Annotated in this window: 55 protein-coding genes (2 of these 55 cut by a window edge); 24 read left to right on the top strand and 31 right to left on the bottom strand. The window is 36.4% G+C overall.

Features of this window, described 5'->3' with window-relative positions:
• Positions 1 to 2,780: the 3' portion of a reprolysin-like metallopeptidase gene (locus M2372_RS14925; protein WP_123321034.1), read on the top strand. The gene continues 280 nt to the left of window position 1, outside the view; 2,780 of the gene's 3,060 nt are visible here — the last part of the coding sequence; its start codon lies beyond the left edge, outside the window; its stop codon occupies positions 2,778 to 2,780.
• Between the two features lie 75 nt (positions 2,781 to 2,855).
• On the opposite strand, the gene M2372_RS14930 is transcribed toward M2372_RS14925, so the two are convergent.
• Positions 2,856 to 3,632, bottom strand: coding sequence for a T9SS type A sorting domain-containing protein (locus M2372_RS14930; protein ID WP_123321035.1), 777 nt, complete (start codon positions 3,630 to 3,632; stop codon positions 2,856 to 2,858).
• Positions 3,633 to 3,841: 209 nt separating this feature from the next.
• On the opposite strand from M2372_RS14930, the gene scpA reads away from it, so the two are divergent.
• Positions 3,842 to 5,962, top strand: a complete 2,121-nt coding sequence (scpA, locus tag M2372_RS14935; RefSeq protein WP_115969743.1) for a methylmalonyl-CoA mutase — start codon at positions 3,842 to 3,844, stop codon at positions 5,960 to 5,962.
• A 44-nt stretch (positions 5,963 to 6,006) separates the two neighbouring features.
• Positions 6,007 to 6,993, top strand: a complete 987-nt coding sequence (locus M2372_RS14940; protein ID WP_123321036.1) for a M28 family peptidase — start codon at positions 6,007 to 6,009, stop codon at positions 6,991 to 6,993.
• A 40-nt stretch (positions 6,994 to 7,033) separates the two neighbouring features.
• Here M2372_RS14940 and M2372_RS14945 read toward each other — a convergent pair whose 3' ends face one another.
• On the bottom strand, positions 7,034 to 7,876 hold the full coding sequence (locus tag M2372_RS14945; RefSeq protein WP_123321037.1) for a hypothetical protein: 843 nt from the start codon (positions 7,874 to 7,876) through the stop codon (positions 7,034 to 7,036).
• A 146-nt stretch (positions 7,877 to 8,022) separates the two neighbouring features.
• Positions 8,023 to 8,238, bottom strand: a complete 216-nt coding sequence (locus M2372_RS14950) for a hypothetical protein (RefSeq protein ID WP_123947288.1) — start codon at positions 8,236 to 8,238, stop codon at positions 8,023 to 8,025.
• Positions 8,239 to 8,319: 81 nt separating this feature from the next.
• Between M2372_RS14950 and M2372_RS14955 the strand changes: the two genes are divergently transcribed.
• The 6 genes from M2372_RS14955 (at position 8,320) to M2372_RS14980 (ending at position 15,131) form a co-directional block, all read left to right on the top strand.
• Complete coding sequence (locus M2372_RS14955; protein ID WP_123321038.1) at positions 8,320 to 9,072, top strand: hypothetical protein; 753 nt, start codon at positions 8,320 to 8,322, stop codon at positions 9,070 to 9,072.
• A 10-nt stretch (positions 9,073 to 9,082) separates the two neighbouring features.
• Complete coding sequence (locus M2372_RS14960) at positions 9,083 to 10,474, top strand: RtcB family protein (RefSeq protein WP_123321161.1); 1,392 nt, start codon at positions 9,083 to 9,085, stop codon at positions 10,472 to 10,474.
• A 223-nt stretch (positions 10,475 to 10,697) separates the two neighbouring features.
• Positions 10,698 to 11,243 (top strand): nucleotidyltransferase domain-containing protein, encoded by a 546-nt coding sequence (locus tag M2372_RS14965; RefSeq protein WP_123321039.1) that lies wholly within the window; start codon positions 10,698 to 10,700, stop codon positions 11,241 to 11,243.
• 2 nt (positions 11,244 to 11,245) lie between these two features.
• Positions 11,246 to 11,944, top strand: coding sequence for a peptide chain release factor H (prfH, locus tag M2372_RS14970; RefSeq protein WP_123321040.1), 699 nt, complete (start codon positions 11,246 to 11,248; stop codon positions 11,942 to 11,944).
• Entirely contained in the window at positions 11,931 to 12,437 is a 507-nt protein-coding gene (locus M2372_RS14975) for a tetratricopeptide repeat protein (RefSeq protein WP_123321041.1), read from the top strand. The genes prfH and M2372_RS14975 overlap by 14 nt, the downstream gene beginning before the upstream one ends.
• Before the next feature lie 138 nt (positions 12,438 to 12,575).
• Entirely contained in the window at positions 12,576 to 15,131 is a 2,556-nt protein-coding gene (locus tag M2372_RS14980; RefSeq protein ID WP_185018917.1) for a T9SS-dependent M36 family metallopeptidase, read from the top strand.
• A 45-nt stretch (positions 15,132 to 15,176) separates the two neighbouring features.
• On the opposite strand, the gene M2372_RS14985 is transcribed toward M2372_RS14980, so the two are convergent.
• Positions 15,177 to 15,464, bottom strand: a complete 288-nt coding sequence (locus M2372_RS14985) for a c-type cytochrome (RefSeq protein WP_115969759.1) — start codon at positions 15,462 to 15,464, stop codon at positions 15,177 to 15,179.
• Positions 15,465 to 15,487: 23 nt separating this feature from the next.
• Positions 15,488 to 15,781, bottom strand: coding sequence for a cytochrome C (locus M2372_RS14990; RefSeq protein WP_123321043.1), 294 nt, complete (start codon positions 15,779 to 15,781; stop codon positions 15,488 to 15,490).
• A 195-nt stretch (positions 15,782 to 15,976) separates the two neighbouring features.
• Between M2372_RS14990 and meaB the strand changes: the two genes are divergently transcribed.
• Entirely contained in the window at positions 15,977 to 16,969 is a 993-nt protein-coding gene (meaB, locus tag M2372_RS14995; RefSeq protein WP_123321044.1) for a methylmalonyl Co-A mutase-associated GTPase MeaB, read from the top strand.
• Here meaB and M2372_RS15000 read toward each other — a convergent pair.
• The gene (locus M2372_RS15000) at positions 16,966 to 17,514 is read right to left on the bottom strand and encodes a DUF4251 domain-containing protein (protein ID WP_123321045.1); all 549 of its coding nucleotides are present in this window, start codon (positions 17,512 to 17,514) and stop codon (positions 16,966 to 16,968) included. The genes meaB and M2372_RS15000 overlap by 4 nt on opposite strands.
• A gap of 106 nt (positions 17,515 to 17,620) precedes the next feature.
• Here M2372_RS15000 and M2372_RS15005 point away from each other — a divergent pair, with 106 nt between their 5' ends.
• Both M2372_RS15005 and M2372_RS15010 read left to right on the top strand, forming a co-directional pair.
• Entirely contained in the window at positions 17,621 to 18,427 is an 807-nt protein-coding gene (locus tag M2372_RS15005) for a M48 family metallopeptidase (RefSeq protein WP_115969767.1), read from the top strand.
• Between the two features lie 211 nt (positions 18,428 to 18,638).
• On the top strand, positions 18,639 to 18,950 hold the full coding sequence (locus M2372_RS15010) for a hypothetical protein (RefSeq protein WP_115969769.1): 312 nt from the start codon (positions 18,639 to 18,641) through the stop codon (positions 18,948 to 18,950).
• Positions 18,951 to 18,988: 38 nt separating this feature from the next.
• Here the strand turns inward: M2372_RS15010 and M2372_RS15015 are convergent, their stop codons facing one another.
• From M2372_RS15015 to M2372_RS15070, 12 genes are all read right to left on the bottom strand, one after another.
• The gene (locus M2372_RS15015) at positions 18,989 to 19,600 is read right to left on the bottom strand and encodes an outer membrane beta-barrel protein (protein ID WP_115969771.1); all 612 of its coding nucleotides are present in this window, start codon (positions 19,598 to 19,600) and stop codon (positions 18,989 to 18,991) included.
• The gene (locus M2372_RS15020; RefSeq protein WP_123321046.1) at positions 19,584 to 20,393 is read right to left on the bottom strand and encodes an ABC transporter ATP-binding protein; all 810 of its coding nucleotides are present in this window, start codon (positions 20,391 to 20,393) and stop codon (positions 19,584 to 19,586) included. The genes M2372_RS15015 and M2372_RS15020 overlap by 17 nt, the downstream gene beginning before the upstream one ends.
• Positions 20,393 to 21,145 carry an ABC transporter permease gene (locus M2372_RS15025; RefSeq protein WP_115969775.1) on the bottom strand — a complete coding sequence of 251 codons (753 nt, stop codon included), beginning with the start codon at positions 21,143 to 21,145 and terminating at the stop codon, positions 20,393 to 20,395. Before M2372_RS15025 ends, M2372_RS15020 begins: the two co-directional genes overlap by 1 nt.
• 95 nt (positions 21,146 to 21,240) lie before the next feature.
• Entirely contained in the window at positions 21,241 to 22,611 is a 1,371-nt protein-coding gene (locus M2372_RS15030; RefSeq protein ID WP_123321047.1) for an exopolysaccharide biosynthesis polyprenyl glycosylphosphotransferase, read from the bottom strand.
• 44 nt (positions 22,612 to 22,655) lie between these two features.
• Positions 22,656 to 23,285: a 7-carboxy-7-deazaguanine synthase QueE gene (locus M2372_RS15035; protein WP_115969778.1), complete on the bottom strand. Its 630-nt coding sequence runs from the start codon at positions 23,283 to 23,285 to the stop codon at positions 22,656 to 22,658.
• Between the two features lie 7 nt (positions 23,286 to 23,292).
• The gene (locus M2372_RS15040) at positions 23,293 to 24,177 is read right to left on the bottom strand and encodes a bifunctional 5,10-methylenetetrahydrofolate dehydrogenase/5,10-methenyltetrahydrofolate cyclohydrolase (protein WP_115969780.1); all 885 of its coding nucleotides are present in this window, start codon (positions 24,175 to 24,177) and stop codon (positions 23,293 to 23,295) included.
• 26 nt (positions 24,178 to 24,203) lie between these two features.
• On the bottom strand, positions 24,204 to 25,028 hold the full coding sequence (locus M2372_RS15045) for a class I SAM-dependent methyltransferase (RefSeq protein ID WP_123321048.1): 825 nt from the start codon (positions 25,026 to 25,028) through the stop codon (positions 24,204 to 24,206).
• Positions 25,029 to 25,031: 3 nt separating this feature from the next.
• Positions 25,032 to 26,672 carry a glucose-6-phosphate isomerase gene (pgi, locus tag M2372_RS15050; protein ID WP_123321049.1) on the bottom strand — a complete coding sequence of 547 codons (1,641 nt, stop codon included), beginning with the start codon at positions 26,670 to 26,672 and terminating at the stop codon, positions 25,032 to 25,034.
• 207 nt (positions 26,673 to 26,879) lie between these two features.
• Positions 26,880 to 27,485 (bottom strand): hypothetical protein, encoded by a 606-nt coding sequence (locus M2372_RS15055; protein ID WP_123321050.1) that lies wholly within the window; start codon positions 27,483 to 27,485, stop codon positions 26,880 to 26,882.
• On the bottom strand, positions 27,475 to 27,984 hold the full coding sequence (locus tag M2372_RS15060) for an RNA polymerase sigma factor (protein ID WP_123321051.1): 510 nt from the start codon (positions 27,982 to 27,984) through the stop codon (positions 27,475 to 27,477). Before M2372_RS15060 ends, M2372_RS15055 begins: the two co-directional genes overlap by 11 nt.
• 24 nt (positions 27,985 to 28,008) lie before the next feature.
• Positions 28,009 to 28,884: a TraB/GumN family protein gene (locus tag M2372_RS15065; RefSeq protein WP_123321052.1), complete on the bottom strand. Its 876-nt coding sequence runs from the start codon at positions 28,882 to 28,884 to the stop codon at positions 28,009 to 28,011.
• Positions 28,885 to 29,035: 151 nt separating this feature from the next.
• Positions 29,036 to 29,950: a DUF4349 domain-containing protein gene (locus tag M2372_RS15070; RefSeq protein ID WP_123321053.1), complete on the bottom strand. Its 915-nt coding sequence runs from the start codon at positions 29,948 to 29,950 to the stop codon at positions 29,036 to 29,038.
• 210 nt (positions 29,951 to 30,160) lie between these two features.
• On the opposite strand from M2372_RS15070, the gene M2372_RS15075 reads away from it, so the two are divergent.
• Positions 30,161 to 31,519, top strand: coding sequence for an acyl-CoA dehydrogenase family protein (locus M2372_RS15075; protein WP_123321054.1), 1,359 nt, complete (start codon positions 30,161 to 30,163; stop codon positions 31,517 to 31,519).
• Between the two features lie 59 nt (positions 31,520 to 31,578).
• Here M2372_RS15075 and M2372_RS15080 read toward each other — a convergent pair whose 3' ends face one another.
• Entirely contained in the window at positions 31,579 to 31,956 is a 378-nt protein-coding gene (locus tag M2372_RS15080) for a MauE/DoxX family redox-associated membrane protein (protein WP_115969797.1), read from the bottom strand.
• Positions 31,957 to 32,110: 154 nt separating this feature from the next.
• Between M2372_RS15080 and M2372_RS15085 the strand changes: the two genes are divergently transcribed.
• On the top strand, positions 32,111 to 32,365 hold the full coding sequence (locus M2372_RS15085; protein ID WP_123321055.1) for a bacteriocin-like protein: 255 nt from the start codon (positions 32,111 to 32,113) through the stop codon (positions 32,363 to 32,365).
• 91 nt (positions 32,366 to 32,456) lie between these two features.
• Here M2372_RS15085 and M2372_RS15090 read toward each other — a convergent pair whose 3' ends face one another.
• Positions 32,457 to 33,569, bottom strand: a complete 1,113-nt coding sequence (locus M2372_RS15090; RefSeq protein ID WP_115969801.1) for an AI-2E family transporter — start codon at positions 33,567 to 33,569, stop codon at positions 32,457 to 32,459.
• Between the two features lie 193 nt (positions 33,570 to 33,762).
• Complete coding sequence (gene lon / locus M2372_RS15095; RefSeq protein ID WP_123321056.1) at positions 33,763 to 36,168, bottom strand: endopeptidase La; 2,406 nt, start codon at positions 36,166 to 36,168, stop codon at positions 33,763 to 33,765.
• 260 nt (positions 36,169 to 36,428) lie between these two features.
• Here lon and M2372_RS15100 point away from each other — a divergent pair, with 260 nt between their 5' ends.
• From M2372_RS15100 to M2372_RS15120, 5 genes are all read left to right on the top strand, one after another.
• The gene (locus M2372_RS15100) at positions 36,429 to 38,582 is read left to right on the top strand and encodes a peptidylprolyl isomerase (RefSeq protein WP_115969806.1); all 2,154 of its coding nucleotides are present in this window, start codon (positions 36,429 to 36,431) and stop codon (positions 38,580 to 38,582) included.
• A 127-nt stretch (positions 38,583 to 38,709) separates the two neighbouring features.
• Positions 38,710 to 39,660: an MlaD family protein gene (locus M2372_RS15105; RefSeq protein ID WP_115969808.1), complete on the top strand. Its 951-nt coding sequence runs from the start codon at positions 38,710 to 38,712 to the stop codon at positions 39,658 to 39,660.
• Positions 39,661 to 39,668: 8 nt separating this feature from the next.
• A complete protein-coding gene (locus M2372_RS15110) occupies positions 39,669 to 41,000 on the top strand; it encodes a (Fe-S)-binding protein (RefSeq protein ID WP_123321057.1) in 1,332 nt (443 codons plus the stop codon).
• Between the two features lie 86 nt (positions 41,001 to 41,086).
• Complete coding sequence (locus M2372_RS15115; protein WP_115970023.1) at positions 41,087 to 41,872, top strand: (Fe-S)-binding protein; 786 nt, start codon at positions 41,087 to 41,089, stop codon at positions 41,870 to 41,872.
• Between the two features lie 102 nt (positions 41,873 to 41,974).
• A complete protein-coding gene (locus M2372_RS15120; protein ID WP_115969812.1) occupies positions 41,975 to 42,466 on the top strand; it encodes a hypothetical protein in 492 nt (163 codons plus the stop codon).
• A gap of 80 nt (positions 42,467 to 42,546) precedes the next feature.
• Here the strand turns inward: M2372_RS15120 and M2372_RS15125 are convergent, their stop codons facing one another.
• Positions 42,547 to 43,356, bottom strand: coding sequence for a class I SAM-dependent methyltransferase (locus M2372_RS15125; protein WP_123321058.1), 810 nt, complete (start codon positions 43,354 to 43,356; stop codon positions 42,547 to 42,549).
• 60 nt (positions 43,357 to 43,416) lie between these two features.
• Between M2372_RS15125 and M2372_RS15130 the strand changes: the two genes are divergently transcribed.
• From M2372_RS15130 to M2372_RS15150, 5 genes are all read left to right on the top strand, one after another.
• The gene (locus tag M2372_RS15130) at positions 43,417 to 44,565 is read left to right on the top strand and encodes a glycosyltransferase (protein ID WP_123321059.1); all 1,149 of its coding nucleotides are present in this window, start codon (positions 43,417 to 43,419) and stop codon (positions 44,563 to 44,565) included.
• Positions 44,562 to 45,806 carry an oligosaccharide flippase family protein gene (locus tag M2372_RS15135; protein ID WP_185018919.1) on the top strand — a complete coding sequence of 415 codons (1,245 nt, stop codon included), beginning with the start codon at positions 44,562 to 44,564 and terminating at the stop codon, positions 45,804 to 45,806. The genes M2372_RS15130 and M2372_RS15135 overlap by 4 nt, the downstream gene beginning before the upstream one ends.
• 28 nt (positions 45,807 to 45,834) lie before the next feature.
• Positions 45,835 to 46,356 carry a hypothetical protein gene (locus M2372_RS15140; RefSeq protein ID WP_123321061.1) on the top strand — a complete coding sequence of 174 codons (522 nt, stop codon included), beginning with the start codon at positions 45,835 to 45,837 and terminating at the stop codon, positions 46,354 to 46,356.
• A 63-nt stretch (positions 46,357 to 46,419) separates the two neighbouring features.
• On the top strand, positions 46,420 to 47,688 hold the full coding sequence (gene serS, locus M2372_RS15145; protein ID WP_123321062.1) for a serine--tRNA ligase: 1,269 nt from the start codon (positions 46,420 to 46,422) through the stop codon (positions 47,686 to 47,688).
• A gap of 193 nt (positions 47,689 to 47,881) precedes the next feature.
• Complete coding sequence (locus M2372_RS15150) at positions 47,882 to 48,490, top strand: hypothetical protein (RefSeq protein WP_123321063.1); 609 nt, start codon at positions 47,882 to 47,884, stop codon at positions 48,488 to 48,490.
• Positions 48,491 to 48,589: 99 nt separating this feature from the next.
• Here the strand turns inward: M2372_RS15150 and M2372_RS15155 are convergent, their stop codons facing one another.
• The 9 genes from M2372_RS15155 to M2372_RS15195 form a co-directional block, all read right to left on the bottom strand.
• Entirely contained in the window at positions 48,590 to 49,333 is a 744-nt protein-coding gene (locus tag M2372_RS15155) for a hypothetical protein (RefSeq protein ID WP_123321064.1), read from the bottom strand.
• Between the two features lie 19 nt (positions 49,334 to 49,352).
• Positions 49,353 to 50,078 (bottom strand): sulfite exporter TauE/SafE family protein, encoded by a 726-nt coding sequence (locus M2372_RS15160; protein ID WP_123321065.1) that lies wholly within the window; start codon positions 50,076 to 50,078, stop codon positions 49,353 to 49,355.
• Positions 50,069 to 50,521 (bottom strand): FixH family protein, encoded by a 453-nt coding sequence (locus M2372_RS15165; protein ID WP_115969830.1) that lies wholly within the window; start codon positions 50,519 to 50,521, stop codon positions 50,069 to 50,071. The genes M2372_RS15160 and M2372_RS15165 overlap by 10 nt, the downstream gene beginning before the upstream one ends.
• Before the next feature lie 9 nt (positions 50,522 to 50,530).
• Positions 50,531 to 51,985, bottom strand: a complete 1,455-nt coding sequence (gene ccoG, locus M2372_RS15170; protein WP_115969832.1) for a cytochrome c oxidase accessory protein CcoG — start codon at positions 51,983 to 51,985, stop codon at positions 50,531 to 50,533.
• 95 nt (positions 51,986 to 52,080) lie between these two features.
• On the bottom strand, positions 52,081 to 52,962 hold the full coding sequence (locus M2372_RS15175; RefSeq protein WP_123321066.1) for a cbb3-type cytochrome c oxidase N-terminal domain-containing protein: 882 nt from the start codon (positions 52,960 to 52,962) through the stop codon (positions 52,081 to 52,083).
• Between the two features lie 10 nt (positions 52,963 to 52,972).
• Positions 52,973 to 53,173 (bottom strand): cbb3-type cytochrome c oxidase subunit 3, encoded by a 201-nt coding sequence (locus M2372_RS15180; protein ID WP_123321067.1) that lies wholly within the window; start codon positions 53,171 to 53,173, stop codon positions 52,973 to 52,975.
• Positions 53,174 to 53,191: 18 nt separating this feature from the next.
• Entirely contained in the window at positions 53,192 to 55,453 is a 2,262-nt protein-coding gene (gene ccoN / locus M2372_RS15185; protein ID WP_115969836.1) for a cytochrome-c oxidase, cbb3-type subunit I, read from the bottom strand.
• A gap of 21 nt (positions 55,454 to 55,474) precedes the next feature.
• Positions 55,475 to 55,684, bottom strand: coding sequence for a cbb3-type cytochrome oxidase assembly protein CcoS (ccoS, locus tag M2372_RS15190; RefSeq protein WP_123321068.1), 210 nt, complete (start codon positions 55,682 to 55,684; stop codon positions 55,475 to 55,477).
• 109 nt (positions 55,685 to 55,793) lie between these two features.
• A protein-coding gene (locus M2372_RS15195; protein WP_123321069.1) for a heavy metal translocating P-type ATPase metal-binding domain-containing protein crosses the window boundary here: on the bottom strand, positions 55,794 to 57,671 show its 3' portion. Its footprint extends 501 nt past the window's final position; only the last 1,878 of its 2,379 coding nucleotides appear in the window; the start codon falls outside the window, past its right edge; its stop codon occupies positions 55,794 to 55,796.

A 57,671-nucleotide genomic window follows, 5' to 3' on the forward strand; every position in this document is an offset into this window, starting at 1 on the left:
CAGACAGGTATCAGTTAGGTTCTTATGTAGGAACAGGGATTGATGATCCATCTAAATATTTAAGATTCAGTACCTCTCCAAATGACATGCAATCCATGATTATTAAAGATGGTGTATTTCAATTCATAGAGCCGATTAGTGCAGACAAGCAAACATATGGTGTTTTCTATAAGACAAAAAGAACAGAAGGAATACATGGTTTTGAGTGTGGGACGGATGGAAAGGAGTTTGATATCAAAACATTAGAAGAACACGGAAAAAAAACTCTTTCTAATATTAATGCCGGGATTACCAATAGACCAGCAATTACAAAATTCAGAACCTATAGGTTAGCATTGGCTGTTACGGGTGAATATACAAAAAAGTTTGACCCAAGTGGAGGGACGACAAATACTGTAGCACAAATGAATGCTACTATGAACCGTGTAAATGGTATTTTCCAGAAAGATTTTGGAATTAAACTGATTATCCAGGATCTTCCTAATATTATATATACAGACCCTAATACGGACTTCTATACTCCGCCTGCAGTTCAAGGTGATCCTTCATTAAATCTTCAGCTTCAACGAACGCTGACTCAGAACGTTGGAAATGAAAATTATGATATAGGACACGTATTCAATGCAGCAGGAGGTAATGGAAATGCAGGAGGAATAGGAATAATATGTCTTAACCCTGCAAATAATAACTCTTTAGCAAAAGGAGCTGCATTTACTCAAATGGCGATGCCAACGGGTGATGCTTTTGATATTGATTATGTAGCTCATGAAATGGGGCACCAACTGGGCGGAAATCATACATTCTCTCATGCTTCAGAAGGATCTGGAGTTAATATTGAGCCAGGTGGAGGTACTACAATAATGGCTTATGCAGGAATTACACAGGACAATGTACAGATGGTCTCTAATCCTTACTTCCATTATGCTTCTATTAATCAGATTTTAAATAATCTGGATAATAAACCAACATGTGGAACTGCAGAAACCATAAGTGATAATACTGCTCCTGTAATTTCACCTCTTACATCATATACGATTCCGAAAGGAACAGCCTATTATTTAGAGGCATCAGCAACGGATGCACAAGGTGATGCCATTAATTATACATGGGAGCAATATGATACAGCAAGTAGTAAGAGCTCTATTTCAGGAGACAGTGGTTGGGGCTTTATTACTGAAGGTTCTATAGCAAGATCCTTTACAGGAAGTGCGAATGGAAAAAGATATTTCCCTAGCTTACCACTTGTAATGGCTGGTAACCTTACTAACAAAGCAACATGGGAGACCGTTTCGTACGTTCCTAGAGTGCTTCATTATGCTGTAACAACAAGAGATGCAAATGTAATAAGACCAATGCTTTCGTCTTTAGAAACAACAGTAACTGTAGGTAATGAAGGACCATTTAAATTCAATGGTATTACAGGTTCTACATCTCTTTATAATAATGCTGCCAATACCATTTTATGGGATGTTGCTAACACTAATACAGCACCATATAACACAGCAAATGTTAAAATCGAATATACTACAGACCTTGTAAATGGGGCAACATGGACAGACTTGGTCGCTTCTACTCCCAATACAGGAAGTTATACAGGGCAGATGCCGGTAGGTTTAACAGGAAATGTTAAACTAAGAATATCTGCTATAGGAAATGTATTTTATGCCGTATCTCCTACAGTGAAAATAGAAGCTGCTCCAACTTCTTCTACTACAGCCCCTACAGGTATTTCTGCATTAGATACAGAAGTTTTTAAAACTACAGCTAGATTATCTTGGAATAACTTCCCTGGAGCTACATACTCCATAAACTATAGAAAGGTAGGAGAGACAAACTGGCAGAATACTACAAGTACTACAAGTTCAGTAACATTAGCAAATCTTGAAGATGAAACTAATTATGAAGCTCAAGTAGCAGCTGTTGTAAATAGCGTTCCAGGTGCATTTTCTTCTAACTATGCCTTCAAAACAAAAGGTTTAAGAACAGGTTATGATTACTGTTTGATGACTACAGGAGGAAATAACATGAATGGATACTACTATAGTGGAATAATTGGGTTTAAAGTAGCTAATTTAAATTTTTCACAAACGAGTATAGCAGCATTGTCAAAAACTTATTTAGATTTGAGTGAAGATGCAACTAAACTAGTTAATTTAACAAAAGGAACCCAATATACTGTTACATACAGGACTTTAGGTAATGCTGCCGGATACCCAGACTATCTTGAGGTATGGATTGATTATAATAGAAATGGTATTTTTGAAGCTTCAGAGAAAATCATTTCTGATGGTGCTGTTCCTGTTTATGACCCTAGCTCAGAGTTTGATTATCATGATGGAACTAAAACATTTACAATACCAGCTACTGCATATTCAGGAGATAAAACACTTAGAATGAGAGTGGCAAGTACATTCTTTAATCCTGCATCATCACCATGCGGATTCCCTTCTGTTGCTTCAGGTCCTAATAGCATTGTATCAGCTGGAGGGTTCAGAGATTTCTCTGTGAAAATATCAGAAACATTAGGAACAGACGAAGTAAGAGGAACAAAAGCTTCATCAGAAATTTCTATCTATCCTAATCCTGCAGATACTTTCGTAGAAGTGAAAAACCTTAAAGGTAAAGCAGATTACAAAATCTACTCTGCAGATGGAAGATTAGTTCAGGAAGGTCAGATTGACGGACAAAGAATTAATGTTGCATCATTAATCAAAGGAATGTATGTTGTTACAATCAAAAATGATCAAAACACTTACAATACTAAGCTTATTAAAAAATAGTAGTATATAAACAACTATAATGTAAAAACCCCGGATGAATTTCATCCGGGGTTTTATTTATAAGTACTGAATTGATTAATTCTTCATAAACTTAGAACTCAAATCTCCAATCTTATAAACATACATTCCTTTTGGAAGACTTTCTACGTCCACTGAAATCTTACCTTCTGAAGATGAAAAAGATTTGTTGATAACCAGTTTTCCAGTGAAATCAAAAACCTCAATTTTATTGGCTCCGCTTCCCGGATTCATAACATTCAGGATTTTGTTAGCAGGAACGGGGAATGCAGATAACTTACTTCCAGCCTGAATTTCTTTTGCTGCTAAAACCGAAGTTGGTAAGGCATAAACTTCAGTTAATGGAACACTGCTGGTATTAAAAGTTGTGCCACTATGGACAGTTAATTTATTGGTGTTTGTTGGAGCATCATGAAAAACGTGAAATTCTCCTCCGTAAAATGTATTGGGATTTGTATGGAAATCTTTGATCAATGTTCCGTCTTCATTAATTAATAATAGTTTATAATAAGTTTGTGTGTCATTAAAAACTCCTACCATAAATTCAAATTTACTATCTGTATTAAAGATATTTCTGGATATTGAAAATTCTTCGCCCAAAAAATCTAGTCTACTAAAATTTGCTGGCATTGGAACTGTTACTGTTTTATAAAGTACATAGTTCGAATTATAAATTTTCAGCTTATTATCAGTGGTCTTTGAAATATAAAATGTTTCTGTAGATGTGGAATAAACAAAAGTATCTTCATTTGTGAACGAATGTTCAAGAGTTAATTGCCCAAAAGCAACATTTGCAGCCATTAAAGCTATGGCAGAGAATAATAATTTTTTCATGATATTAATTTAAAATTTGAACCGCCGAAGTTACTGAATTTTATATTAAAAATATGATTTAGAGATTCATTACTCATCTTTTGATAAAGTTTTTAAACAGAAATTAATGTAGGAAGATTGTAATTTAAAACTCACGTAATCATAAGATTATCAATACTTATTTATTATTCTAAAAATGCTTAAATTTAGCATCTAATAAATCCGTAAGTATGAGAAGAGAAGTTCAAAATAAAACTCCTCAATTTAATATAACTGAAAAAATAACTGAAATCTATCCTTTTGAAAAAGATGGGTTACAGTTGAAATCTTCCTATACAAAAGAAGATATTAAAAATGAATCTTTAACGGAAACTTCTCCTGGAATTGCCCCTTATTTAAGAGGACCATACTCTACAATGTATGTTCAGAAACCTTGGACAATCCGTCAGTATGCAGGATTCTCCACAGCTGAAGAATCCAATGCTTTTTACAGAAGAAATCTTGCAGCAGGACAAAAAGGACTATCTGTAGCTTTTGACCTTGCTACACACAGAGGCTATGATTCAGATCATTCAAGAGTTGTCGGGGATGTTGGAAAAGCAGGAGTTGCGATTGACTCTGTGGAAGATATGAAGATCCTGTTTAATGAAATTCCGTTAGATGAAATCTCGGTTTCCATGACAATGAATGGGGCCGTACTTCCAATTCTGTCTTTCTATATTGTAGCAGCAGAAGAGCAGGGCGTTTCTCAGAATTTACTTTCAGGAACCATTCAGAATGATATTTTGAAAGAGTTCATGGTAAGAAATACTTACATTTATCCACCCGCTCCTTCAATGAAGATCATTGCAGATATTTTTGAATACACTTCTCAAAATATTCCGAAATTCAATTCAATTTCAATTTCCGGATATCATATGCAGGAAGCAGGAGCCACTCCGGTATTGGAAATGGCTTATACACTGGCAGACGGTCTGGAATATGTAAGGACAGGAATAAAAGCAGGAATGAAAGTAGATGATTTTGCCCCCCGTTTATCATTCTTCTGGGCAATCGGGATGAATCACTTCATGGAAATTGCTAAAATGCGTGCCGCAAGATATATCTGGGCTAATCTTTTACAACAGTTTAATCCTCAGAATCCAAAATCTTTAGCATTAAGAACCCATTCACAGACTTCAGGATGGTCATTAACAGAACAGGAACCTTTCAATAATATCACCAGAACCGCCATTGAAGCATTGTCTTCAGCATTAGGAGGAACCCAATCGCTGCATACCAATGCATTGGATGAAGCTATTGCCCTTCCTACCGACTATTCAGCTAAAATTGCAAGAAATACACAGATCATTCTTCAGCAGGAAAGCGGAATTTGTGATGTGGTAGATCCAATGGGAGGAAGTAATCTCGTAGAAAGCCTTACCCAGCAGATGATAGAAGAAGCGATGAGATATATTGATGAGGTAGAACAGGAAGGTGGAATGACCAAAGCCATTGAAGCAGGAATTCCAAAAATGAGAATTGAAGAAGCTGCCGCTAAAAAGCAGGCTAAGATTGACAGTGGTGAAGAATTTATTATTGGAGTTAACTCATTCAAATCATCATTAAAACAAGACGCAATAGAAATTCTTGATATTGATAATACTGAAGTTCGCAGAAAACAAATTGAACGATTAAACAGCATTAAAGCAGAAAGAAGTTCTGAAGCGGTTACAGAAATCCTGAATGAGATCCGTGAAAGTGCAAAAACCGGAAAAGGAAACCTTCTGGCACTTTGTATAGAAGCGGCAAGAAGAAGAGTAACGCTTGGTGAAATGAGCGATGCTATGGAAGAAACCTTTGGAAGATATAAAGCAAACATTAAAACAATCTCTGGAGTATACGCGATGAACGCCGGTAAAAACGAATACTTTGAAAAAGCCCTTAATCTGACTCAAAAGTTTGAAGAGGAAGAAGGACGTCGTCCAAGAATCATGGTGGCTAAAATGGGTCAGGATGGGCACGACAGAGGCGCAAAAGTAGTAGCAACAGCATTTGCTGATATGGGATTTGATGTCGATGTAGCCCCATTATTCCAAACACCGGAAGAAGTAGCCAAACAGGCAGTAGAAAACGATATTCACATTCTTGGAGTATCTTCATTAGCTGCAGGGCACAAAACATTAGTTCCTCAGGTAGTAGGAGAATTAAAAAAGCTGGGGGCAGATGATATTACCATCGTAGTAGGTGGAGTTATCCCACAACAGGATTATGAATTCCTTTATGCTAACGGAGCAGATTTCATTTTCGGCCCAGGAACTAATCTTCCAAAATGCGCTGTAGAAATTTTAGAGAGATTTTTAGAAAACTAATCCTAAAAAGCTTTAATTTTCATCAGGAAATTAAAAGCACATCTATGGGTTTTAAAAATATACTGAAGCCTACGAAGAAAAAACTGATTTTCTTTGTAGGCTTTCTCTTTATAGCTATTGTATTATTCGTTTTAGAAGAAAAAAAGGATCGAACTGTACAAACTTCTCCTGTTCCTGCAGATAGTACGCAGGTTAAGAAACATTTGGTGGCACTTACCCAGACTCCACAGTTCAGAAACTATAAAAATGTAGATCAGCTTAATACCATTGCAGACTATATTCAGCAAACATTCAAAACATACAGTGACAGCACAGGCTTTCAGGAATATAAAGTAGACGGACAGTCGTATAAAAATGTAATCGGTTCATTTGGGACTGAAAACAGTAAAAGAATTATTATAGGAGCCCATTATGATGTTTGCGGAGATCAGCAGGGAGCAGATGATAATGCCACAGGAGTGACTGCTCTCTTGGAATTGGCAAGAATGCTTAAAGGACAAAAGCTTAATTATCGGATAGATCTTGTTGCTTATACATTAGAAGAACCGCCTTATTTCAGAACAGAAAATATGGGCAGCTATATCCATGCAAAATATTTAAAAGACAACGATATTGATGTATATGGAATGGCCAGTGTAGAAATGATTGGCTACTTTAAAGATGAAAAAGGATCACAGAGTTTTCCTATAGGTGCTCTTTCCTGGATTTATGGTGATAAAGGAGATTTTATTACTCTGGTGAAAAAGTTCAGCGGAGCAGGCCCATTCGTTGGAAACTTTATAGATCAATTTAAAGACACCAATCAGATAAAAACAGAAACATTTCCAGCACCGGGATTTGTACACGGAGTCGACTTTTCAGATCATTTAAACTATTGGAAATTTGATTTTCCTGCCCTTATGATTACTGATACTTCCTTCTTTAGAAACAAAAATTATCACAAATCTACAGACACTTTGGAAACGTTGGATATCCAACGGATGACAAAAGTTATTGATGCTATTTTTCTAAGCATTATTCACCTCAAGTGAAAAAATAAAGGCTGTTTCAACTTCAGAAACAGCCTTTATTTTATTTTTTCTGAACGATTTTACCATCGTCCATAATCTGATAATGAGTTTTAGTTATCTTTTGACTATTTCCATCAATCTTATGATCTGTTGTCACAGTGATTTCTCCTGCTTTATTGATTTCATAGCTGCTGAATTCCTCCTTCTTATCATCCTTTCCGGGATCAAACCAAATCCCTTCCACATAGGCCTCACCAACGATGCTGTTATTCACCACAGTAAGAAGATAATATCGGTAATCAAAATCTCCGCAATCCATCGGAACAAGAATCAGTTCAACATCCTTGTATCGAGCTAAAGGAAAATATCGGAATGCTGGCTCTCCACAGCTGTACTTCTCTGAACCTTCCACTGCAAAATCTGTTTCGATAAACTTTACATCTACCTGAGGAAGACTTTCAATAGGTAAGCTATAAAGACCTTGCTTCAACAAAGATTCCATTGCGGCAGGCTCATTTTTGCTTTTTCTCCATTGCTCAATAGAAATATATTCTCCGGATACGGGTTCTAAAATAGTTAAAATGTTACATTGAGTACTTGAAGCCTGAAAAATATGATATGTTTCAAAGCGATCCGGTCCATTATACCCTGCAGAAATAGAATAATCCCAGCCATTATTTACTTTTGTACTGTCTACAAGAAAGCCGATATGACCTTTTCCTTTAGTCTCTGATTCTAGAAACTTCGCCTGATCTTTCATCTCTTCCAAATCCAGAATTTTTTCCATGAAATGAGGAGAAAAACAACCTTTCTCCACTACTTTTACTTCTTCTTTTTTTACAGGTTCTTCTTTCTTACATCCTATAAAAAGTAATGGAAGTAAGGCCAATAAAAATCTATGCATAAAACTCATTTTTCACAAAAATAAGATTTAAATAATTGATGATTAAAAAAATAATTCTATATTTGCATCTGAAAATCAAGTTTAACCAATTAAAAACAACGAAGCAATGTTCAGAACTAATCAGAATTCTACAGTTGGATTACCCCTTATGGTGGTAAGGCTTCGCGGTTTGGTACATTCTTAGAATAATAGTACAATACAATATCAAAACCCGAAGTCGTAGAGATTTCGGGTTTTTTATTGCGCAATATTTCAAAACTCACATTCAGTTTCCCCGAAATCTTTTTAAGTGTTATTAAGAACAGAATAGGATGAGGTTTTACCCTCAAATGATAGCTGTTCATCATTATTAATTCATTCAACTAGTGTTTTAGTTGATTAAGAAAATAGATTAAGAGCAGGTTCAATATTTTGGATTTTGTATCTGATATCTTGTGTCTTACATGGAAAATGATAACCTTCTGTCTTACCGGTTGAGAAGCCTGAGAAGCAGAAAAAGAACAATAAAAAAAGATGTAGAAAAGCAGATAAGAAGAAAGTATCAACGTCGTAATAAACTTTGTGATATCAAAAGAAATATCCCATGGATACCCTTAGAGGAACCTTATCAGAGAGGATTTGTAAGATTCTTTGCCGTTAGGGAAGATGTAATGAAATCCAAAGATGGGGATTTCTTTGAAGGAATTTTGAAGAAGATCAATACCTATATGTATTCCGAAAGCCGCCAGTTTCTGAAGAAAAAGAAAAAATCCGGACGGAGAATATATGTTGAAAGAGCACAGAAGCTCAAGAATATCTCTTCCTATTCATGGACTGATCCAAAGTTGGGGCTCACTTCAAGAGAAAGAGAGTATTTCCTGAAGCAGGAAGAATACTGTCCTTTCCGGAAGACTTATGTGCCTTACTACGAATTCAAGGAACCCTGGAGATTTACCTTACGTACAAGACCCAATATGATTACCCACTATAAGCCTGTAGACTTTCAACTGGAAAAGGAAATAGCAGAGCTGAAGTCTTATTTGGGACAGCATAAAATTACTGGAATTGTTAACAAAACAATTTATGGTAGGGTGTTCTCATGGGATACGAAAACAGAACATACTGATCTTATTAAAAACAGGAAATATATTACCTGTACAATGTCTGCAACAGAGATTGCAGAAAGCTTTCTGGACGATGTGTCCACAATTATTTAAAACAAAAACAATGGGAAATTTAAAACTAAAAGGAAAAGATATATTAAAACTGGGCTATCCAAACAATCAAAGCGTAAACGTAGCCTTGGAAGTCATGAAGAGAAATTTTGCCACTAAAAATATCCATTATGTAAAATCTCTTTTAAAGGAAATCCTGATCCATCCGGAGAATTTTGAAAAAGATTTAACCTTCGGACAGATTGCAGAAACCTTGCTTTCATCTAAAAAAACAGAAAAAAGGATGTTGAATTCACAGCGTGCAGCCTTTGAGATCTTCGGGAATAATATTTCAGAAGAAGCAAAAAATCAGTTGTACACCGCATTGAAGCTGCCGGTTTCTGTTCAGGGTGCACTAATGCCTGATGCTCATAGCGGTTATGGCCTTCCGATTGGTGGAGTTTTAGCCGTAGAAAATGCTGTAATTCCTTACGGAGTAGGAATGGACATCGGCTGCAGAATGAGCCTCAGTATTTTGGATACACCCGTTTCATATCTGAACGGAGCAAGGGATAAATATGAAAAAGCCCTTGCCGAACATACAAAATTCGGAATGTATGAGACTCATAAATCTCATACAGATCACGAAATCTTCGATAGAGATACATTTGATCTGATTCCTATTTTAAGAAGGTTAAAAGGAAAAGCCATCAAACAGATGGGCTCTTCAGGAGGTGGGAACCACTTTGTAGAATTCGGAGAAGTGGAAATCACTGAAGAAGATGAACAAATTGGGTTGCCAAAAGGAAAATACCTTGGAATCCTTTCGCACAGCGGCTCAAGAGGAATGGGGGCTGAAATTGCTCAATATTATTCAAGAGTAGCAGTAGAACAATGTCCGTTGCCTAAAGAAGCACAGCAATTTGCATGGCTAGATTTAAGCACACACCTTGGTCTGGAATACTGGACTGCAATGAATCTTGCAGGAGATTACGCTTCAGCCTGTCACGATGATATTCACAGAAGACTGGTAAAAGCGGTAGGCGGAAGAGTGAAAGCCCGAATCGAGAACCATCACAATTTTGCATGGAAAGAAATCCATAACGGAAAAGAAGTGATTGTTCACAGAAAAGGAGCTACTCCGGCCAATGAAAATGAATTGGGTATGATACCGGGATCCATGACTGCTAAAGGATTTATCGTCCGCGGAAAAGGAAATCCTGATTCATTGAATTCAGCTTCACATGGCGCAGGCAGAGCTCATTCAAGAGGAGAATGCAGAAGTCTTTTTACTCAGAATGATATCAAAAAAGAATTGAAACTTAAAGATGTTACGCTGATGGGCGGAAATACAGAAGAAGCACCCATGGCTTATAAAAACATTCATGAAGTAATGAATGCACAAAGTGAATTGGTAGACATTCTGGGAACATTCCAACCGAGAATTGTGAGAATGGATAGATAATCAGTTAAATATTCAGGAGCTTAATCCCGCTTTCCGCACTCGCTATTTTTCTTTTACAAAAGAAAAATGAGCTCATACAATTGCTGCAATCGGGGCTAGTAATAAAGTTCCGTCATTCTGATACAGACTGAGAACAGTTGATAAACGAAGTGAAGAATCTTACAGAATAACAGAGATTCTTCCTTCGTCAGAATGACAAAGAAAAACTACAAATAACAATACAATGGGAGCACCTCATAATATAAAAAGATATGGAGAAGTCTGGCCGGAATTCAGAATCCGCTTGGGCCTTGAAATATTGGAAAAACTAAAAAATAAAATCATCATATCCGGTGGATGGGCATGGCACTTTATGTCTGAAAATGGACATACAGAATATAAACATGCTCATGATCACAAAGATATTGATGTCTTTGTACAGAAAGAAAACGTTGCTGAAGTAGTGATGATTCTTCAGCAGGAAGGGTTTCAAAAAGTTTGGACCCGCTACGATCATCTTCCTAGTGAAGAAAACTTCAGACGATATGAAAAAACAGTAGAATTGGAAAATGAAAAGTATCACAGGATTACTATCGATTTTTTTGAAAGAAATGATCTTAAAACCGTTGAAGTCAATGGTTTTACAGTAGTGAAGCCAGATCTTTTGCTTTCATTCTACAGAAATATTCATTCCAGCGATAAATGCTGGGCAGTAATGGCTGCAAAAGATTTATTACAAAAGGGAATAGATCCTGTTGGACATCCCTTATTAAGCAAAATGCCAAAATAACAATGGAAAAATTAATACAGATCACTTCCGGAAGAGGTCCTTTAGAATGCCAATGGGTCGTATCTAAAGTATTAAAGACCTTCTTAGAAGAAGTAAAAGAAAATAATATAGACTACGAAATTATTCATCGCGAAAACGGAGATGTAAATATGACTGTAAAATCTGCAACTGTACTTTTAAAAGGAAAGAACATCAAAGAATTTTTGAAAACATGGCTTGGAAGCATATGTTGGGAAGGAAAAAGTACATTCAGAAAGCTGCATAAAAGGAGTAAATGGTTTATCGGGATCTTTGAAATAGAAAATCTGGAAACAGTTAATTTCAATGAAAAGGATATCAGATTTCAGACCACCAGAAGCCAGGGGAGCGGAGGACAGAATGTTAATAAGGTGAGTACAGCTGTCCGTGCCACCCACATTCCAACCAATGAATCCGTATTTGTACAAGATACACGGTCACAGTTGAATAATAAAAAGCTATCCATTATCAGATTAAAAGAAAAAGTAATGGAAAGTTATAAGGATCAATTGGAAAATAGAATGAAGGAAACCTGGAATCAGCATCTTCAGGTAGAACGCGGAAATCCGGTCCGTACATTTTCCGGAACAGATTTTAAGAGTAATTATCAGGATAAATCCTATAAAAAACAAAGGAATAGCCTTAAACACAAATTAAAAAACTACAGCAATGACCTTAACTAAAAATAAATACTATTTTGAAGCCCTGGACTACTTTCCATACAATATGGCCGAGTGTCTGGATGCCCTGAACTATGCCCTTTCTTATGAACCTGAAGATGCAGACAGTTTATGTCTGATGGGAAGAGTCTATTCAGAAGTTTTGAAAGACTATGAAACCGGTAAGAAATACTTTGAAGAAGCCATGCAGAGTAATATTGGGAATGTGAATACCCCTAAATATTATATTGAATGCCTTTTAAGTAACGAAGACTATGAGGAAGCAGAGAAGCTTATAGGATATGCCTTAAAAATGAAGGGAATCGATAAAGCGGAAATTTTGAATGGAAAATCTCTTTTGTTCGAAAGAAAAGGAGAATATAAAGAGGCGCTGGAAGAACTTAAACAGGCGAAAAGATTCAGCTTTTGCAGAAGTACTCTTGAAATTCTGGAAGACAGAGAAAAGCTGATTCAGAATAAAATACCTAAAACGAGAACCAGAAAAAAAACAGTTTAATATAATCCGTTTAAATTATTTTAATGAATAAAACAAAAGCAATCTCTCCTGTGAAAGCTTGTTTTTTGTTTAATAAATAACTTGAAATATTTTGATTGTTTCAAATAATTAATAGATTTGTTGTAAATGAACAATTTTATGAATAGAAAATTATTTTTACTTCCGGTTTCGGTAGCTGTTTTTTTTGCCTTTGGGAAAATGAATGCACAAAATTCTACGAAACTTGTACAGGATTACTATCAAAAAAGCGGAAAACTGGCTCAGAAGAATAACTCCACAGGTAAGGTCGGTGTGATTATTTTGAACGAAGATCCTTCAAAAAGTTTAGGAGCTAATATTATCAATGTACAACAAACCTATGATGGTCTCAGAGTGTACAATGCACTGGGAAAAGTGATTATTAAGGGAGATGAGATCATCTCTGAAAAGAATGATTTCAGCAGCAATGTTGTCGTTGCCAATCAGAAAAAAATACAGGAAAGATTTTCTGAGGATTTACTGAAACAACAGTTGGGCTTTAGTCAAATTTCTGAAATCAGTTATTTGCCGGATGTTTACTTTGAGAAAAATGGAGTGCATGTTCTTTCAAAAGAGTTATTTGTTACGGATAAAAACTCTTCAGAAGTATGGCATGTTATTGCAGATGCCGGCAATGGGGAAATTCTCAGCAAAGATAATACTACGTTAAGCTGTAATTTTGAAAATAACAGAGACTCACAGGCTACAGACGCTGAGCCGTCTGTGAATGAAAATACGCAATATCAGTTCGCGGATTTACTGTCTCCCACCAATGCCTCCTACAATATTTTTCCACTTCCGGTAGAAGCACCTACTTTTGGGGGACGTACCATTGTTAATAATCCATGGGACTTAACTGCATCTCCTGAAGGGTGGCATTCTGACGGTACTAATAGCTATACCATTACAAGAGGAAATAATGTACATGCCTATTCAGACCAGGATAATGCCAATGTTCCGGGATATTCTCCTGACGGCGGAAGTACATTGAACTTTAATTTTCCTTTTGCGGATGGAAGATATGATAATCCTTTTACCCATAGAGATGCTGCAGTTACCAACCTGTTTTATTTAAACAATAAAATGCATGATATATTCTATAAATTTGGATTTACAGAATCTGCAAGAAATTATCAGACCAACAACTTTGGCAACGGAGGTATGGGCGATGATGCTGTAAGAGCAGAGGCCTTTGATGGAAGTGGTTTGAATAACGCCAATTTCAGTTCTGGATATGAAACCGTTATTTCAGGGACAACTTATCTTGCTGCTCCAAGGATGCAGATGTATCTTTATGACAGAACACAGACCAGTGCGGACCCTATTGTACGGTATCAGTATAACTCTCCTGCTACATTGGTTAACAGAACTAAGGTCTTGACCGGAGGTGCTGCATTTGGACCTATTTTTGGACCGCCAGTAACAGGAGATCTTGCAGTTTCTGTACCTGCTGATGCATGTGTTGAGCCCGCAGCCGGAAGTCTTGCCAATAAAATAGCCATTATAACCAGTACCAGTTGTGAATATGGTCTTAAAGTTCTGAATGCTCAAAATGCAGGAGCTATAGGTGTTATTGTTTACAGACCATCTGTTGACACTCCTGTAAGTATGGGTGCAGGTGTTTCTGGTCCTCAGGTAACCATTCCTTCCATCAATATCGGAAAGACAGAAGGAGAATTTATGGTGGCTCAGGTTAATGGTGGGACTACAGTGAATGCAACGTTAAATTTTGATTTTAGCGGATTTAAGCATTCCAGTTTTGATAACGGAATTATTGCCCACGAATATGGACACGGAATTTCAAACCGACTGACAGGTCAGGGATACAGCTGTCTTTCTGTAGCGAATACTGCAGAACAAATGGGAGAAGGATGGTCCGATTATTTTGCATTGATGCTTACTACGAACCCAGGAGATACTTCTGCATTGGCAAGAGGAATGGGAACCTATACTAAAGGAGAGCCCATTACAGGATTAGGAATCAGGCCAGCTAAATATTCTCCTGACTTTGGAGTAAACAGTTATACTTATGGAAAAACAAATACTGTTAGTGGTTCTCACTCCATAGGTTTTATTTGGGCAACCATGTTATGGGATCTTACATGGAAGTATGTTGAGAAGTATGGATATAATAGCGATGTACTGGCTAGTACAGCTTCCGGAAATGCAAAAGCTCTGCAAATTGTAGTAGATGGATTAAAACTTCAGCCCTGCAGCCCTACATTTATAGACGGAAGAGATGCCATTCTTAAAGCTGATCTTTTAGGAAATGGAGGAGCGGACAAATGTATGATCTGGAAAACCTTTGCAAAAAGAGGATTGGGAGTGAACGCTTCAGCAGGAAATAAAACGGTGGCTAATGATCAGGTAGAAGATTTTACAGTACCAGAGGAATGCAAAGCTGTGTTAGCGACTCAGGATATAAAAGCTGAGGGTACTAAGTTTATTGTATTCCCTAATCCTACGTATGATGAGTTTTTTGTTGGGAATATAGATAAATCCTCAAAAGAGGTACGTATTAAAATGTTTGATATGTCCGGAAAACTGGTATTTTCGGATTCAAGAGAAGCCGTTTCCAGAAAAGCTGTTTCTACGAAAGGATTTACCAAAGGAGTTTATATGGTTCATATTCAACAGGGAGATAAATCACAGGTTGAAAAGCTAATTGTAAGATAATCTGCAATCCAAACCAAATAAAAAAATAAGCTTTCCTTGGAAAGCTTATTTTTTATTTACAGAGATCAGATAATCATAGACCATTTGATGTTGATCATCCGTCAGCTTTGCTTTCGGAGCCATTCTGCTTAAGGTGTTGATCCAGCCCTGGTTGTCATGCTTGGTAGGTTCCGGCAGTTTATGGCATTTTGCACAGGAATTTTCAAAAACTGTTTTTCCTTGTGCCAACTGTTCGGATGAGGTATACTTTGGTCCTGTTACAGCTGTACTTTTAGGTCCGCAGGATACCAGAAATGCTGATGCTGCGATGCCGCTTAAGATTAATTTTTTCATACCTATATTATTTTGTTGGTGAATTACTTTTTCACAGAAACAATATAATCGTAAACCCATTTGTGCTGGTCATCTGTCAGCTTTGCTTTCGGAGCCATTGCATTCATAATACCTACCCACTGTACAGAATTGTGTGACGTGGGATCAGGTAGCTTATGGCACTTTCCACAGGAGTTTTCAAAAATTGTTTTTCCCTGAGCAATCTCTTCAGCAGTAGACGTTGAGGTTCCTGCAGTAGCCGCAGAAGTAGAAGCTTTAGGAGTACAGGAAACTAATAGGATAGCAATGAATGATGCCGCAGCAATAAGTTTTTTCATGTTTCTTATTTTGATATATAACAAATGTAATAAATTCCTAAACCCTTTGATACAGTGTGTTGTAGTTTTAATTTAGAAGAAATAAAAATCGAGATATTGCGAATAATGTAATCTTAAACCTTCTGTTGTCAGTCTTTTATTTTGCCTTTGACAAAACTATTGACCATTCACTTTTTAATTATTAATTTTGAATCAATGAAATTTTCTACAGAAGAACTTATTGAGGGAATACAGTCAGGAAACAAACGTCTGATTGCAAAGGCTATTACTTTAGTTGAAAGTAAAAAAGCTGAACATAGAGTACAGGCAGAAGACCTTCTGAAAAGAATTATGCCCTTTACAGGAAACTCCGTCAGAGTAGGAGTTACCGGTGTACCTGGTGCAGGAAAATCTACTTTTATCGAAAGTTTCGGCAGGTTAGCCATTGCTCAGGGAAAAAAAGTAGCTGTACTTGCTATTGATCCAAGTTCTTCTATCAATAAAGGAAGCATTCTGGGGGATAAAACCAGGATGGAAGAATTGGCAAAAGAAGAAAACGCATTCATACGGCCATCCCCAAGTTCCGGATTTTTAGGTGGGGTAGCCAATACCACTTTTGAAACAATGATGATCTGTGAAGCAGCAGGGTATGACTATATCCTGATAGAAACTGTTGGAGTAGGGCAATCAGAGGTTTTGGTAGCAGATATTACCGATGTTTTCTTATTTCTTAAGATTATTGGTGGCGGAGATGAGCTTCAGGGAATAAAACGAGGAATCATGGAAATGGTAGATGTTATTTTCATTAATAAAGTGGATCAGGATAATCTTCAGAAGGCTAAAAATACAAGACTTGAGCTGAAAAGAGCCTTGGATTTTATTCCACCAAAAGAAAAAGGATGGAAAATTCCGGTATTATTAGGTTCTGCTTTACACAATGAAGGACTGCAGGATATCTATGATAAAATCTCGGAATTTATAGATTTGAAAAAGAAAGCCGGACGTTTTGAAGAAATCCGCACCCAACAGGCAGAAAAGCGCTTTGAATATTGGGTTCAGGAGTATATTTTATCTCTTATGAAAAAGAGCAATGAGGTAGAGGAAGCCTATCAGACGCACAAAAAAAATGCTTCAGAGATGGTTTCCAATCCAAGTACTGAAGCAAAATTATTTGTTGAAAAATTTTTATTGGGTGAAAAGAGAATTTAAAGCTTTTCTTTTTCCTGCTTTACTTCACTTTTAGAGACATATCCGTCGTAGGTGATCGGTTGTCGGTCATTACTTCTCATTGAAACGAAAGCCTTGCCGTTTTTAAAGATCTCAATATTGATCTCATCTACTGTATTTACGTCCTTTGGTTTGATTTTTAGAGTCCAGTTTCCTTTTTTGTTCTGTGATTTATTGATGATAAAATCCTTTGAAGTAAATGTATAGCCGTTCTTATCCGCATTTCCATAACTCGGATTGAATACTCTTCCAAAATATGGCAGCTCTACATCTACACTATTTTTATTTACCACAATAGTATAATCTCCGTTTAGATTCAAAATTCTGGATGCCGTAGAATTGGGCATAGAATTCATAACGTTGATGACATCATAATTTGTAGGATTAGCCCTCTGTGCATAGAAGGTAAATTCCTGGGAATCCACTAAGGCATTCACTACTGCTGGATCTGATGAACCCTGTGAGGCACAGCTCTGAAAACTGAACAGAAAGCCAAAGATCATCAGAAGGGAAATATACTTTTTCATGATTGAAATAATTATTAAATTTAAACAGCAAAATGTATGCAAATATATTCCTTCTTTACTATTTTGGAATAAAAATTGTTAAGGTTGAATTATTAACACTCAAACTATGAAAGTTACACATCTATTAGGAATTGGAGCATTCGCTCTGTCGGTCGCTGCCTGTACTACAAATCCAATTACAGGAAGATCATCTTTACAGCTGGCCAATAATTCAGAAATTTTAACAATGTCTGCTCAGGAATATAAGACGACATTGTCTAAAGGTAAGGTAATTACCGGAACAGCAGATGCAAAGAGAGTGGTAAATGTAGGAAACAGAATTAAAAACGCAGCAGAAAGGTATTATCAAAGTATAGGAAGATCAGCAGATCTTTCCAGTTACAATTGGGAATTTAATCTTCTGCAGAGTAGTGAATTAAATGCATGGTGTATGCCGGGAGGTAAAGTAGCTGTTTATACAGGAATTTTACCGGTAACCAAAGATGATAACGGACTTGCAGTAGTAATGGGACATGAGGTTTCCCATGCATTAGCAGGTCATGGAAATGAAAGAATATCTCAGGCGATGATGGCTCAATATGGAGGTGCTATTCTTGGAGGAGCCATTTCCAATGCTCAATGGGCAAGTGTTTTCCAGAAAGCATATCCAATCGGCTCACAGGTAGCATTATTAAAGTATGGTAGAGGGCAGGAATCAGAAGCGGATGAAATGGGACTTTACCTGATGTCTATGGCAGGATATGATCCAAGAGCAGCGATTCCTTTCTGGAACAGAATGGAGGCAGCTTCTTCAGGAGCAAGACAGCCGGAGTTTTTATCTACTCACCCTAACCCTGAAACCAGAATTTCAGATATCAACAAAGATCTGCCGAAAGCTTTGGAATACTATAAGGCTGCAGGAGGAAAAATATAACCTGTTAGTTTATTATAAAAAAGGCGGACTGATTTTTAAAATGAGTCCGTTTTTTATTGGATAATATTTTTCTTTTCACCCGATTTGGAATAATTATAGCTGTATTGATCATTGGGAAAGACTATTTAAATAGTATTCCTGTATAAAGACTTATTAAATTTTTAGTAAATTTGGTATAGTTTTTATAACATAATTACTTAAACACAATATTATGAAGAGTTTATCAATTACCGGACTTATCCTATTAGCCGTTTCAGCTTTACTTTTTTATCTTACTACTGATTTTGCTGTAGAGCAGATCAAGATTTCTCATATTATGGGAGTGATGGCTGGGGTAGGGATAGGGCTTATCATTGGCGGAATGGTAGGATATCTGAGTAAAGGAAGCGCTATAAAGGCTGAACAGAAGAAAAAAGAATTCAAGCAGCTACAGAAAGAGAAAGAAGAGCTTGAAAAACAGGCTGCCGATATTGCAAAACGCCAGGCCGAGCTTGAAAATCAAAATAAAAATCCTCAAATCTAAAATTTGAGGATTTAAAAGTTGTTATTTTCGATTGTTGATTAAAATTTATATCCCAAACCAACCATAAACAGGTTAGGTCTGTTATCATATCTGATCTCCGAACCGGAAACTTTGTTGATAAAGTTTCTTTCATCTTTACTGAAAGCACCTTCATATTTTGCATTTACAATAAGCTTTTTAATTTCAAGCTGTGCTCCGAACTGGTAGCCTACTGTAAAGTTATTTTTAGCATTTTCTTTAAAATCATTATAGGTGTTGTCTTTGCTTAGGTTAAAGCTTCCAACCGGACCTACAAAAACACCCAGCATATTCCCTAAAACGTTATATCCTAAAAGAACCGGAACATCAATACGGTTGCTTTTAACATCGAAAGTAGTATTCTCCGTCGTAAATTCATTCTTAAAATGAGTGTAATATACCTCAGGCATTAAGAATAATGACGTAGGTAATCCCACCTTTAATGAAAGTCCCACGTTGAAACCTACATTGTTTTTTCCTGTTCCTTCAATGGCATCATTCACTGTTCCTTTGATATTGGACCATGAAGGTGAGCCTGTAGGAAATATGATATTGGCCTTACCTGCCAGTGAGATCTGTGCAGAAGCCCACATTGAAAACCCTATTAACGCTATACTAAGTACCTTTTTCATTATCGTCTAATTTTGTATTCTCAATTGTTTTATTATTCTCAAGTAAATATTCTCTCAGCTCTTTAAACAGTTCTGAAGAGTAAACGAAGTCAATCAGATTTTTATTGCCTGCTGTAATCAGGATGTCCTTATTTCCTTCCCATTCTTTGATTCCTAATCTCAGGTATACAATTTTCTCGCCAATCGTCATTACAGAGTTCATATCGTGGGTATTGATAATCGTTGTCGTGTTGTATTCCTTGGTAATCTCGTAAAGGAGATCATCGATGACCTTTGAAGTATACGGATCAAGCCCTGAGTTGGGTTCATCACAGAATAAATATTTTGGATTGTTCACAATTGCTCTTGCAATGGCAACCCTTTTCTGCATTCCTCCGGAAATTTCAGAAGGATATTTTCTTCCTGCCTTATCAAGATGCACTCTTCCTATTACTTCAAAAACTCTTTTCTTCTTTTCTCTAAAAGTAAGGTTGGTAAACATATCCAGTGGAAACATAATATTCTCCTCTACCGTTAAAGAGTCAAATAAAGCACTTCCCTGGAATACCGTTCCGATTTCTGAACGAAGATGTTGCTTTTCATCACGGTTCATCGTATTGACATTCCGGCCATCAAATAAAATTTCTCCGGATGATGGCATATAGACATTCAGTAAACTTTTAAGAAAAACGGTTTTTCCCGAGCCACTCTGTCCGATGATAAGATTTACTTTTCCTTTATCAAATGATGTTGAAATTCCCTTAAGTACTTCAACATCTCCAAAACTTTTCTTAAGATCTTTTACCTCAATCATCAGCTTAATATTAATTGGGTTAAAATTAATTCGGAAATGATAATGAATACCATTGTCCATACTACAGCTTGTGTACTTGCTCTACCTACTTCCAAAGATCCTCCTTTCACAAAATATCCGAAATAAGAAGGTACTGTTGCAATGATGAATGCAAAAACTATGGTTTTGGAAAATGCATAATAGATAAACAGATTAGGCATATACATCTGGATTCCGATAATATAGTCGTTTTCTGTCCAGTTTCCTGTTAAAATCCCGGCAATATAACCTCCACCAATACCAAATACAATACTGATAGCAATAAGAAGAGGATTAAAAATCATACAGGCGATAATTTTTGGAAATATCAAAAAGTTGGGTGAGTTAACCCCCATGATATCTAAGGCATCAATCTGTTCAGAAACCCTCATTGTTCCAATACTGGAGGCAATATATGATCCTACTTTACCTGCTAAAATTAAACTGATGATGGTAGGTGCAAATTCCAAAACGAGTACTGCTTTTGTTGCATATCCTACAAATGAAGGAGGAATGGGAAATGATGATGCATCAAAGTTATTGAACATCTGAATAGCTACTACAGCCCCCACAAAGATTGATGTGAAGACCACAAGTCCGAAAGAATTTACTCCCAAATCATTAATTTCCCTCATGAGCAGCTTCCAAAAAACCCTCATTTTCTGGGGTTTTTGCAGGGATTTTCCTAGAAGGATAATATATTCCCCTACTGCTGTGAAAAACTTTTTTAACATACTGCTAAATTAGACTTTTTTATTGAATTAGGCTAAGGTTGAAATGAAGACTGATACCCCGATAATGTTAAAATTATCCTAACCTTAGCATAGCTTTATTTTGCATTTTTATCCCCGCCAATAACCAGTAAAATGGTTTTTAATATAATAACCAGATCCAGAACAAAACTCCAGTTCTTTACATAAAATGCATCTGCAAGAACTCTTTTTTTCATTTCTACTTCTACGTCTCCGGAATCCCCACGCAATCCGCTTACCTGTGCAAGACCTGTAATTCCTGGGTTTACCATGCTTCTTAAACTGTATCTTCCGATTTTGGGTTTGTAATAATTGTCAACAGCCAGCATATGAGGCCGTGGACCTACTACAGACATTTCTCCTTTCAGTACATTCATGAACTGGGGAAGCTCGTCAAGGCTGGTTTTTCTTAAAAATTTACCCACTTTGGTAATTCTTGTATCATTTTCCCGGGTAGTGCTTGTGGTAGACTCATCATTTACCACCATGGTCCTGAATTTTATACAGTTGAATACCTCCTCATGGAATCCATATCTTTTCTGAAAGAAAAAAACAGGTCCCTTGGAACTGGCTCTGATTAAAATCCCGATGATCGGAAATAACCATGAGCAAATGAAAGCCAATACAAAGATGGAAAAGAAGATATCAAATGTTCTCTTCATCAGGAAATTGGAATAATAATCTAACGGGTATCTTGCCTGATTTAAAACAGGCTGTGTCTGGATATAAGCGAGATCATACAGGAAAAAATCATTCTGGGTAATACTCGGAATGAGCGAAATATGAACCTTGTTTTCCTCTGCCAGCTTAAAAATTTCAGTTTCTGTACCTTCATTGTAGGCATTTTCAGTAGAGAAAAACAGTGTGTGAATCCCATTTTTTTTCCAGAAATCAACCAGGTTATCAGTGGTATTCGCTGAATTTTCATATTCAAATATTCTGTATCCGTAATCTTTACGGTCCTTAAATATGTTTTTAAGAATCTCAGTAGAATCATTATCTCCTAAGAACATGATATTTCTATAGTTGATCCCCAGTGAACGGAAGTACTTAATCGCAAAATAGATGAGTGATTTTGCCAGAAAGATAAATATCAACAGATAAAATGACAGCCAGTAAATGTCTGAATTGAAAAATACATTTTTACTGACCTTCCCAAGAAGCAGAACACCAAGTATGAACGATATAAAATGGATCAGAAGCCGTTCCAGAAACAGGGTATAGGTAAGGTTCCTCGGGATATTATATATTTTTGTTCTACCGCTGAGAAGGACCCAGAACAGAAACAGCAAAATCAGTGAAAAAGCGTTCTGATACCAGGTTTCCCTATGATATTTAAGGTCTTCGTTTCTGCTTATAAAAAAGAATATGAAGATAGATGCAATAACCATAAGGTCAAGCAAAATAATAATCGATTTCAGGTATCTGGAGTATCGAATTCTCTGCATCTATCGGTATTATAACAGGTACGGTCAGCTAATGTACGTATTTTTTAAGGTATATTAAGATATTTATGGGTCTGAACTGATGCCTGCCACTCCGGATGTTCCAGAATAAAATCTGTAATCTTTGGATAGATATCATCTCTCTTGCTCCATTCACTCTGAAGATAGAGCTTACAGTTTTCAGAAACTTTTGCAGCCTGCTCCTGTGCAAATGTAAAGTCATGATGGTTGAAAACGATCACTTTAAGCTCGTGTGCTTTTTGATAGATCTCTTCTTTCGGTAATCCTGTTTTCTTTGGAGAAAGGGTAATCCAGTCCAGTTGTCCGCTCATAGGATAAGCTCCTGAAGTTTCGATATGAATGGTACATCCAAGTTCCTTTAATTTTGATGTCAGGATTTCCAGGTTCCATGTCAAAGGTTCTCCTCCTGTAAGAACGATGGTTTTACAGTGTTTAGCTGCAGTTTCGGCAATTTCTACGGCATCCATTAACGGATGAAGCTTGGGATCCCAGCTTTCCTTTACATCACACCAGTGGCATCCTACATCGCAGCCTCCCAGCCTGATAAAGTAAGCGGCTTTTCCTGTGTGTGCTCCTTCTCCCTGTAAAGTGTAAAAATGCTCCATTACAGGGAGCATTTTACCTTCTTTTAATAAAATATCTTGTTCTTTATTCATTTTAAAATTAGTCGTTATAGACCGAAGTTTTATAGGCAATGATGGTGTTTTTCATCAACATTGCTCTTGTCATTGGGCCTACTCCTCCAGGTACCGGAGTAATCCAGCTTGCTTTTGCTGCACAGCTGTCAAAATCCACATCACCGGCAAGGTAGTATCCTTTTGGAGAATCATCGTCTACTCTCGTGATACCCACGTCAACGATTACCGCACCCTCCTTAATCATTTCTCCTTTTAAGAAGTGAGGATCTCCTAAGGCTGTAATAACGATGTCTGCCTTTTTAGTATATTCTTCAATATCTTTTGTGTATGAGTGGGTAAGAGTAACAGTTGAGTTTCCAGGGAAATCTTTTCTTCCCATTAAGATGCTCATTGGTCTTCCTACAATTTTACTTCTTCCAATGATAACACAGTCTTTTCCTTTAGTTTCGATATTGTATCTTTCCAGTAATGTTAAGATCCCGAAAGGTGTTGCCGGTAAGAAGGTGTCCATTTCAAGAGCCATTTTCCCGAAGTTTTCAGGGTGAAACCCATCCACATCTTTTCTTGGATCAATAGCGTTGATAATTTTCTCCTGATCAACCTGATCAGGTAAAGGTAGCTGAACGATAAATCCGTCTACTGCTTTAGATTTATTCAGTTCGTCAATAGTTTCCAATAATTCAGATTCCGAAACAGTGCTTGGGAATTTGATTAAGCTGGATTGGAACCCTACTTCTTCACAGTCTTTTACTTTAGCATTTACATAAGCCTTGCTTGCTCCGTTGTTTCCCACGAGAATTGCAACCAAATGAGGTGCTCTTCTTTTGCTTGCAAGGATTTTTTCCACTTCAACTTTGATCTCTGCTTTGATTTCCTTGGATACTTTAAGTCCGTCAAGAATTTCTGCCATTTTTACTTTTTTACTTTTATTTAGATTTAGATTTTTTCGAATACTACAATATCCTGAAATTCATCAGCACCTTCCTTTTCTACATCATTTCTCCAGAATCCTCCCTGTATGGTTTTTACTTTCAGACCTGCTTCATGAGCCATTTGATTCAGTAATGGAATACTTACGGCAATATTGGCAGCCGTTACTTTATCATCCATCAGCCGGTATCCTTCATACTGATGCGGGAAATGCATGCTTCCACTTTCCGCTTTAGAATCATCATACAGAAAGAATGTTGCAAGACATTGTCCGCCACTTTTCAGGACCCTGCTGATTTCATTCAGATATTGTTTGATCTCAGGGATCTGCATGTGGGTGAAAACAGAAAACAAAAATGCTTTATCAAACTGAGCTTTATCGTAAGGGAAGGTGAAGTTCTCCGCTTTCTGACTGAAAGTATTATACAGATCATTATAAATCGGTGTAAACTTAAAGTTGAAGTTCGGATATTTTCTGTGAATGTGTTTATCACACCACTTAATTCCTTTTTCTACGGCATCGAAACCATCATAAGCTCCCTTGTCTATGAATCCGGATAGGGCAACAGCTGTTCTGCCGATTCCACATCCTATATCCAGCACATGGTCTGTATTTTTAAGTGCTATATGTTTTTTCAGCGCATTCATCTGACGGATTCCGTGAGGAATAAAGTCGCTGCTTCCTACATAGATATCTCCCTTTTTAGGCTCGTTTTTGGCCCTTTTCCCGGTAATACCTTCATAGAAATCTATCGGAAAATAATATAGTTTTCTTCCTAAGAGTCTGAAGCCGGGAGGCAGTTTATAATAATATGATCGTAATGCAGACATCTGCTATTTATTTCCTTTATAATAATTAATTAATCCGTTGGTAGAACTGTCATGCGAAGTTACAGTTTCGTTGCTTTCAAGCTCTGGTAAGATTTTGTTAGCGAGAACTTTACCTAATTCTACTCCAAACTGGTCGAAGCTGAAAATATTCCAGATTACCCCCTGAACAAAGATTTTATGCTCATACATCGCAACTAACTGGCCTAATGAAAAAGGGGTTAATTCTTTGAATAGTATTGAGTTAGTAGGAGTGTTTCCGTGGAAGACCTTATAATTTAATAATTGGTCTATTTCCTCGTCAGATTTTCCTGCATTTTTAAGTTCTTCTTCAACTTCTTCTTCTGTTTTTCCGAAAGCAAGTGCTTCAGTCTGGGCAAAGAAGTTGGCTAATAATTTATCCTGATGGTCAGAGACTTTATTACAGCTTTTAGCATAAGCAATAAAGTCTGCAGGAATCAATTCTGTACCCTGGTGAATCAATTGGTAAAATGCGTGTTGACCATTAGTTCCTGGTTCTCCCCAAATGATGGGTCCTGTTTCATATTCTACAAATTCTCCGTTTCTGTCTACACATTTCCCGTTGCTTTCCATATCTCCCTGTTGAAGATATGCTGCAAATCTGTCCAGATATTGTGAGTATGGAAGAATTGCATAGCTTGTTGCTGCATAGAAATTACGGTACCATATTCCCAGAAGTCCCATTAATACAGGGGTGTTTTCAGAGAAGTCCTCCGTCTGGAATCGTTGGTCTGTGTCAAAGGCTCCTTTTAGAAGCTGCTCAAAGTTTTCATATCCTACAGCCAAAACAATACTTAATCCGATAGCACTCCATAGAGAGTATCTTCCGCCTACCCAATCCCAGAATTCAAAGATGTTTTCTTCTGCAATTCCAAATTGCTTAACAGCTTCAACATTAGTGGATAAAGCAACAAAATGTTTTGCAACATCTTCCTGTTTTCCAGCTTTCAGGAACCAGTCTTTTGCTGAGTTTGCATTGGTCATTGTTTCCTGCGTCGTAAATGTCTTGGAAGCAATGATGAATAAAGTAGTTTCCGGGTTTAGATCTTTAACAACCTCTGCAATATGATTTCCGTCCACATTGGAAACAAAGTGAACATTGAGTCTTGTTTTAAAATGTTTTAAAGCCGAACAAACCATTACAGGTCCTAAATCTGAACCTCCGATTCCTATGTTTACAACATCTGTAATTTCTTTTCCACTGAAACCTTTATGTTCTCCTGAAATGATTTTTTCAGAAAAAGCTTTCATATGATTCAGTACTCTTTTAATCTGCGGCTTAATATTTTCGCCATCAACAAGAATTTCACGGTCAGAGAAATCTCTCAAAGCCGTATGTAATACTGCTCTTCCCTCTGTCTCATTGATCTTATCTCCTGAGAACATTTTGGTAATAGCGTCTTTTAACTGACATTCTTCTGCCAGCTGTAATAAAAGAGTTTTTGTCTTTGCATCGATCAGATTTTTAGAATAATCAAAAAGGTAATTGTCCTTTTTCAGAGAAAACTCTTCAAAACGGTTCGGATTGTACTGGAAAAGACTTCTTAGTTCAAGATCATTCGATGCGAAATGTTCATCAAGGGCTTTCCAGCTGTTGGTTTGTAGGGGATTTATTTTTGATAGCATGTTGTCGAGAATTTATAGTTCACAGAATAATGTTTCGGATCAAAAAACTTTAGAAATCCATAACGATTTATTTCTGATCTGCAAATTTAAGGAAAAATAAAACCTCAAATAAATTTGAAGATGATAAATAACGATTTTTTAAAAAACAAAACCCCAGAAATGATCTGAGGTTTACTTTTTATAAGGTTAAAGATACTTTTTTGAATATTATTCATCTATTTCATTCAGAATATTTTCCAATTGCTTAGCATGGCGCCCGTAAATATACTTTGTCCATAAAACAATATTAACTATAATTGCGATGGTTCCAATAAGAACAGAAATAATAAGAGTCTGCTGATAAGAGTTGGTTACACTTTCAAAGGTCATCCCTTTTTTTGCTAATACCTTATAGAATTCGAGTCCTAATGTGATCATGAAGTGGGGGAGGAGCAGGAAACCGAAAGACTGATATCTTTCCATATTAAGTTTTAATTCGTGGTATATTTTCCAGAGGCTGTTTTTAGTATTGCCAGTATAAAGTTCAGTCTGCTTGTAAAATTTGTAAAAGCCAAATAAATAATAAGAAGATATAACGACAAGCATGGTATAAGAGGTATAATAAATAACATATTGTGAAATGGGAAATTTCAGTATTTGAGGAAAGAATGCTATAAGAATAATAGCAATGACCTGCATTGGGAATTCTTTTTTCATACTTTTCTGAATTTTTTCGATAGGATGCTTGCTTTCTTTTAATTGTTTTATGCTGTCAGGAATATGGACATTACTGTCTTCATTATTCCACTGTTCTTTTAATTGATCAAAATTCATAACCTGATTTTTTTATGATTTGCTGTATTTTTTCTTTAGTTCTGTTGAGTTTTACACGGGCATTTCCTTCACTAAGCCCTAGATTGTTTCCGATTTCCTTATGTGACATTCCTTCCATGAAATAGAATATAACAGCTTTTTCAAGAGCATTTAATTCCTGAACGGCAGTGTAAAAAATTTCAAGTTGTTGGTCTTTGTTAGGATTGTAGTCTTCTTGATGTACTTCAAAATGGTGCGGTGTGTCTGTATGATTTTTAGATCGTTGCTTTTCCTTTTTTAAATAAGTGATTGCTGTATTGATAGCAACACGGTACATCCATGTAGAAAACTCGCTGTTTCCCTTGAAGTTCTGATAAGATTTCCACAGCTGGATAAGGATTTCCTGTTGGAGGTCTTCCCGGTCTTCTATAGAATCGGCATAGATCCGGGAAGCTTTGTATAAAATGCCTTTGTGCTGATTAACAAGCTTTAAAAAGGCTGCTTCAGTTGGAGTACTCACAATAGTTTCATGGTTGGGTTATTGTTATAAGTTTGATACGGGTTTTACAGTGTATCCTTTTGCCTTCAGTAGATTAATTAATCCATTTTCTCCCCAAAGATGGCCACTTCCAACAGCAAAGAAAGAACTTTGATTTTTCATCATTTCCGGCATTTTTTCTGCCCATTTTTTATTTCTGTCAGTCAAAACCAATTTCTCCTGGCTCTTGTTCATGAACTTTGGATCTTTAATGAGTATATCCAGATTTTTCAGATTTTCATTTTTAAAGGCCTCAGTCATTTTTTCTGCTGCAATAGCATATTCATTACCTAATTTAAGCTGGCTGATCACTTCTTTCAGATTATATGCTTCACCAATTGCGTAGATCTGATCATCCACTTTTTCCAGGCCGTTTACACTTTTCTTGTTTTTTAAAGCGGTTTTAAGAAGTTCAATTTCATACATTTTCACTTCATTTGCAGGGCAAGGAATGGCTTTGGTAGCAACAAGAGCATATAAAGCTTGTGGGCTTTGACCGTCTACATTTTTTAGATTCGTACCATAGTCAGCAAGTGTTTTGTTTAATTCTGTGGCTTCTGCAGGAGTTAACTGTTCAGAAATTTTTTTATCAGCAGCCATCATTTTTTGCATGGCCATCATTTCATTCTGATCTGTATAGTTGATTTCCATAACAAAATTCTCTGATGCATTGAGAGCGTTCCAAATCTTAGGCTTTATATCAAAATCCTTGTTGCATAAGATATGAAATGTTCCGGTAATATAAGACGGCTTAGAGAGCCCGTTTCCAGATACCTCCCATAGCAGGCTGTTGTCATTGTCTGTGTTTTTGTTCTGTGCCGTAGCAGTCATGAAATTCATTGATAATAGTGCAGCGAATCCAAGTTTTATTACATTTTTCATAGTATTGATTTTTTTGATTTTCTGTTCTTTTAAACAGTAGGTAAGGGTACCGTTACAATCGTTACAGTTTTTTTCAAAAAAATAAAAACCTCCTGAAAACAGGAGGCTGTAAAATCTAAAATTATGATGATAACCATTTGGTTAGGAATTTTTATTCCTGGTTTTTAGGAAGCACAGGCTTTGCCATTTTTCTTTTTCTTAGAAAATAGATTACTCCACCTGCAATCAATACAATCGGCCAGATGTTGATAAGCCCTACAATAATTCTCTGAATCAAATAAAATCCATAGACAAATCCATCTTTTGCATCATATATAAAGTTATATCTATACTTATTATCAATGCTGTTTATATTGGTAACAGCGATTTCTGCGATGCGTAATTTGGGTTCTTTGATGAAAATATCAACGGTGCTGTATTTCAGATTATCAGCAATGTTCATATTGGTTAGCTTCTGAAGGTTTCCTTCAGACATATTTTCATCATCAAGAGTAACTTTATCCTTATTAGTCTTTATTTTTTCAATATTTTCAGACGTTTTCTGGTTTCTTTTTGTCTCCAGCTCAGAATATTTGATGTTAGCTGTTACGTCTTCCGCATTGATAGTTCTTGAGTTAAGAAAAAGCTTATTCGTATTAATGAATGTTAAAAGCTCTCCCAGTTTTTCAGTGGGTACTCTTACCTGCATCGTATTTTCGGTCTTATATTTTTTGATCAGCATAGCTTCAGTATCAGACGTATTATAAGTATCTTCAGAAACAACATTGCTCTGAAGATTGCTTTTGGTAACAAAACCTCCAAGGTCCTGGACAGACTTTTCAATAGCGATAGTAGCATTATACACATCTTTTACTTCCATATTGACATCTGCTGTTTTGATGAATTTTTTGTCCTTTACTTCCATGCTCGCAACAGACGAAACACTGTCTTCCGAAACAGCCGCAGAATCTGTTGTTGCTTCATAGCTTTTAAGTTCACTGCTGCTGGTTGCTTCTCCTTTTTTACATGAATAAATTCCCAGTAAAAGAACAGCTGATAATGATAATCTAATGTAAGTCGTTTTCATAGCGTAATATTTTTGAGGTTTTGCTTGAGTCAAAGTTCTGCAAGGATCCTTTGTAATGCTTGAAAATCGAAAGTAAAAAACTTGTAAAGAGAATATTCTGTTTTAAATTACTGAATATTAGTACTTTGTAAAATAACATGAAAGGGTGGGGTTTGCTTTCGGAGTAATTTTTGCTTATCTTTTTACAAACCAAAATCACAATATATCATTATGTCAAATACCTTTTCTAAAATCAGGAATGCAATAGGACTATTCACGTCTATAGATTTTGATCAGCTAAGTGCTATTTCCCAAAAAGTAGATCTACCGAAGTTGATGCACAATTTTTCGAAACTGGATGATAAACAGCTTTCCGGGCTCATGAAAATGCTTGATCCGGATAAGAAAAAGAAAGAACTTCCTCCCATTGATGGAGATTTTTACGATATCTACCATACTTTAACTCCTGAACAGAGGGAAATTCAGCTGAAAGTAAGAGCTTTTATGGAAAAAGAAGTTAAGCCTTTGGTCAACCACTACTGGCTTAGGGATGAGTTTCCTTTCGAACTGATTCCGAAATTTCAAAAGCTGGATATATGCGGAGTGACCTATGAAGGATATGGTTGTCCGGGAATGCCTTTTCTGATGGAAGGGGTTATTGCCATGGAAATGGCAAGGATTGATGCTTCTATTGCAACATTTTTTGGGGTGCAGTCAGGGTTGGCAATGGGTTCTATCTATATATGTGGCTCAGAAGAACAAAAACAAAAATGGCTTCCGCAGATGCAGAAGTTTGAAAAAATTGGTGCCTTTGGACTGACTGAACCTGAAGTGGGCTCCGGAGCTGCAGGCGGCCTTACCGTAACTTGTAAGAAAACAGATGAAGGTTGGGTTTTAAACGGTCAGAAAAAATGGATCGGAAATGCAACGTTTGCAGATCTTATCATTATTTGGGCAAGAGATTTGGATAGTGGAGAAGTAAAAGGATTTATTGTAGAGAAAGATAATCCGGGATATTCTGTAGAGAAGATCAAGGGAAAGATGGCATTACGTATTGTTCAGAATGGTTTGATTACCCTGAAAGACTGTATTGTTACTGAGGAAAACCGTTTACAGAATGCCAAATCTTTTAAAGATACCGGAAAAGTACTTCGGATGACAAGGGCCGGAGTAGCCTGGATGGCAACCGGATGTGCAAGAGGAGCTTATGAAAGTGCCTTAGCATATACCCGAACAAGAGAGCAGTTTGGGAAACCTATCGCTTCATTTCAGATGATTCAGGGGCATCTGGTGGAAATGTTATCCAATCTTACCGCCATGCAGACCATGGTCTTCAGGCTGTCTGAGATGCAGGATGAAGGAATTTTGAAAGATGAACATGCTTCATTAGCTAAAGTTTTCTGTACATTAAGAACGCGGGATATTGTTTCCAGGGCAAGAGAAGTGATGGGTGGAAACGGTATTCTCCTGGAATATGACGTTGCCCGTTTTGTAGCAGATGCCGAAGCTATTTACTCTTATGAAGGGACAAAAGAAATCAACTCGCTCATCGTGGGACGATCGATTACGGGATTCAGTGCTTTTATATAAAGTGACGGATAAAAGGCAATGGCTAATATCAACCGCTGTTATCCGTGAGCTTTCATTTACTATCCGACAAGGTTTTTATATTTCTCTCTGTTGTCAATCAATATCCAGATATTAATCAGGAATAGTATTCCGGAAATGCAAATGCCTGTAGTCGAAGGATCTCTGTATACATTATGAATCAAAATCCCCGTCAGTACAGGCAGAATAATGATGGCACCCAGAGCTCTTGTTTTTGGAAAAATAAATAATAGTCCCCCTATTATTTCTACAACTCCTACTAAAGGTAATAGCCAGCCAATTTCTCCGAATGCTGCATACAGCTTCATTTGTGTTTCAGTGAGTTGAGGAACTGGGTTGTAATGAAAGAACTTGTCTAATCCTGCATTGATAAACATGATCCCAAATAAAATACAGATGATGAGTTTAATGATTTTCATAATAAATATTTTATATCAAATGTAGAATAAAAATATAATTCTATTGTGATTTTGAGAATTAAAAATAATATTGTTTGTGTTAATGCTAGGTTAATGTGGGATTTTGCATCATTTTATTATTTATATTTGAGTATAATCCAAACTCATAATTATTATGTTGAAAAATCTTAAAAAATTAAACCGCACAGATTTAAAAGAAGTTCAGGGCGGGATTGGTATTGAAAAATGTGATATAGGACCAATAGGTTGTCCATGTAAAATTCCTCCTGGTGATCCGTGTTTAGGAGGAGGCTCCGGAGGAGGTCCGGTTAATCCTAGTTTAGGATACTGTCCGGATAATCAGTCTTATATTCCATGTGAAGAATCCTGTCCAAGTGGAATGAGGCCACTCTGCGCTCTTATTGTGTAAAGGAAACAAAAATAAACAAGGCTGCTTTTTAAAGCAGCCTTAGTTTTATTAAGTATTTGATTTTCTCTCACTCATTACTTATTACCAATATTTAATCCATCTCCTTCAAAGTAATATTCTTTGAAATCTTGTAGCTTTTCTTCTTTTTGTTCGGTTTTTCCTCCTCTCCGAGTAACCTTCCCCATGGTTTTAGGTCATCCACTCTTTCGCAGATGATTTTAATAATTGCAATAGCTGGGATACACAGAAACATTCCCGCAATTCCCCAAAGATGTTCCCCTAAAAGAATCCCTATAAAAGAGAATAAAGCATTAATCTTTACTTTTGAACCTACTACAAACGGTAAAACAATATTTCCGTCCACTGCATGCACTGCAATATATCCCATGGCTACGTAAATGCAGGTAGATGGAGTAGAAGTGGCAAATGCTATAAAGCAGGAAATTAAAAGGGAAATGAAAATTCCCAAATAAGGGATAACATTTAACAAACCGGTCAGAACAGCTAAAAGGATTGCATATTTTACTCCTAAAACGGTAAGAACAATAGAGGTAAGGACAGATACAATGATAACTTGAAGAAAAAGCCCGAAAATATACTTTTTGGTCATTACCCGGATCTCATTTACCGCTTCCTGAACACTTGCTTTATGTCTTTCACTGAAAACGGTAACAATAAAATTATTTAAAAGCCTTCTGTAATTTAAAATAAAGATAAAAAACAGGGTAAAGAATATAATAAATCCAAATCCCGTTGAAAAGATTCCAAAAGTAAAACCTAGGATCGCTCCCGAAGAAGATAAAAGCTTATTCAGTCCCTGATTGAAGTAATCTACCTGTTCATCCACTTTTACGTTGAATGTTTTTGAGATCCAATGCTGTAAATTATTAAAAACGGTGGTAAATTGTTCTCTTAGATGCGGAAGATCCTTGCTGAAATCAGACAATTGATTGGTGAAGAAATAGATGATTCCAGCCAAAATCATCAGCATAATGAAAACTGATGTCATGGTTGATATAGATCTTGGAAGCCTTAGTTTTCTTTCCATGAAAGTAGCTGCCGGTAAAAATAGCATAGCCATCAGGAATGCCAGAAAAAAAGGTGCTAAAATAGTTTGTCCCAATGCTAAAAGGTAACCAAGGCCAATGATGGAAATCACAACAAGGGTAAGCTTGACAAGGAAAGGAAGTCTAAGAAAGTTCATAATCTAAAATCTGCAGTGTGGAATAAAAATAAGAAAAACCCACCGAACTAAAGAACTTTTTATTCAAACAGTGTGGATTTTTCTTTCTGCGTATCAAATTTCATTCCCAAAAGCTGTCTGTAAAAGCAGGAACACGCTCTGGTTACCAGAACGTGTTCCTTATTGAGAAGTTGATATATTAATAAATTACTGTTTAATCTTCAATGGCGATGTCAATAACTTCTTCCATTCTGTTGACATAGTGTACTGTCAGATTCTTTAAATAATCTTTCTTGATTTCTTCTACATCTTTTCTGTTCGCTTCGCAAAGAATAACATCTTTTACCCCGGCTCTGGTTGCAGCAAGAAGCTTTTCCTTAATTCCGCCTACAGGAAGTACTTTTCCTCGTAAAGTAATTTCTCCTGTCATAGCCAAGTGAGGTTTTATCTTTTTGTTTTTAAAAGAAGAAACCATTGATGTCAGCATCGCAATACCGGCGGAAGGGCCATCCTTAGGAGTAGCTCCTTCAGGAACGTGAACGTGGATGTTTTTCTTATCCAGATCTTCCTGAGCAATTCCCAATTCATCATGTTTAGCCTTAATATATTCCAAAGCAATCGTTGCAGACTCTTTCATTACAGTTCCCAGATTTCCGGTCATTGTTAAAGCTCCCTTTCCGTTGCTCAGAATACTTTCAATATATAAAATGTCACCTCCTACACTCGTCCAGGCCAATCCTGTTACTACACCAGGAACCCCAGTGATTTCAGATAAGCTTTTCGGTCTCGGTACACCTAAAATCTCATCTACTTTTTCCAATGAAATCTTTGGATCATACTCTTTTACCAGAGCGGTCTGTAATGCTACCCATCTGGCAACAGAAGCAATTCTTTTTTCTAAAGTTCTTACACCGCTTTCAGAAGTATGTGTCTCAATAATATGTTTCAGTTCCGGATTTCCAAGTTTGAATGATTTGGTATCCAGACCGTTTTCTTCCTGCTGTTTCTTAATTAGGTGTCTTTTAGCGATCTCAATCTTTTCTTCCAGTGTATATCCTGCAATCTGAATGATTTCTGTTCTGTCCAGAAGCGGTGTCTGAATCGTTGAAAGTGAATTTGCTGTTGCGATAAACATTACTTTAGACAGGTCATACCCCATTTCAAGGAAGTTGTCATAGAAAGATTTATTCTGTTCAGGATCAAGGACTTCTAATAATGCAGAGCTTGGGTCTCCGTGAAGTCCCTGTGCGATTTTATCAATCTCATCCAGAACAATCACCGGATTAGAGGTTCCGGACTTTTTGATAGACTGAAGAATTCTCCCAGCCATGGCTCCGATATAGGTCTTTCTGTGCCCACGTATTTCACTTTCATCATGAAGACCACCCAAAGATAATCTTACATATTTTCTTCCTAAAGCATCAGCAATCGATTTACCTAAAGATGTTTTACCTACTCCCGGAGGACCTACCAATAAAAGGATAGGAGACTTCATGTTGTTTTTCAGCTTTAAAACAGCCATATGCTCCAGAATTCTTTTCTTAATATCTTCAAGCCCAAAATGTGCTTTATCAAGGACTTTTTCGGCCTTGGCAATATCAAAAACATCTTTGGTATAAGTTTCCCACGGAAGATCTGTAAAGAAATCAAGATAATTTCTCTGTACATTATAGTCCGGAGAATTAGGGTTCTGACGTTGTAATCTGCCTATTTCTTTCTGGAAATGATCTTCTACTTCCTGGTTCCACTTTTTTGTTCTTGCCTTAGCAATAAGATCTGCTATGTCACTTTCAGGTCCGCCTCCCAGCTCTTCCTGTATCGTTCTGATCTGTTGGTTCAGAAAATATTCTCTTTGTTGCTTGTCAAGATCTTTTGAAGTTTTCTGATGGATCTGATTTCTCAATTCCAGTTTTCTGAAATCCTCGTGCATCATTTCATAGCACTTGTTAGCTCTTTCCATTAGGCTTTTCTCCTCAAGTAGCTTTTGCTTTTCCAGGGATGGGAAACTTGCGTTGGTGCAGATGAAATTCAGCAGGTCATCATTATTATTGATGTTTTTGATTGCAAAATTAGCGGCATTGGGAATATTCGGATCCAGCTCAATAATCTTTAAAGCCAGTTCTTTAACGTTTTCTAATAATGCTTCATATTCCTCCTGATTTTTAGGCTTGTTGTCCTTTAATTTTGTTATTTCAGCTTTAAAATAAGGTTGATTATCAATGATTTTCTTGATTTTAAATCTGTGGAACCCTTTCGTAATTGCCGTAATGTTGCCTTCAGGAAGTTTTATAATTTTAATAATCTTCGCTAATGTACCGGTTGTATAAATATCCTTTTCTGTGGGCTGTTCCAGATCTGAATTCCTCTGGCTTACAATTCCAATGAAATCTCCGTTTTTCTGTGCCTCCTCAAGAAGTTGTATCGATGTTTTTCTCCCAGCAGTAATAGGAATTACCACATTAGGAAACATTACCATATTTCTTACAGGAAGTATCGGGAATATTTTCTGTTCGGAATTCTTTTCAGTCTCCCCAAAGTCGGAAAGATTGATTTCTTCAGTGACAATATCGAAACCGTCGCTGATCATTTCTTCTAAACTTATATCTTCAAATTCTGTCATAATGGATCGAATGACAAATTGTCATTTTCGTTTTTAATCGTTAAATGGATTTTTTATAATATGCGCTGAAAACGTGTGGTATATTATAATGTACTAGAATGCACAATACTTATGCCATTTGTTTTTTGCTAAAAAATATGGTCAAAATTTCCTTTTTTAGATAATCTTTTGGATTTAAAATTAAAATAAAGAACTTCTGCTTCTCTAATTTCTTAAAAATGTGTATTTTCGCAAACTGATAAAAAACTATAATTTATAAAATGGCAATTTTAGGACAGATTAGGAGTAAGCCTTGGCTTTTAATGGGAGTAATAGCCTTAGCGCTTTTGGCGTTCTTGGTGAACCCAGACAGTATCGATAAGGTTTTTGGTAAGAATCCTGACATTTTAGGAAAAGTAAATGGTGAGAAAATCACCCGCGAAGAGTTCAATGATCAGCTTTTCGTGTTGCAGCAACAGGCTGAACAACAGGGTCGTCCAAAGAACGGTCTTGAAGAACAGGCTTGGCAGTTACTTGTTCAATCTAAACTTATCAAGCAGCAGTTTGAGAAATTGGGCTTTGAAATGACTGATGATTATTTCTGGAATCAAATCCAGTATGATCAAATGTTCGCTCAAAATCAACAGTTCTTTGATGAGAAAGGGAACTTTAAAACTAAAGACCTTCAAAAACAAGTTGAAACAATACAGAACACTGACCCTCAGGGATATGCTCAATGGTTGAAAACCAGAAAATCAATTGAGTACAGACTGATGGCAAGACAGGTGTTTACCAATGTTTCAGCGGGTATTACTACCGGTAAGAAAGAAGCTGAAGAATTGATGAAAGAAAGAGATCAGCTTGCTGACATCGACTTTGTAAAGGTAGACTATGCAGCTTACCTTCAGAAAACAAAGATCAATGTTACTACTGAAGATCTTGCTAACTACATCAAGCAGCACCCGGTATTGTTCAAAGCTGAGCCTAGCAGAAACCTAGGTGTTGTGTTTTTCCCTTCTAAACCAAGTGCAGCAGATGATGCAGCCGCTTTAAAGGAAATTACAAAACTATACTCAGGAGGTACAGATGCTAGTGGAGGTACAGAAAACTTCCAGAATACAAAGAATGACTCTATGTTTGTAATGGCAAACTCAGATTCACCTTTCAATCCTCAGTATGTAAAACCTACACAATTGCCTGCTACGATACAAGGTCAGATTGCAACAGCTGCGGTAGGACAGACTTTCGGACCATATAAAGAACAAAATTTCTATGTAGTTTCTAAACTTGTAGGGAAGAAAACCTCAGATTCTACATTGTCAAGACATATTCTGATCGCTTTCAAAGGAAGCCCTGCAGGAGAAGGAGTAACAAGATCTAAAGAGCAGGCTAAAAAATTGGCAGACTCTATTGGAGCGATCGTAAAAGCAACACCAGCTAAATTTACAGAGTTCCTTAAGCTTTCTAATGATCCAAGCTCTGCTGCACAGGGAGGTAGCCTTGGTTGGACAACTCCGGAAACGCCTTTCGTTCCAGAATTCCTTACATATCTTGCAAACAATCCTAAAGGAGCAACAGGTGTTGTGGAAACTCAATTTGGGTACCATATCATCAATATTGAAGATAAAAAGTCCGGATCAATGGGATATAAGGTGGCAAATCTTGTAAAAGAGATCAAACCTTCAGATGCTACAGAAGCTGAAACAGATAAAAACTCTAGAAAATTCATTCAGCAGGTACAAGGGAAATCTTTCAATGATTTTGTGAACATTGCTAAGAAAGGAAACTTCCAGTTTACTAATCCTAAGGCTGCGAAGAGATTCGAAGGACAGCTTCAGGGCTTAGGTACTGAAAAAGACGGTGATATTCTTACTTGGGCTTTTGACAAGAAAAGATCTAAAGGAGATACAGAATTGTTCAATGTAGATGGAACAGGAGACAAAATCGTAGTATTCCTGAACGGAAAACAGGAGGCGGGTCTTGCCGATCCTGAATCTGTAAGAGACCAGATTGAAGTAATTGTTAAAAATAAACTGGCTGCAAAACAAATTTCTGATAAAATTGCAGCAGCAAAAGCATCAGGTTTAGATCAGATTGCTACTATGTTTGCTGCAACAAAACAATCTGCTCAGGTAAATATGCTGAATCCTTCAGTAGCTGGAGCTATGGAACCTAAAGTTGCCGGTGCTGCATTTGGTGTTGCAAAAGGTAAGCTTTCTAAACCAGTTGAAGGAGGAACAGGAGTTTATGTACTGATTAAAAAATCAGAAACAGTAAACAAACAACCTGGTGATGTTAAGCAGTTCACTGAGTCTATTTCTCAGAGAAATGCAGGAATGTTCGGACAGGCTTGGTTGAAGAGTCTTCAGGATAACGCAGATATCCAGGACTACAGAATTGAGATCTGGGGTAAGCTGGGAAATCAGCAACAATAAGAGATTCACATCTATCAATATAAAAGCGACAATTTTTTTGTCGCTTTTTTTGTATTTAACGCAGAATAATAAAGGAAAAGATTTATTTAAAATGTACTATATTTGCTTATTAGAAAAAAATTAGCAAGTGAAGTTCAGTAAAGAATTAAAAGCTGGTGTGATTGCACTTCTAGCTATCGTAGGCTTTGTGGTGTTGTTTCAATTTATGAAAGGGAAAAGCCTTTTTACTACCGACAATATATTTTATGCAAAATATGACAATGTAGAAGGTCTTGCACAGTCTTCGGCAGTGTCTATTAACGGTCTTAAAGTAGGACAGGTTGATAAGATTATACCTCAGACAGCGAAAGACGGTAAGATCAGTTTTGTTGTAAAGATTACGGTTGATAATAAATTTGAATTTTCAAAAAACTCAACCCTGGAAATTTTTGAACCGGGATTAATGTCCGGTAAAGAAATGAGAGTAAACCTAATGTATGGCGGAGTTACAGCAAAAGATGGAGATACTCTGAAAGGAGCTTTCAAGCTGGGAACGCTGGGAAGTCTTTCTTCTCAGGTAGGTCCGGTGAAAGATCAATTGCAGGTGGTTCTCCACAGAGTAGATTCTCTAATGGCGAATGCCAATCTGCTTGTTGATGCACAAAACAGAGCTGAAGTAAAAGCTCTACTATCCAACCTTAACAAAACAGTAGGCGCATTACAAACAACTGCAGGAAATGTAAATAATCTTGTAGGTCATAACGATCCAAAATTACAGAAAGTATTGGATGATGCCAGCCTTACTATGCAAAGTGGAAAGGTTACTCTGGATAAATACGGAAATCTTGCACAAAGCATTGACACGAAGCAATTGAACACAACGATTGCCAACCTGGATGCTACTGTAGGAAAACTGAATCAGGTGATTGGCGGAATAGATAAAGGAGAAGGTAGCTTAGGTAAGCTGATGAAGGATGAACAGCTGTACAATAATCTGAATTCAGCATCTTCTAATTTGAATTCTTTGATTGAAGATATGAAAGCGAATCCTAAGAGATATATCAATTTCTCAGTTTTCGGTAAAAATAATAAAGACTAATACGCCTTATGCAGTACATCGATAACATTATTTTCCTGATTTTATTAGTGGCCGGATTTGGATTGTTTGCCAAAAGCCTGCTGAAGATCTATAGAAATATCAGACTTGGTCACGAAATCAATAGAAACGACAGAAAATCTGAACGCTGGAGTACCATGGCTAGAGTAGCTATGGGACAGAGTAAGATGGTAAAACGCCCTGTAGCGGGTATTCTGCACCTTTTCGTGTATGTTGGTTTTGTTATTATCAATATAGAACTTATTGAGATTATTGTTGATGGACTGTTTGGAACGCACCGTTTCCTGGCTTCAGTTTTCGGGAATGGATTCTATAGTTTCTTTACGGCGACATTAGAAATTCTGGCACTTCTTGTTGTAATTGGGGTAGTCGTGTTTTTCATCAGAAGAAACTTTTATGGTGTGAAGAGATTAACCATGAAAGAACTTTTCGGATGGCCAAAGCAGGATGCCAACTGGATTCTTATCATTGAGTTTGCCTTAATGATGGCCTTCTTTAAAATGAATGCCGCTGATTGGGTACTACAACAGAGAGGTGTATTGGAAGAGCTTGGAAGCTTCCCGATCAGCTCAACGATTCTGGGACCTGTTTTCAGTAATTTCGGTGACGGATTTTTACATTTTACAGAAAAAGGGGCCTGGTGGTTCCACTTTGTAGGGATTCTTTTCTTCATGAATTATCTGTATTATTCAAAACATTTACACATTATTTTAGCTTTCCCAAGTACTTGGTATGCTAATCTTGATAAAAAAGGAAAATTCAATAACCTCGATTCAGTAACAAAGGAAATCAAATTGATGATGGATCCTAATGCTGACCCTTATGCTGCCCCGGCAGAAGGAGCTGAAGCTGATGTTCCTTCTAAATTTGGAGCTGAAGATATTTTTGACCTTAACCAGGTACAGTTACTGAACGCCTATTCCTGTACAGAATGCGGACGCTGTACTTCGGTTTGCCCTGCTAATGTTACAGGTAAAAAACTGTCTCCGAGACTGATCCTGATGAAGACCAGAGACAGATTGGAAGAAGTAGGAAAAAATATCGATAAAAACGGAAAATTTGTAGACGACGGCAAAAAGCTGTTGAATGACTATATCACTAAGGAGGAACTTTGGGCTTGTACCACATGTAATGCATGTACAGAAGCCTGTCCGGTATTATTGGATCCGCTTTCCATCATTTTTGAAATGAGGAGGTTCCTGGTAATGGAACAGTCTGCTGCTCCACAGGAACTGAATCTGATGATGACGAACGTTGAAAATAATGCTGCACCTTGGCAGTATAATCAGGCAGACCGTCTGAACTGGGCTTCAGAAAATTAAAAACTAATCAATTTGAAAATTTGAAAATTGGTTAAAGCTAACTCATTTTCAAATTTCCAGATTCTCACATTTTCAAATTGGAAGAAATGGATTTCAATATAAAAACAATGGCAGAATATGCTGCCGAAGGAAAATCCCCGGAAGTTTTATTTTGGGTTGGATGTGCCGGAAGTTTTGATGACCGTGCCAAAAAAATTACAAAAGCATTTTGCAAGATATTAAATAAAATAGGTGTTGAGTTTGCTGTTTTAGGACAGGAAGAAAGCTGCACCGGAGATCCTGCAAAAAGAGCTGGAAACGAATTCGTTTTTCAGATGATGGCGCTTACCAATATTGAAGTATTGAATGCTTACGAGGTAAAAAAGATCGTAACAGCATGTCCACATTGCTTTAATACTCTTAAAAATGAATACCCTAGTCTTGGAGGGCATTTTGATGTAGTTCACCACACTCAGTTCCTTAAAACTTTAATGGAAGAAGGAAGGCTGAAGATTGAAGGCGGAGCATTCAAAGGAAAGAAAATCACATTCCATGATCCTTGTTACCTTGGACGTGCCAATGATGAATATGAAGCGCCAAGAATGCTTCTTGAGAAACTGGATGCTGAGCTTGTAGAAATGAAGCGTTGTAAAACAAATGGCCTTTGTTGTGGAGCAGGTGGAGCACAGATGTTTAAGGAGCCGGAAAAAGGAAATAAAGATATCAATATTGAAAGAACAGAAGAAGCTTTGTCTTTTGAGCCTAAAGTAATTGCTACAGGATGTCCATTCTGTAATACAATGATGACGGATGGTGTGAAGCATTTCAATAAAAATACGGAAGTTGCCGTAAAAGATATTGTGGAACTTCTTGCAGAGGCAGAGGATTTATAAGCTTACATTTAAAATATAAATGAAAACTCAGGCTTTGGCCTGGGTTTTATGCTTTATAAACTCAGGAATATTTCTTAATTTTATACTTTAAATTGAGCAGCAATGAAAATTGAAGAATCAACCGTTGTAGAAACGAACGACTATAGAGTCATTATATACCCGGCATCAAGGCCATTTGAAACTAAAGAGGCAAAGGCTATCACAGAAAAACTATTTGATTTTCTGGCTACTTGGGCAGCCCATGGAAAGCCACTTTCATCATCCTTTAAAATTGAAAAAAATCAATTTATTATTATATGTGTGGATGAAGAGAAAGAAATGGCTTCAGGATGCAGCATTGATGCTTTAGGTAAGATCATGAGAGAACTTGATGAAGAGTATCAACTGGGATTATTCGATAGAATGAAAGCCAGTTTTGTGGAAAATGGAGAAGTGAAAACCTTGAAACTTCTCGATTTTAAGAACAAATTAAAAAATGGTGAATTGTCAAAAGACATTCAGGTTTTTGACTTTTCTAAAAATACTTATCTGGACTTTTTAAGCCATTTTCTTCTTCCATTGGAGAAAAGCTGGGCTGGAAGCTATATCAGCTAAATATTTTATCAGATTATTAAGGATGGCTTTTGTCATCCTTTTTTATTATTTCGAAAAGATAGATGATGATGTATTCCCTGCTAAGAAGAGAATTCTTCCGAATGAATTTTTACGTTGAAAACTTTTGAAGGAATAGCCATATCATCAAAAGGAGTTGTAGGAAATTTTCCTTTGATAAAAATAGCGCACATAGTATTCTGAGGATGGTAAAGATATCCGTGATTTTCCTTTCCCACCCCATCAAGAATAGCCTGGAAAACCTCATAACGGATTTTTCGCGGACTGTAGGCGTAGTCATGCCAGACAACGATAGAGTTTTCATGCAAAAGGTTTTCAAAAACTTTTTTTGTGTCATTTAAAACCATCTCATAGCTATGATCTCCATCAATAAAAACCAGGTCGTATTTTTTGTTTGAAGCACTGAAATCAAAAAATTTTGTATTGGCTTCAAGGTGGATTATTTGTGGATTCTTTTGTGAAAGAATACCATGTTGATCAGCATATTTTACATTGAGCCCCATTTCTTTCATCTCTTCTTTAGACAAATTGATAGTGGTACAGTCTTCCACATGTTTAGCCACATTATAGACACTTTCTCCACGCCATGTACCAATTTCAATATAAGAATTGATATCATCTCTCATGGAAAGTGTTTTAAGGAGTTGTAAATCAGTGATTAAAGAACCTCCGTCCAGAATGAAGGTGTCAATATCTCCGGCAATTTCTTTCCCAAGAAGTTTTAAATCTATCTGTGGTAAAGAAGAAATTTCTGTATATTTCTTTTTAAACTTTTTTTCTGATTCAAATGAGCTATCCAGAACAAGGTTGATTAAGCTTGGGGTTTCAAGAATAGTTCGGATAAAAGACAGAAATTTATTAACTTTAGCCATTTGTTTGCGGGGATGTAGATTACATTTAATGATCAAACAAAGATACAACTAAATAAAATTTTGGAAAGAAAAAGAATACTCTTCATCTCATCATGGTTTCCTAATAAAATAGAGCCTACCAACGGCAATTTTGTGCAAAGACATGCGGAAGCTGTTTCATTATCATGTGATGTTGAAATATTGCATGCAATCGGTAATTTTGAGCAGGAAGAGCAGTATGTTTATGATTACCGGGTCATTAATAATATCAGAACCTTAATTATTTATTATAAAAATTCAAAAAACCCGGTTCAGAATTTTGTAAGACGAATGAGAGCCTATTTAAAAGGCTTTGCAAAAGTGAGCAGACCTGATTTGGTTCATGCCAATGTTCTGCACAACAATATGCTTTTTGCGGTTTATCTGAAAAAGAAATATAAAATTCCATTCGTTGTTACGGAACACTGGACGGCTTTGCAAAAACAGAATCTATCCAAAACATCTGATAGTATTAAAAGGATCGCCAAGTATATTGCAAAAAATGCAGAATATATTTTACCGGTAAGCTATAATTTGAAAGACAGCTTGAAACAGTTAGGAATTACTACTTCAATGAAAGTGATTTCAAATGTTGTGGATACTGATGTTTTTACCATTAAACCTAAAACAGGAATAGCTGATCATGTGAAATTTCTCCATGTATCAAGTTTAATTCCGCGGAAAAGGCCTCAGGATATTATCAGGGCTGTTCATTTATTACACCAAAACGGCTTTCCGGTAAGTTTGGAAATAGGAGGTGATGGCGATTCTGAATCTTTGGATGCTTTGGTTAAAAATTTAGGGGCTGAAAAATATATCAATGTTTTTGATGCCATAAGCTATGCTGAAGTTGCTGAGAAAATGCAAAACTCTGATTACTTTATCTTATTCAGTGAAAATGAAACCCAGGGATGTGTTATTCTGGAATCGTATGCGTGTGGAAAGCCTGTAATTTCAACCCTAGTTGGAGGAGCTGCCGAATTTATTATAGAAGGTTTGGGGGTAGGAGTTGAAAAAGATAATACAGATCAGCTTTATCAGGTCTTGGAGAAAATATGCAGAAAGGGATATGCTTTTAAAAGTGAATCTGAGATCAGAGGCTTTTCTGTAGACAGATATTCCCGAAAGGCTATTGCTGAGCAGTTTACAGAAGTTTATAATGAAGTTCTTTCTAAAAACAAATTATCGTGAAAAGCCTGCAGGATTTTTTAAGGAATTTTTTCAGCAATAGTGGGCATCATGTTTTCTTTTCCTTCCTTATTGCGAAGGTCTGTAGTTTTCTGGGATCTTTGTTGATTATCAGGTTGTTGCCTGAGAATGAATTTGGGGTTTTAAGTATTGTTCTCTCCGTTGTTACGATTTTTACACCGTTTACAGGATTTGGAAGCAGTCAGAGTTTAATGAGGTTTGGATCCATATCATTGGATAAAGATGAGAAACTGAAAATCTCATCTTACTTTTTTTTCAAAGGGATCCTGTTTGAGCTGATCCTTATTATCCTGTTTTTATCTGTTTCTGTTTTCTATTTTAATAAATATGAAGATATCTTTATGATCTTCCTGTTTTGTGCTGTAAGACTTGGTGGATTTTATTTTCTGAATCATATTCAGGTTTTTTATCGGATTACAGGTCGAAATCAGACATTTGCAAAAATCAATAATGTCGTTAATATTGGTGGGTTGCTGTTGGTTTTGTTTCTGACTTATTTTTTTAAATTTTACGGTTATCTGATAGCCATCAGTATTACGCCGTATTTATCGTTATTATGGCTAAAGAAAGATATATATTCCCATCGGGATGTTATATCCGGAAATTATAAAGAGATGTGGAGATATGGGATATTTACAGCAATGACTTCCCTTACTTCCGATGCTCTGTACTCACTGGATATTTTACTACTAGGCTTTATGCTGAATGAAAATGCAGTAGCTAATTACAGGATCGCGATTCTTATCCCTTCTAACATTATTTTCCTGGCCACCAGTTTTCTGCAAAGTGATTTTCCAGTGCTTTCCAAGAATTTTAAGGATAAAAAGTTCCTTAAATCCTATGTTGTTAATTTTAATAAGTTCTTTTTCCCGATTTGCCTGGGAATACTTGTTTTCTTTTATGTATTCAAAAAGTATATTATTATTCTGTTCTTCGGGGAAACTTATGTGGAGAATACAACGTTATTAATGATCTTATCAATAGGTTTTACGTTGGGAATGCTTACCAGAAACCTCTATGGCAATCTTTTACCGGCAGTAGGGAAAATTGAAATTAATACGTGGCTCAGTATAGGTTCTTTACTATTTCTGGCTGTGCTTGCCTATATACTGGTTCCCGTTTACGGTGTGATCGGGATGGGAATTGCAATGACTGCCACACTGCTTATTTCAGGGCTAGGCTATCTGTTTTTTTTCTTTTCCTATTTAAGGAAATTGCCTTAATGATAAAATCTTTTTTATCTTTGTTAGAATGAAAAATATCTTTCTTTATATCTTATTGATAAGCTTTACGGTTGTCAGTTGTGGAAGTGATGAGGAATCTTTACAAAGGATTGATCAGGTTCTTAATATCTATGTGAAAGACACTAACCAACAGGACCTTTTGAACAGTAAGAAAGCAGGTTCCTATACTGGATATTCAGTAAATGATGTGTTTGGAAGCAAGGATATTTCTCCGGTAACCATTTCTTTGAGAATGAGAACAGATTCTGTATTTTATATGGAGTATATTGGAGGAGCGAAAAGAAGAAAACTGGATTCTACAGGACCTGCCAATCCGGGAAGTGGAAATGCCTATGTTTCTAAAATGGCAATTACTTTTACGAAGACAGTAAATAATACTGTGGAAAGAACCGTTGACCAGCTGGAAATTCATTATCGTAAGAGTCCAACATTATTTCAGGTTTCAGAGGTTTTATACAATGGGAAATCAGAATTTTCCAAAGAAGCTGATGCTCCTACTTCGATAAATAACGTAACTATCACAAAATAGTTTTAAATTTGTAAAATTGTTAGCCTATATTAGGCTAAATTTAATATCTAACATCTAAATAAAATGTTACAAGTCAATTTTTTACGCGACAACAAAGAACGCGTTTTAGAAGGTCTTAAAAAAAGACAATTCAAGAATCTTGAGTTGGTAGACAATGCTATTGCTACTGACGAAGAAAGAAAAAGAATCCAATTTGAATTAGATTCCCAGCTTTCCGAGATCAATAAAATCTCCAAGGAAATTGGACTTTTAATGAAGGAAGGAAAGAAAGAAGAAGCGGAATCAGCAAAATCTAAAACAGCACAGTACAAAGAGTCGAGTTCAGAATTGAAATCTCAGTTGGAAGTAAAAGAAACTGAATTATTGAACATTCTTTACCAACTTCCCAACATTCCGAATGAATTGGTGAAAAGTGGTTCTTCTGCTGATGATAACGAGAATATTTTCCAGTCTCATACTGTAGAAGGTCTAGGTGAAGGAGCTATTCCTCACTGGGAACTGGCTAAAAAATACAACCTGATTGATTTTGAATTGGGTGTAAAAATCGCTGGAGCAGGATTTCCTGTTTATTTAGGAAAAGGAGCAAGGTTACAAAGAGCCTTGGTTCAGTATTTCCTGGATAAAAACGTTGAGAAAGGATATACAGAAATAAACCCACCTCACGTAGTGAATGAAGCTTCAGGTTTTGGGACCGGACAGTTACCTGACAAAGAGGGACAAATGTACTATATCAATGAAGATAAATTATACCTGATTCCTACAGCGGAAGTTCCGGTAACGAATCTTTACCGGGATGTATTACTGGATGAAAAAGATCTTCCGATTAAACATACAGCCTTCTCTCAGTGTTACAGAAGAGAAGCTGGTAGTTATGGAGCTCACGTAAGAGGTCTGAACCGTCTTCACCAGTTTGAAAAAGTAGAAATCGTAAGAATTGAAAAACCAGAAAACTCTTATGCTGTTTTAGAAGAAATGGTAGAGCATATCAAGGAAATTCTTACAGATCTTGAACTTCCATTCAGAGTATTAAGACTTTGTGGTGGTGATACAGGTTTTGCTGCTGCGATGACATATGACTTTGAAGTATGGAGTGCTGCACAGGAAATGTGGCTGGAAGTAAGTTCTGTTTCAAACTTTGAAACTTTCCAGGCTAACAGATTAAAATGCCGTTACAAAGCAGATGGTAAATCTCAATTGGTACACACACTGAACGGATCTGCAATGGCATTGCCAAGAATAATGGCCGCTTTATTGGAGAACAATCAGACTGCAGAAGGAATTAAACTTCCTAAAAAGATTGCTGAGTATGCAAGATTTGATATCATCAACTAGAATATTTTACATATAAACAGGTCCCCTTTCAGTACTGAAAGGGGATTTTTATTTGTTGAGAGTTTCTTTATTTTTTATATATTCGTGATAAGTCTTGCAGAAAATGTGAACAGAAATAGGCATATACTGACCATTTTATTTGCGAATATTATGATAAAAGAAAATATACTTTGTAACTGTAATCTCTATACTAATGAATGGTTTACTTAAAATTATAGCCGTATTATCTCTGTTTTCACTGATAAGCTGTAAAAATTATTATTATTTCAAAGGACAGGAAAATGTGGAGACTGATCATCCGGACAAGTATAGTAAATTTGTTTTGACCTTTGATAATGGAAATCAGCATATACCATTCTATACTTATGGAGATTATCAGTTTAAAAAAATAAATAAGCAGTATATCTTTTTTAAAAATCCTGAAATGCATAAGCTGCTGCATGATAAGCTTCCTCAAATGAATGGAGAACAATTTCTATTCATGTATACTAACCAGCCTACATTTTCAAATATTTTAGGCTTTTTTTATAAAGATATGAGCATTGAGGACGTTAAAAAATTATATACGGCAGTCCAACATAGAGAAGATGAAACGCAACTTTTTTCCCGATATAATTTTGGAAAATTTCAAGTTTATGATTTCTACAAAACAATACAGGGGGGAGTTGTAAGATTTATATCTGTCAATAACCCTGACTATTCTAAAGATCCGGATTATAAATGGTTTAACAGAGAGATTAACACTGTTTTTTTTGATATTAATCGTTCTTTATGGGATGGTTATGTTGATCCTATTAATTAATATGATTGGATTATCAATGTCTTGAAACTAATACTTCAGATCATTTTTCGGGCTGTGCTTTAATAAATATCCCACCGTAATTCGGTGGGATAAGTTATTTTATTCAGTGACGATAACGATCTTTTTATCTGTATTTTTCAATTTTGCATCCTTATCATTCATCGCTTTCAAGTCATATACTATCCTTACCGAATAGTCGTCAATCTGTTTCAGCCAGTCATGTTTACCGGTGATCGATTTTATTTTATTTTCAAACTTTAAAGTCGTTCCGATATTTTTGAAAAACATCATCATCATCCCCTCCATTTTTTCTGTTTGTTCATCTGAACCTTTAGATTTAAGTACCTCTTCAATATTTTTAAGATTAAAAAAATCTGTGTTAATGGTCAGCGTTCTGCCATCCCAGATATTGAGTACATTTTGATCAAAGGGTAGTTTTTCGCCTTTATTGAAGTTTTTAATTATTTCATAATCATTGGGAGTGAAATGATCCATTTTAAAGGAAAATCCTGCAAGGATAGCATTTTTATCATCTTTTGTGGATTTTAAAAAGACCTTTTTCAGTATTCTGATAGTATCCTGATTTTCAGTTTTCAGTTTTCCTTCTTTCTTTATAAGATCATACATACTTGTCCAGACTGTTGGAAATCGATCTATATCCTTAAATTTTTCCTGTTTCAATGAATCGGGCGTCATAGCTTGCATTTCTGCCATAAATTCTCTGGTATCCACATCAGTAATCATAGATGTAGCTGAGTCTTTATGATAGAGTACTTCAGTATTGATGCTGCAGGATTGTAATGTAAACAGACTTATTAAAAATAAGACGATCGTTTTCTTCATGGTATAGTATAAATTCTAATTAGTGGCAGTTAACGGCTTCATTAGGATCTTTGGAAATAGTCATTGCTTCTGCTTTCGGAGAAACATAAGGAATACCTAGTTCCAAGCCTCTGAGAATGAAAAGTCCACCCAAAATAATCATGATAACAGGAACTGCTTTTAAAATCTTTGCTCTGAAAGCCTGATTCATGAGATTTCCGGCCAGAACGACAGCAAACATGAACGGAAGGGTTCCCAGACCAAATAAAGCCATATATAAGGCTCCCTGCCATATTCCTCCTCCTGCAAGACTTGCTGTAAGAGCCATATAAACCATCCCGCATGGTAAAAACCCGTTGAGAATACCTGTAGTAAATCTTGAACGGTAATCTGCCTTTTGGAGGATCTTTCCTAAATTTGATTTTACCGAATATAAAAATTTGGACAGGAATGGTATTTTTGAAGCAAAATCCTTTCCACCAAATGAAAATAAAGCCATAACAATTAACAGGACACCAGCTATGATAGTCAGATATTTCTGGAATCCTGCCATCTCAAATCCCTGTCCTATAATTCCAAGAAGTGCGCCTAATAATGAATAGGTAAAGATCCTTCCGAACTGATAGGTAAGGTTCTGAAGATAAAAATTGGCAGCCTGTTTTTTGGTTAATCCCATCGATAAAGCAATAGGACCGCACATTCCGATGCAATGAAAACCGGAAGCAAAGCCTAAGGCAATAGCCGATACCACAAGTCCTATTTCCATATTACATCATAATCCATTCTATAGTCTGTTTTGTCCTTCGTCCAACTTAGTCTTAAAGTATAATTACCCATTTTCAGTACCTGTGCAGGGATAATGAAAGTGTGGTTGGCATCAAGTTCTACAGATTTTTTGATATCTAAATTCTGGTCGTCGGTTCTGTTTAAAACAAATTTAACCGTAGTGTCAGAGTTATTATAATTTTGTGGGAATGTGATTTTAATTCCATTGGTATCCTGTGAGTATACAGGTTTTTCCTGGAGCTCATCCGCTCTTTTTTTAGAATCAATTACATCCTGATATTGTAGCTCTTCTTCATAATAATTATCGGTTACCATTTCTGAGTTTTTCTGCCCATTCGGGAAAAGAAACATCATGGATAATATAAAAACTATGAATGCAAATAATGCAATTACAACACCGTGTCCCCAACTAAAGTTCTTCATTTTGTCTAATTAAAATTGTAATTTGAATGGTCCTTCAAAATAAGTCTGATAAGAATCTACGAGTTTACCTTTCATATCATAAACCCCGATTGTAATGTTCTGCTTAGAAAGCTTCATTTCATCTTCAGGGAAGCTTATATTGATGGTTCCTTTGGTAATTTTATCTCTGTCTACCTGAATTTTACTTGATGCACTGTAAGTGATTTCACCATGTGCAGGATTCATTACTTTGATGGTAACGATTTTCTTATCATTGGTTTTATTCAGGAATGTATAATTATAAGTATTGATAATCTTTCCTTCTTTTACAAAGAATGTACTACCTGCCGGTTTAATGAATTTAGCTTCCATTTCACCACGGCTGTACAACAGATATCCTAAAAATCCTACCAGAAGGAATAAGAATATACTGAATCCTTTCATTCTTCCGGTAAACTTGAATTGAGTTTCTTTCTCAATTTCATTTTCAGAAGCATATCTTACCAGGCCTTTTGGAAGACCTACCTTTTCCATAACCTCGTCACAGGCATCAATACATGCGGTACAGTTGATGCATTCCAACTGCTGTCCGTCTCTGATATCAATTCCGGTAGGGCATACCACCACACACTGATGACAGTCAATACAGTCTCCTTTACCTGCTGCTTTTCTGTCTTCTCCTTTTCTCCATTTTGATCTGTTTTCCCCTCTTTTGAAGTCATAGAAAACGTTGATAGTATCTTTATCAATTAAAACTCCCTGAAGCCTGCCGTATGGACAAACCAATGTACATACCTGCTCTCTGAACCACGCAAATACAAAATAAAATGCAGCAGTAAGGAGAATCATTACAATGAAATTGGTAGGATGGGTAAACGGGCCTTCAGAAACAATTCTGAATACTTGCTCATACCCCACAATATACATAAACATAAAGTGGGTGATGATGAGTGAAATAATAATATAAACAGACCACTTTAAAGTTCTTTTCCAGATCTTCTCGCTGTTCCACTCCTGTCTGTCCAGCTTCATTTGCCTGTTTCGGTCACCTTCAATCAGATATTCGATTTTACGGAAGATGGATTCCATAAAAATTGTCTGAGGGCAAATCCACCCGCAGAAAATTCTTCCGAATGCAATCGTAAAAACGATAATAAATATTAAAGATGCGATGGCACCCAAAGTAAGGATAAAAAAGTCCTGTGGATAGAAAGGCTGTCCAAAAATGAAAAACTCTCTGTCTATTACATTGAATAATAGTAATGGATTACCATTGATTTTAATGAATGGTAATGAAAAATAAATAATTAATAAAAGATAGCTTACAATGTTTCTATAGTTGGTATATTTTCCTTTTGGTTTTCTTGGAAATACCCATCTTCTTTTACCGGATTGCTCCATTGTCCCGATAGAATCTCTGTAAGTCTCAGGGTCCAGAACCTGTCCCTGTCCGCCGCGTACTTCTATTTCTTCTATGTCTGACATATTGTAATGTGTTTAAAAAAGAAAAAACATAATTCGTTACTATTTTTAAGGTAATAACAAATTATGTTTTTTTCATATGTTTCTAATTTTCTAAATTATTCTTTTTCCCAGTGCGCTTCAGTTCCTTGAGGAGCAGCTCCTCCCTGAGCCTGAGTTACTGGTGGTAATTCCTGGTTGATGTGATATACATAGGCTGCAATTTTTTCAATTTCAGCTCCAGAAACTTCTCCGTTTTTACCAAATGCTCTCATCGCAGGGTTAGTAGGAGAACCATTCCAGTCCATATGGAATACGTTTTTGAATAACGTCTTCTCAGGCATGTTGATCCAGTGGTTATCCGTTAAGTTCGGACCAATACCTCCACTACCGTCTTCTTTGTGACAAGATGCACAGTTTGTTTTGAATAATTCTTTACCTTCTGCAATATTATCAGCTGAATATTTAGCTGTTTCAATTGTTACAGGAGGTTGGCCTGCTTCATAAATTGCAATACTTGCCAATTGTTCTTTGTATTCTTTTTCATATTCGCTCAAAGGGTGAGCGAAATCTGTAAATGCATACGCTGCAATATATACAATACAAAAAGCAGTCCCAAAATAGAATAAACCTACCCACCATTTTGGTAATTGGTTATCCAGCTCCATAATTCCATCGAAACCATGGTCAATAAGGATATCTTTTTCTTCTGTATCAGACTGCTTTTTGAAAGCCGCTTCATACATTCTTTTGAAGAAAGGGATTTTCTTTTCAGCTAAATAAGCCGCTTTTTCTTCCGGAGATAATTTTTTGAATTTGTTATTTTCAATCAAATCTCCAATAGCACTGTGGATAAAGGCAAGGATACCAGCTATCACAACAGTTCCCCAGAAGTAAGGCGAAGCTAGGAACGCGTAGCTCTGCACAAACAAATAATAAAAAACTATTAAAAGTCCAATTATTATCAAGATGTTTACAACAACAGGTGTTCTTTGTTTCATAAAAAATAGTTTAATTTTTTAAATTAAAATTATCATCTTCATCCTCTCCAAGGGGAGCTTCTTCTTCCTCTTTGTAATATTTCTTAGGTTTGCTAAAAACATAGATTACCAGAGCAACGAAGAACAGCATAAAGAAAATCAGAGCCAGTGTCTGGTAGAAGCCAGCATTTTCTGTATTGGATAATATATCTTTAAAATTCTGAGGAATCATACTGATCTTTTAATGTTTTTAGTTATTACTTGCTGTTTTAATTTCAGTTGTTTTAATATCTGTTCCTAATCTCTGAAGATAAGAAATAAGAGCAATAATTTCTTTTTTCTCTAATTCTCCCTGAGGTCTCTTAGCATAAGCCTCTTTCAAGTCATTTGCTTCAGAGAAGATATCTTTTACAATTTTCTTAGCCTGGTTGTCTGCCCATGCATTTGCAGAATCAATTTGAGGTTTTGTATAAGGTACATCAAACGTATTCTTCATAAGCTTTAATTTGTCTACCATTTTAGATCTGTCTAAATCAGTAGCAATTAACCAAGGATAACGAGGCATGATAGAACCTGCAGAAGTAGATCTTGGGTTATACATGTGTTTGTAGTGCCAAGAACTTGGGTTTTTACCTCCTTCTCTATGTAAATCCGGTCCGGTTCTCTTAGAACCCCACAGGAATGGTCTGTCATATACGAATTCCCCAGCTTTAGAGTACTGTCCATTTTTACCGTTGAATCTTGTAATCTCATCTCTGAACGGTCTGATCATCTGAGAGTGACAAGCGTTACAACCTTCACGGATATAGATATCTCTACCTTCAAGTTCAAGCGGAGAATAAGGCTTCACAGCTGAAATGGTAGGTACACTTTTCTTAAGAGATAGAGTAGGAATAATTTCTACCATACTTCCTATTGAAATTGTACATAATGATAATACTGTTAATAATAACGGCATTCTTTCCAGCCAAAGGTGGAATCCTTCTCCTTCTTTACGTTTGTTTCCGATGTTTGCTAATGCAGGTGCTTCAGCAGGAACTTCTTTCTGGAATGATCCTTTTCTTACCGTAGCAATAACGTTAACAATCATTAAGATTGCTCCTGAAATATAGAATATACCTCCTAAGAATCTCATTTTGAAGTAAGGAATGATCGCCGTTACAGTATCCAACCAGTTTTTCCATAATAATGTTCCATCCGGGTTGAATTGCTTCCACATTAATCCTTGTGTGAATCCAGAAATATACATTGGTACTGCATAGAAAATAATTCCTAATGTCCCTAACCAGAAATGCCAGTTAGCTAATTTTACAGACCAGATTTTTGTTCTCCACATGATTGGTACCAAATAATAGATAACCCCGAATGCCATGAAACCATTCCATCCAAGAGCTCCTAAGTGTACGTGACCGATAACCCAGTCTGTAAAGTGACCAATTTTGTTGATGTTTTTAGTTGCTAAAAGCGGACCTTCAAACGTTGCCATACCATAACAGGTAACAGCTACTACGAAGAACTTAAGGATAGGATTTTCTCTTACTTTATCCCAAGCTCCTCTTAAGGTAAGAAGACCATTTAACATTCCTCCCCATGATGGTGCGATAAGCATGATAGAGAAACCAGTTCCTACTGCCTGTGCCCATGCCGGAAGAGCGGTATACTGAAGGTGGTGAGGACCAGCCCAGATATATACGAAGATTAGTGACCAAAAGTGAATAATAGACAGTTTGTATGAGAATACAGGTCTGTCTGCAGCTTTTGGTAAGAAGTAATACATTAAACCTAGAACCGGAGTTGTCAATACGAATGCTACTGCATTGTGACCATACCACCATTGTACGATGGCATCTTTTGCTCCTGCATATGCAGAATAAGACTTCCAGCCAGAGAAAGATAATGGAACTTCAAGGTTGTTGAAGATGTGAAGCATTGCTACTGCTACCCAAGTTCCAAGATAGAACCAAATAGCAACATAAAGGTGTCTTACTCTTCTCTTTGAAATAGTGAGAATCATGTTTGCTCCGAAAATGATCCATGAGAATGCAATCAGAATATCGATCGGCCACTCATGTTCAGCATATTCTTTAGATGTATTAATACCCATAAAGAATGTAATGAACGTAGCAACAATCATAAATTGCCATGTCCAGAAGTGAATCCAAGATAATGTATCACTGTACATTCTTGTCTTCAATAATCTTTGCGTAGAGTAGTATACCCCTACATAAACAATATTACACACGAACGCAAAGATCACGGTGTTGGTGTGCAACATTCTGATTCTACCAAAACCAAACGCTCCATGAGTGTTTATTAACCCTTGAATATTACCCGATGCCAAACTATTAATGGTTGTATCATCTGTACCGAATAAGAATTCAGGTAATTCTGGGTAGAAAAGCATTAATGCCGCCGTAAGCCCGAACGTAAATCCTATGAAACCAAAGATAATGGTCGCATAGAGGAACGCACGGACAATACTATTGTCATAACTAAACTTTTGTGTTTCCATATCAACTATTCACTATTTTTCTCAATTTTTATTATTTTCTCCTATTTCTTTTTCGTCTTTATCCTTGTTGCCAGTTTCATTTTTTTCTTTGACTTCATCATCGAAAAGAATTCTAACAGCCGGAGATTCATCATCTTCGAACTGTCCTTTTCTGGCATACACTATAAATACGACCAGGAAGATCGCAGCTAAAGAAACACTGCAGACGATCATTAAATATAGAATATCCATTGGACAACAAAATTAACCTATTTTCGGGGTTCAAATTTAGTGAAAAATAATGACATTCATCACGAAATGCCGATTTCAGCTAATTTAAAATCAGTCTAAATAAGCGCGTTTAAGCCTGTTTTTTGAAGTATTTGCGACCCAGTATCCATGTTGAAACTGTTGTAAATGTAACTACCGTAATAGAACTTACAGGCATGATGATAGCTGCAAAAAGCGGATGCATGTGTCCTGTAACTGCGTAACTTAACCCAACGATATTATAAAGAAAACTGATTATAAATGTCATTTTCACAATGGTAATCGAACCCTTACAAACGTTCAGGTAGTTGTCTAAAGTAACCACTTTTTCACCGTTCATAATAACATCAGAAGATGGAGTAAAGCTATTGGTGTCATCCGCAATGGCAATCCCTACATTACTTTGTTTTAATGCTCCGGCATCATTCAGTCCATCACCAAGCATGGCTACTTTCATGTGCTGATCCTGAAGGTTTTTAATGTAATTCAGTTTGTCTTCAGGGTTTTGGTTAAAGGCCATTCCTTTGTAGTTTGGAATAAGCTCTTTAAGCTGGGTTTCCTCTGAGGAGTTATCTCCACTTAGGATAAATATTTTGTAGTGGGTGAGTTTGTTAAATAAGTCTTTAAGTTTTGGTCTGTATTCATTCTTAAAGATAAATTTTCCTAAAAATTCGTCGTTTTTGCTGATATAAACAGCTGTTTCAAGATTCTTAGGCTCTTGGTTGTTATAACGTGCAGAGCCGATCTTATAAGTGTTTCCTCTAATGTTGGCAACATATCCTTTTCCTGAAATTTCCTGAAAGTTTTCAACCGGGAAATAGTTGTCATTAAACTCAATGTATTCATAAAGAGATTTAGACAGCGGGTGGTTTGAGTTCTTTAATAAGGTTTTGATATTCAGTTGATCGAATTCATTGATTTCGGTTCCTTCGTATCTGATGTTTGATTTTTTCCGGTGGGTAATAGTTCCTGTTTTATCGAAAACAATCGTGTCTAATTTTGCGATTTTTTCAATCGTTAAAGTGTCTTTTACGTAAAACTTATTTCGGCCTAAAATTCTCATAATGTGTCCGAAAGTAAATGGTGCGGATAATGCAAGTGCACAAGGGCATGCAATAATCAGAATGGCTGAAATAACCTGGAACATCTTCTCTAAATCAATAAATGCCCAGTAAATTCCGGAAATAAGAGCGATGCCTAAAATAATGAATGTGAAATATTTACTGATGTTGTTGGTCAGAGTGTCAAGACCTGTTTCGTGTTTCTTGAAAGCTTCTTTATTCCAAAGTTGGGTAAGGTAGCTTTGATCTACATTCTTAATGACCTCCAGTTCTAAAGAGGATCCTATTTGTTTACCACCTGCGAAAATTTTATCACCTGGCTGTTTGCTGATGCTTTCGCTTTCTCCGGTAATGAAGCTGTTGTCAATATTTCCTTCTCCGTTGATAAGAATAGCATCTACCGGAATGATTTCCTGGTTTCTAACTAAAATTCTGTCACCTACTTTTACTTCAGAAAGAAGAATGTTGTCCTGTTTTCCTTCGAAGTCTACTTTTGTTACGGCAATAGGATAGAATGATTTGTAGTCTCTGTCATATGAAAGAGCACTATAGGTTCTCTTCTGGAAAAGTTTACCCATCAGCATGAAAAACAGAAGCCCGCAAAGGGTGTCGAAGTACCCGGGACCGTAATCTGTTGCCACTTCGTAGATGCTTCTTCCGAAAAGAACCAATATTCCTAAGACAATAGGGACGTCGATGTTGACGATTTTATTTTTTAATCCGTACCATGCGGATTTGTAATAGTCTGAAGCGGAATAAAATACAACCGGGCAGGCCAATAGAAACATCAATACTCTGAATAATCCTTTGTAATGTTCCATCCAGTAATCCTCACCTCCTACATATTCAGGGAATGCTAAAAACATCCCGTTTCCAAAAGCAAAACCTGCAATGGCGAATTTTACAAG

Origin of the sequence: Chryseobacterium sp. BIGb0232 (assembly GCF_024810195.1) — a bacterium.
In the GTDB taxonomy this organism is placed as follows: Bacteria; Bacteroidota; Bacteroidia; order Flavobacteriales; family Weeksellaceae; genus Chryseobacterium; species Chryseobacterium pennae.

What these genes read in the sequence shown, in the direction of transcription:
- M2372_RS15030 (WP_123321047.1), bottom strand. Translation starts at nt 22,611, where the DNA reads ATGCAGAGAATTCGATACTCCAGATACCTGAAATCGATTATTATTTTG.
- M2372_RS15020 (WP_123321046.1), bottom strand. Translation starts at nt 20,393, where the DNA reads ATGATTGAGGTAAAAGATCTTAAGAAAAGTTTTGGAGATGTTGAAGTA.
- prfH (WP_123321040.1), top strand. Translation starts at nt 11,246, where the DNA reads ATGGAAAAATTAATACAGATCACTTCCGGAAGAGGTCCTTTAGAATGC.
- M2372_RS14990 (WP_123321043.1), bottom strand. Translation starts at nt 15,781, where the DNA reads ATGAAAAAACTTATTGCTGCGGCATCATTCATTGCTATCCTATTAGTT.
- M2372_RS15065 (WP_123321052.1), bottom strand. Translation starts at nt 28,884, where the DNA reads ATGAAAAATGTAATAAAACTTGGATTCGCTGCACTATTATCAATGAAT.
- M2372_RS15150 (WP_123321063.1), top strand. Translation starts at nt 47,882, where the DNA reads ATGAATGGTTTACTTAAAATTATAGCCGTATTATCTCTGTTTTCACTG.
- M2372_RS15085 (WP_123321055.1), top strand. Translation starts at nt 32,111, where the DNA reads ATGTTGAAAAATCTTAAAAAATTAAACCGCACAGATTTAAAAGAAGTT.
- meaB (WP_123321044.1), top strand. Translation starts at nt 15,977, where the DNA reads ATGAAATTTTCTACAGAAGAACTTATTGAGGGAATACAGTCAGGAAAC.
- M2372_RS15090 (WP_115969801.1), bottom strand. Translation starts at nt 33,569, where the DNA reads ATGAACTTTCTTAGACTTCCTTTCCTTGTCAAGCTTACCCTTGTTGTG.
- M2372_RS14930 (WP_123321035.1), bottom strand. Translation starts at nt 3,632, where the DNA reads ATGAAAAAATTATTATTCTCTGCCATAGCTTTAATGGCTGCAAATGTT.
- M2372_RS15035 (WP_115969778.1), bottom strand. Translation starts at nt 23,285, where the DNA reads ATGAATAAAGAACAAGATATTTTATTAAAAGAAGGTAAAATGCTCCCT.
- ccoG (WP_115969832.1), bottom strand. Translation starts at nt 51,985, where the DNA reads ATGTCAGACATAGAAGAAATAGAAGTACGCGGCGGACAGGGACAGGTT.
- ccoS (WP_123321068.1), bottom strand. Translation starts at nt 55,684, where the DNA reads ATGGATATTCTATATTTAATGATCGTCTGCAGTGTTTCTTTAGCTGCG.
- M2372_RS14980 (WP_185018917.1), top strand. Translation starts at nt 12,576, where the DNA reads ATGAATAGAAAATTATTTTTACTTCCGGTTTCGGTAGCTGTTTTTTTT.
- M2372_RS14975 (WP_123321041.1), top strand. Translation starts at nt 11,931, where the DNA reads ATGACCTTAACTAAAAATAAATACTATTTTGAAGCCCTGGACTACTTT.
- M2372_RS15100 (WP_115969806.1), top strand. Translation starts at nt 36,429, where the DNA reads ATGGCAATTTTAGGACAGATTAGGAGTAAGCCTTGGCTTTTAATGGGA.
- M2372_RS15080 (WP_115969797.1), bottom strand. Translation starts at nt 31,956, where the DNA reads ATGAAAATCATTAAACTCATCATCTGTATTTTATTTGGGATCATGTTT.
- M2372_RS15000 (WP_123321045.1), bottom strand. Translation starts at nt 17,514, where the DNA reads ATGAAAAAGTATATTTCCCTTCTGATGATCTTTGGCTTTCTGTTCAGT.
- M2372_RS14960 (WP_123321161.1), top strand. Translation starts at nt 9,083, where the DNA reads ATGGGAAATTTAAAACTAAAAGGAAAAGATATATTAAAACTGGGCTAT.
- M2372_RS15045 (WP_123321048.1), bottom strand. Translation starts at nt 25,028, where the DNA reads ATGTCTGCATTACGATCATATTATTATAAACTGCCTCCCGGCTTCAGA.
- M2372_RS14940 (WP_123321036.1), top strand. Translation starts at nt 6,007, where the DNA reads ATGGGTTTTAAAAATATACTGAAGCCTACGAAGAAAAAACTGATTTTC.
- M2372_RS15120 (WP_115969812.1), top strand. Translation starts at nt 41,975, where the DNA reads ATGAAAATTGAAGAATCAACCGTTGTAGAAACGAACGACTATAGAGTC.
- M2372_RS15160 (WP_123321065.1), bottom strand. Translation starts at nt 50,078, where the DNA reads ATGGAAATAGGACTTGTGGTATCGGCTATTGCCTTAGGCTTTGCTTCC.
- M2372_RS15025 (WP_115969775.1), bottom strand. Translation starts at nt 21,145, where the DNA reads ATGTTAAAAAAGTTTTTCACAGCAGTAGGGGAATATATTATCCTTCTA.
- M2372_RS15005 (WP_115969767.1), top strand. Translation starts at nt 17,621, where the DNA reads ATGAAAGTTACACATCTATTAGGAATTGGAGCATTCGCTCTGTCGGTC.
- M2372_RS15175 (WP_123321066.1), bottom strand. Translation starts at nt 52,962, where the DNA reads ATGAAACAAAGAACACCTGTTGTTGTAAACATCTTGATAATAATTGGA.
- ccoN (WP_115969836.1), bottom strand. Translation starts at nt 55,453, where the DNA reads ATGGAAACACAAAAGTTTAGTTATGACAATAGTATTGTCCGTGCGTTC.
- M2372_RS14985 (WP_115969759.1), bottom strand. Translation starts at nt 15,464, where the DNA reads ATGAAAAAATTAATCTTAAGCGGCATCGCAGCATCAGCATTTCTGGTA.
- M2372_RS15055 (WP_123321050.1), bottom strand. Translation starts at nt 27,485, where the DNA reads ATGAATTTTGATCAATTAAAAGAACAGTGGAATAATGAAGACAGTAAT.
- pgi (WP_123321049.1), bottom strand. Translation starts at nt 26,672, where the DNA reads ATGCTATCAAAAATAAATCCCCTACAAACCAACAGCTGGAAAGCCCTT.
- M2372_RS15040 (WP_115969780.1), bottom strand. Translation starts at nt 24,177, where the DNA reads ATGGCAGAAATTCTTGACGGACTTAAAGTATCCAAGGAAATCAAAGCA.
- lon (WP_123321056.1), bottom strand. Translation starts at nt 36,168, where the DNA reads ATGACAGAATTTGAAGATATAAGTTTAGAAGAAATGATCAGCGACGGT.
- serS (WP_123321062.1), top strand. Translation starts at nt 46,420, where the DNA reads ATGTTACAAGTCAATTTTTTACGCGACAACAAAGAACGCGTTTTAGAA.
- M2372_RS15110 (WP_123321057.1), top strand. Translation starts at nt 39,669, where the DNA reads ATGCAGTACATCGATAACATTATTTTCCTGATTTTATTAGTGGCCGGA.
- M2372_RS15070 (WP_123321053.1), bottom strand. Translation starts at nt 29,950, where the DNA reads ATGAAAACGACTTACATTAGATTATCATTATCAGCTGTTCTTTTACTG.
- M2372_RS15140 (WP_123321061.1), top strand. Translation starts at nt 45,835, where the DNA reads ATGAAAAATATCTTTCTTTATATCTTATTGATAAGCTTTACGGTTGTC.
- M2372_RS15125 (WP_123321058.1), bottom strand. Translation starts at nt 43,356, where the DNA reads ATGGCTAAAGTTAATAAATTTCTGTCTTTTATCCGAACTATTCTTGAA.
- M2372_RS15180 (WP_123321067.1), bottom strand. Translation starts at nt 53,173, where the DNA reads ATGATTCCTCAGAATTTTAAAGATATATTATCCAATACAGAAAATGCT.
- scpA (WP_115969743.1), top strand. Translation starts at nt 3,842, where the DNA reads ATGAGAAGAGAAGTTCAAAATAAAACTCCTCAATTTAATATAACTGAA.
- M2372_RS15165 (WP_115969830.1), bottom strand. Translation starts at nt 50,521, where the DNA reads ATGAAGAACTTTAGTTGGGGACACGGTGTTGTAATTGCATTATTTGCA.
- M2372_RS14955 (WP_123321038.1), top strand. Translation starts at nt 8,320, where the DNA reads ATGGAAAATGATAACCTTCTGTCTTACCGGTTGAGAAGCCTGAGAAGC.
- M2372_RS15115 (WP_115970023.1), top strand. Translation starts at nt 41,087, where the DNA reads ATGGATTTCAATATAAAAACAATGGCAGAATATGCTGCCGAAGGAAAA.
- M2372_RS15010 (WP_115969769.1), top strand. Translation starts at nt 18,639, where the DNA reads ATGAAGAGTTTATCAATTACCGGACTTATCCTATTAGCCGTTTCAGCT.
- M2372_RS15015 (WP_115969771.1), bottom strand. Translation starts at nt 19,600, where the DNA reads ATGAAAAAGGTACTTAGTATAGCGTTAATAGGGTTTTCAATGTGGGCT.
- M2372_RS15075 (WP_123321054.1), top strand. Translation starts at nt 30,161, where the DNA reads ATGTCAAATACCTTTTCTAAAATCAGGAATGCAATAGGACTATTCACG.
- M2372_RS14965 (WP_123321039.1), top strand. Translation starts at nt 10,698, where the DNA reads ATGGGAGCACCTCATAATATAAAAAGATATGGAGAAGTCTGGCCGGAA.
- M2372_RS14945 (WP_123321037.1), bottom strand. Translation starts at nt 7,876, where the DNA reads ATGCATAGATTTTTATTGGCCTTACTTCCATTACTTTTTATAGGATGT.
- M2372_RS15155 (WP_123321064.1), bottom strand. Translation starts at nt 49,333, where the DNA reads ATGAAGAAAACGATCGTCTTATTTTTAATAAGTCTGTTTACATTACAA.